Raw genomic sequence first — 56,369 nt, forward strand, 5'->3', positions numbered from 1 at the left:
GAAGCTAAAGAAGCTAAAGAAGCTAAAGAAGCTAAAGAAGCTAAAGAAGCTAAAGAAGCTAAAGAAGCTAAAGAAGCTAAAGAAGCTAAAGCACAGTCTTTTGCTCAAAAAGTAACGCCTGAACCAACAGCCTATCAATGTTTTGCTGAGCAATGTCCAAGGGTGGATTTAAAAGAGATTCAAATTGATCTCAACGGAAAAGTACCAAAATTTATAACCCCTGTTGCTGTCGGTGAAATTCAAGCAAATCAATGGACTCGTTTAGGTACGGAGTTCAATGTAAATTGGACAGATCAGAATCAAAATAAAACTTCAGAAAAGCTGATATTAAATGTCTTGGACATGCAGCATATGACTTTAAAAGATGAGTTAGGTCGTATCAACCGCTATAAGATGGTAGAGGCGAAAAAGCCTGATACTGATAAAAATTCAGATGTATTAGAAACACAATAAAAAAGCGGCTCAGCCGCTTTTTTTAATAAATTTTTTCAAAACCTTCCGGACGTGTTTTAAATCTACGGTGGAACCACATATATTGGGTTGGTGCTAAACGAAGTTGATTTTCAATAATCAAATTTGTTCGTGTCGCGTCTGCAATTTCATCTTCACTTGGCATATTGTCTAACGCAGGTTCAATCAAAATATGATATTTCGGATTTGTAATATCACCTTTACGGTAGAAGTAAAGTGGAATCGCGGCAGCTTTGGTCATTTTTAATATACGGCGATGTGCAGTTACAGTGGCTGCGGGTACACCAAAAAAGGGTGCCATAACGCCTTGTTTAAGACCAAAATCTTGGTCGGGACTATACCAAATAGGTCGTCCTTCTTTTAAATGACGGATTAATCCACGCATATCATCATGGTCGATTTGATTGGTATAAATCGTGGCACGACAACGGTAAATCAGCATATCTAGCAATGGATTATTTTGCGGACGATATACGACATCTGGATCAAAATACTGGGCACAGACATATCCACCTGCATCGAGTAGGGTAGAGTGTGTACCGAGTAGTAAAGCCCCACGCCCTTCTGCTTGTGCTTGTTGAATATGTTCTAAACCTTCAATCGTTACACGATCTTTAAACCATTTGGGACAATACCAAGCATTCAGTGTTTCAAAAACACCGACCATTTGATCAATAAAGACTTGGCGAGCATTTTCATAACGAAGTTCGGGCATCCATTCAGGAAAGCAGACTTCTAAATTTCTTAAAGTTGTTTCACGACGTGAACGCAAGTATTTGAAAGCTACATTTCCCATCAGATAAGCTAAACGATGCTGAATTGCCCAAGGTAATATCGCAAGGAGCATCAGAAATATAATACCAATCCAAATGCCCCAATATTTTGGCATTAAGAAAGACCACTGGAACTCTCCCGGTTGGTAGTTTTTCTGTTTACTCATATTCAAACTTGATAACAATTTAAGGTAATTCACTATATTAGCACGAACTGTTTTTTTTCGGCGAAGGCAACAATCGGATTCTTTAGAAAAACGTTCTTAGATTTTTCACATGAATTACTCATCAATAACAACATTAAGTGCCTAAAAACCTTTAACCAAAATTAGCTTGAGCAAACTTGGTGCAATTTTTGCAGAACATTTACTGAAAATGATAGGAATACGAAGATGACCGGGAATGAATCAAGTATTGTTCAATGAGCCAGTCAAAAATGCACAGTATTGGTTTGCTAAATTAGAGTTAGGTTTTACCAAAGATTCAAATCGCACAATTTTGGCGCATCGTAAGCACTTTGGACCTGTTCGCGTGCAAAAGATGCTGTGGCCTGAAAAAACAGGAGTATGTCACGCCATTATTGTTCATCCACCTGCTGGAATTGCTGGTGGAGATCATCTTACCTTTGAAATAAAAATAGATCAGGATTCGCATGCTTTGGTTACCACACCTGGCGCAGGGAAGTGGTACAAAACCAATCTTAAACAAGCATTTCAACATATTCATATTCATGTCCAAGATGAGGCGATTTTCGAATGGCTTCCTCAAGAGACGATGCTCTTTAATGGTGCGAATGCAAATTCAGAAACAATCGTACATTTGGACGCTGCTGCCAGTTTTATCGGTTGGGATATGTTGGTGATTGGACGGCAAGCACGACATGAAACCTTCTCGCAGGGTGCTTACCAAAATAAATTTCAGCTTTATCAAAATCAGAAAATATTGGTTGCAGACTGTTTAAATTTTAAAGGCAATGATCGTTGGTTAAAGTCCTGTTTAGGGATGAACGGTCATGCAGTGATGGCCAGTTTTTGGGCAGTGCCTCCAGAACAATACCGGTCAAATTTCTATGTTGATCAACATATTGATCAAATTCGTGAATTAATCATGCGTATGAATATTAACGTCACATTGACATTACTCGATTACGTCGTAACCGCACGTTATCTCGGAGATGATGTACGTGAGTGTCATGATGCATTTGCTGCAATTCGTGCAAAGCTTCGTCGTTATTGGTTTGATCTTGATGAAGAGTTCCCAAGAATTTGGCGCACATAAATTTATTCTTGTCATAGCAACATAGTTAAGTTGTTTTAACACAAACATTTGAGCACACATCTTGCATCAATATTTAAAGATAGTGAGGAAAGCATTATGGAACTAACACCTACAGAAAAAGACAAAATGCTGATTTTTACTGCGGGGCTTGTAGCGGAAAGACGCAAGGCCCGTGGATTAAAGCTGAATTATCCAGAAGCAGTGGCTTATATTTCTGCCGCACTATTAGAAGGTGCACGTGATGGAATGAGTGTGAGTGACCTCATGCATTTTGGAACAACATTGCTAAAACGGGATGAAGTAATGGAAGGCGTGGCTGAAATGATCGCAGAGGTCCAAGTGGAAGCGACATTTCCTGATGGTTCAAAACTGGTCACTGTACATCAACCGATTGTGTGATGTCTGAGAGGAAAAATTAAATATGATTCCAGGTGAAATCATTACGTCCAATACAGACATTGAAATGAATGTCGGACGGGCAACGCTCAAAATGACGGTAGCAAATGCAGGGGATCGACCGATTCAGGTTGGGTCACATTATCACTTTGCTGAAGCGAATGATGCGTTGCAGTTTGATCGTGAGTTAGCACGAGGATATCGACTGAATATTGCGGCAGGTACAGCGGTGCGTTTTGAGCCAGGACAGAGTCGAGATATTGAACTTGTTGCACTCGCAGGTAAGCGTGAGGTGTATGGCTTTGCGGGTCGTGTTATGGGTAAGTTGGATTAAGGGAAAATAATAATGAAAATGTCACGCCGTGCTTATGCGGAAATGTTTGGTCCAACGGTAGGTGATCGAGTTCGTCTCGCGGATACTGAGCTGTTTATTGAAGTTGAGCAAGACCTCACTACCTATGGTGAGGAAGTGAAGTTTGGCGGTGGTAAAGTGATTCGTGATGGCATGGGACAATCACAACTGTTGGCTGAAGATGTTGCGGATACGGTCATTACCAATGCGCTGATTGTGGATTGGTGGGGTATTGTCAAAGCTGATGTCGGTTTAAAGAGCGGTCGCATTTGGAAAATTGGGAAAGCGGGAAATCCAGATATTCAGCCCGATATCACCATTCCACTTGGTGCAGCGACGGAAGTGATCGCTGGTGAAGGACAGATTCTCACCGCAGGCGGTGTCGATACGCATATTCATTGGATTTGCCCGCAGCAAGTGGAAACGGCACTGATGTCCGGTGTGACCACCATGATTGGTGGTGGTACAGGCCCTGCGGCAGGGACTTCTGCAACTACAGTGACACCGGGGCCTTGGCATATCGGGACGATGCTTCAAGCCATAGATGATTTACCGATGAATATTGGTTTACTTGGTAAAGGCAATTTGAGTCAGCCTGAGCCGATTCGTGAGCAAATTCGAGCAGGTGTGGTGGGTTTAAAGCTACATGAAGATTGGGGTTCAACCCCCGCAGCGATTGATAATTGCCTGAGTGTTGCCGATGAATTTGATGTGCAGGTGGCCATTCATACTGACACGTTAAATGAAAGCGGTTTCTTGGAAGAAACCTTGGCTGCATTTAAAAATCGTACCATTCACACCTACCATACCGAAGGCGCAGGCGGTGGACATGCCCCTGATATTTTAAAAGCCATTGGTCAGCCGAATGTGTTGCCATCTTCCACCAATCCAACTCGTCCGTATACCATCAACACCATTGATGAGCATTTGGATATGCTGATGGTGTGTCACCATTTAGACCCTGCGATTTCTGAAGATGTGGCATTTGCGGAAAGTCGTATTCGACGTGAAACCATTGCAGCAGAAGATATTTTGCAGGACTTAGGTGCCATTGCCATGATGTCATCAGACTCGCAAGCGATGGGGAGAGTTGGTGAAGTGGTGATTCGCACATGGCAAACCGCACATAAAATGAAAATACAGCGGGGTCCTTTAGAAGGTGACAATGCCACGCATGACAATAATCGGGTCAAACGTTATATCGCCAAATATACAATTAACCCTGCGATTACGCATGGTTTAAGCCATGAAATTGGTTCGGTGGAAGTGGGGAAACTTGCAGATTTAGTGTTGTGGAAGCCTGCATTTTTTGGGGTGAAGCCTTCGATGATTATTAAAGGTGGCATGATTGCAGCTGCGCCGATGGGAGATATTAACGCTTCGATTCCAACACCACAGCCTGTGCATTATCGTCCGATGTTTGGGGCAAATGCGCGCGGTGTGCATAACACCTGTATCACCTTTTTATCCCAAGTCGCCATTGAGGCAGGTGTACATGAAAAATTGGGTCTGAAAAAGTTGATCAGTCCATGTAAAGGTACACGCGATATTCAGAAGAAAGATATGAAACTAAATACCTATTGTCCTGTGATGGAGGTTGATCCTGAAATTTATGAAGTGCGAGCCAATGGGAAATTGCTAACCTGTGAGCCTGCGGAAGTATTGCCGATGGCACAGCGGTATTTCTTGTTTTAAAGTTGTCTCTAGAAAAGATAATTACTGTGATAGGTGATAAAGTCTTATGTAATTAATAAGACTTTATCATTAGATAGAATTCATCGATTTATTTTAAATACATAAAAATTTCAGCGGAATAAACGCGTTTGCTAAAAGAAATTAAACACTGAATTAAAATATATAAATTTTAAATTTAATCGATATTAGAAGTTTTCCAAGCACAAAAAATATTAAATTTAATAGATTCATAGAGGTACTCTAATGATTGAAACTGAGAGACTAATATTAAGACAATGGAAGGAAGCAGATTACTCATCTTTTATAAAAAATTGGTTTAGATCCAGATGTTATGAAATATTTTCATGAAGTTTTGACCCCACAACAGAGTATTGAGATGGCGGAAAAAATTTATGAGTTAATTGAACGAAACGGGTGGGGCTTTTGGGCTGTAGAGTTGAAAGGTACTAGTGAGTTTATTGGTTTTATTGGATTGCACAATCAACCAGTGTTATTCGAATTTTCTCCATGTGTTGAAATTGGATGGCGGTTATTAAAAAGATATTGGGGAATGGGGTACGCAACAGAAGGTGCAAGAGCTGCATTGATATATGCTTTTGAAGAGCTTAATTTAAATAAAGTAGTTGCATTTACAGCTTTGACAAATAAGCCTTCAGAAGCAGTTATGAAAAGGCTAGGTATGACCGAAGTTAAGCAATTCAAGCATTCAGAATTACCTACAGGGCATATTCTTGAAAATCATATTTTATATGAAATAAATAAAGATACCTTTATAAAATAATTTTGAAATTAATTTATTAAAACTAATCTTTCTTAGACAAGGAATATACAGACCATTTTTTATCTTGAAATTGTTTGAGCCAATGTCTAATCATGACTTCAGTTTCAGAAAAAAGTGGTTGTGGAAGCTCATCAATGCTAAACCATTCCCAACGCTCAAAAATCTCAGATTCTGTCACGCAAATTTGAGTTTTTAAACGTTCATCTAAAAGTTGATAAATCGTTCCGAACGTAATCTTCACCGCCTCAGCATTTTGATCAATGATCGTATTTAAGGGTTGAATAGACTCAATATATTGACTCAGATCTAAAGCAGTTTCCTCTAACAATTCGCGTACTGCAGCATCTTCAACTGATTCATGCGCATCCATTTTTCCACCCGGAAAACACCATGAGGCAGGTTCATCAATTTTGTTTCTATAACCCAATAGAACTTTTTGACGTTGATCAATCAACATGATGCCCACGCCGATGATGGAGTTGCTTTTAATATTCATGATTGTGCACATCTAGCTGCTCTGTGTTCTAAAAAGTACAACAGCGATATGACAACGCTAACTTTCAAATGTTTCAAAACATGTAATTTAAATAAAAAATCATTCACATTTATAGGGGATTTTACCTATCACTATAGTGAAGAAAACCTATTTTATTTCTCTAAAACCTCTATACCAGTGAGAATAAATCAATATTTCTACAAGATAATCCCTTAATTCAACATAGATTCATCCTTATATTTCCCTGCCTCCTTTCAAGACTAGATTAAGACATGCGCTAGACGATTTAGAACATCGCCAGCAAGGAATTTAGCAACGAGGGGGATGCGGTAAATGGTAAGGAAATATCTAACTTCTGTGGCATTGACCACATGTCTTTTCAGTAGCGCAAGTTTAGCGCTTGCCGCTGAAAATGGCGGAAGTGCTTATCCTGATGGGACAGAGAGTTTTTTTGGTGGCGCAATGCCGCCACCTGGGATGTATCTCGTCAGTTATAACCAATACTACAACGCAAATAAATTTAAAAATGATCATCCAGTATTTGATGATTTTAAAATTGATACTTTTGCCACAGTTGCTCGTGGTGTCTATGTCAGTGACAAAACATTTTTAGGCGCGACATGGGGCATGCATGCATTCCTTGTATATGCCCATGCAGATCTTACATTAGGTGGTCGTCAAGATGATCACATGTCAATGGGTGATCTCATTATCGATCCATTCTTATTGGGTTGGCATAAAGGGGATTGGCATGTGGCTACAGGTATCGACTTTTATATCCCAGTTGGCTCTTACAACAAAAATAGACTCGCGAATATTGGACGTAACTATTACACCATTCAACCAATTATCTCGACCACATACTTAAATAAACAAGGTATCGAAGTCAGTACAAAGTGGATGTACGACATCAATTTCGAGAATAAGGATACCAAATATGAATCGGGCAACGCTTTGCATGTCGATTACTTAGTTGCGAAACACATGGGACCTTTGGCGGTTGGTGTTGGTGGTTACGTACATCGTCAGCTTGAAGGTGACTCAGGTGAAGGTGCTGTTTTAGGTGATTTTAAAGCTAAAGCAGCCAGCATAGGTCCGCAAGTTCGCTATCAATTCCCTAAAGGGTATGCAATCGCAGCGAAATATCAAAAAGAATTTGATGTTGAAAACCGACCAGAAGGTCAGAAGTTCGCAATTGATATCACCATCCCATTTTAAAACATTGTTACCTAAACATTAGAGCAAGCATATAGAGATAAGGCCATGAAAATTGAGAATCAAGAATATGCAGCAGGCAGTGCTGGAGCTGTCGATTATTTAGTGGTGAATGAGTTTTCAGGCGGTATTGTGGGACCAAGCCAACGTATGCTGGGACCTTTAAAAAATGGTGGAACGTTAAAAACAGGCACACCGCCTGGCTGTTGGGGTCCAATGATTACACCTGCATTCCAAGGTGGTCATGAAGTGACACTCCCTGTCTTTATTGAAGGTGCAGAGGTAGGTGATGCTGTCGCTTTAAAGATTAAGGATATGCATGTCACTTCTACAGCAACCTCATCGGGTGTGATGCAATTTGTTGAAGGGCGTTATAAAGGCGATCCGTTTGTTGCGAAATACTGTGAAGCATGTGGTACAGAGCAACCGGCAAGTTATGTAGAAGGAATTGGTGAAGATGCGATTCACTGTAAAAACTGTGGGGCAGAAGTCAGTGCTTTTCGCTTTTCACATGGTTATGTGATTGTGTTGGATGAAGAAAACAAAGTGAGCTTGACGGTCAATCAAGAGATTGCCAACAAGTTAGCAGGCAATGCCAATGAGCTTTCTGCACTGCCTGAACATGCAGCGCAACATTCAATCTTGTCGCTTGCACGTGCTGATATGCCTGGGGTTGCTGCGCATATGCGTCCATTCCTCGGAAATATTGGTACGACACCTTCACGTGACTTACCAGACTCTCACAACTGCCACGACTTTGGTCAGTATTTGATTGATGCACCGCATAAATTCGGAATGACTGAAGAAGAACTTATCGCAGCCAAAACAGACGGTCACATGGATACCAATTCGATTCGTCCAGGCTGTATTTTGATTTGTCCTGTGAAAGTACCAGGTGCAGGTGTCTACATGGGAGATATGCATGCGCAACAAGGCAATGGTGAAATTGCAGGGCATGCCACGGACGTTTCAGGCGAAACAGAATTACAAGTGGAAGTGATTAAAGGTTTAACAATTGACGGCCCAATTTTACTTCAAGCACCAGATGACTTACCACCAATGGCACGTCCATTTACCAAGGAAGAGCGTGAAAAAGTGAAAGCATTAGGTGCGCGTTGGGGACAAACTGAGATTGAGGAAAGTGGTCCAATCACATTTATGGGAACAGGTAAGAACCTCAATGATGCAACGGACAATGCTTTAAATCGAGCGGCAAAAGTCACAGGTTTAAGTGTGGATGAGGTTATGAACCGTTGCACCATCACAGGCTCTATCGAAATCAGCCGTTTACCAGGAATGGTACGTGCAACCTTCTTATGCCCAATGCCAATTTTAGAAAAATTGGGGATCGCAAACTTAGTTCGCGAACATTACCAACTTTAATTCATCACGTGAACGGCGGTTGATTCAGATGATTCAAACGCTGTTCGCAAATAAGCATGAAATTTACTGAACTTAAAACTTAGAAACGAGAACTTGAACAGGAATGTCATATGAACAGTAATGCAAAACTCCGTTGGGGCGATTTATATCCAGAACTTGGTATTGAGCCGATTCCAACCGAACCATGTATTTCGCCAGAGATCTATCAAGAGGAAATTGAAAAAGTTTTCTCAAAAGTTTGGCTGAAAGTGGGGCGTGTAGAAGAAATACCAAAGAAAGGCGACTACAAAGTTAAACGCTTAGATTTTGCTAAAACCTCAGTCATTTTAATGCACGGTAAAGATGGTGAAATTCGTGGATTTCATAATATTTGTTCACACCGTGGCAATAAAGTTGTGGTGGAGACTGGCAATGAAACTTTTGGTTCAAATAAAGCTGCAGTCGTGACTTGCCGTTTCCATGGCTGGGTTTACGATGCTAAAGGTGATTTGGTTAGTGTACCTGAAGAAGAAAAATTCACTTCTTGTTTTGATAAAGGTCATAACGGTCTTGCACCTATTCGTACCCAAGTTTGGGAAGGTTTTATTTTCATCAATTTGGATAATGATGGCACTCAATCGGTAGAAGAATTCTTAGGTGGTATGGGACAGCATTTAGGCGGTTATCCATTCCATGAAATGGAAGAATGCTTTGCCTATAACACAGTTCTGAACTGTAACTGGAAAGTCGCTCATGACGCATTTGCTGAAGCGTATCACGTGGCGACCATTCATGCAGGCTCTTTCCCGAATGTATTCGCATCAGGTTTACAAGAAGTGCAATTGTTTGGTGATCATCGTACTTGCGCTGTGTGCTTAACCAAAAACGCCAATCCAAAACCAGCGGCTGCATTGTCAGGTGAGATCACTGGCGCATCATTGGTGAATCACTATGAACGTGTTCAGCTACCTAAATCAGTCAATCCAAATGATCGTGATGACTTCTCGTTTGAATTATCTGTCATTTTCCCGAATATCTTGGTGCATGTGACTGAAGGTGTATGGTTCACCCATCAGTTCTGGCCGGTCGGTCATAACCAAACCCGTTGGGAGGGTCGCTATTACCTGCCTAAAGCGAAAACCTATTCAGAGCGTTGGGCGCAAGAGTTTGCACAAGTATTACAACGTAATGCGTGGTTAGAAGATACTGCCACCATGGAAGATACCCAAGAAGCACTTGAGTCTCGAGCGAAAAAAGTGATGCATCTACAAGACGAAGAAATCCTGATTCGTCACGGTTACCACGTTCTTGAACAATACCTGAATCGCGCATAAGGAGAATGCACATGTCAAACATCATTTCACAATTGCCAGCTGACTTTTCAAGCTTAGAACCTTATGTCGCGAAATGGGCTTTAGGGACATCGAAACAACGTCATGCAGCACGCTTAAATTCGACTACAGCTGAATTGCAAGCTTTTTACGATGCTATTTTGCCTGAAATGCGCAAGCTACTTGCAGCACTTGACCAATACGCTTTAGGGACCTTGCCTGAAGAGCTGCACAAGTTGTACTGGTTAAGCCTGAGTTTTGCCGAAGTTGCTCCACATATTGAACTTTATAAAGGTTCAGTGGGTGTGCCATACGCCTTTGAAGAAAAGCGTTTCGTTTATGAAACTGGTGATGTAGTTAACGTTTAAAAGGATCTCGAAGATGAGCCAGCACAATCTAGAACAGCGTTTGCACTATCTGGAGACCTGCGAGGTGATTCGTAGCCTGATCGGTCGTTATGCAACAGCGGCTGATCAGCGCAACAATTCAGCCATTTTACAGCATGTATTTCATGAGGATGCCATATGGTGTGCTAAGGGTTTTGGAGAATATCAAGGACGCCAAAATATCTTGAATGCATTGTCAGAGATTGCAGAAGCACAAGTGCTTTGGAGCTTACATATCATGGCGATGCCAGATATTGAAGTCATTGATCAAAATCATGCAAACGCGTCATGGATGCTTTGGGAAGTCTGTAATCTGGCAGATTCATCAACACAACAAAACCAACCAACAACCTGTTGTTTAGGTGGTTTTTATAAAACGGAAGTACGTCGGAATCAATGGGGTGAATGGAAATTTGATCGTGTCGAACTGAATCTGACCTTCAATCAACCTTATCCGAACACAGCAATATAGGCACTGTATCAGTACGGCCTAAGGGGAATTCAAGATGAGAAAAATCGCAATTATCGGTGGTGGACAAGCAGGCTTATTACTCGCGTTCTCGCTACTCGAAAATAAATATGATGTCACTTTATATGTAGATCGCCCTGCGGATGAATTGTTACACGGTCGTATGGTCAGTACCACGATGTTCTTCGCCAATACATTAGAGTTTGAACGCAAACTTGGTTTGAATTTCTGGGATGGTAAAGCCCATCATGGTCAAGCCATTCATGTAGATTTCCGTGGTCCAGATGGTTCAATTGCATTGCCACTTACAGGATTCTTGCATCAGAACAAAGGTATCGCGATGGATCAGCGAACCAAGTATCACCGTTGGTTAGAAGAATATCCACGCCGTGGTGGCAAGCTCATCATTCAAAATGTCAGTCCAGAAGATTTGGAAGTAATCACTGCTGAAAATGATCTGACGATTTTGGCGGCAGGTAAGGGCAATATCACGAGCCTATTCAAACGCAATGAAACACGTTCAGTGCATCAAACACCGCCACGTAAATTGGCTGCTGCACTCGTCGTAGGTGATGATTTGTGTGGTCCAAATAGTTGGCAAGGTCAACCCTCACAGACCTTACATTTCAACTTCGTGGCAGGTGCAGGTGAATACTTCAGTATGCCATTCTACAGTCACACGCATGGTCCATGTCGTAGTTTCTTATTTGAATGTGTACCGAATGGTCCAATGGATATCTTCGATGATGTGACATCTGGCGAAGAAATGGTCCAACGCATGAAAGAAGCAGTTGCCAAAGTAACACCAGATCAAAGCTTCCGTATGGTCGATAATATGGAATTAAGTGATCCAAATGCATGGCTCAAAGGTGCATTCCGCCCTGAAGTTCGAGATCCTGTTGCAACCTTAGATAACGGTGCAAAAATTTGGGGGATTGGAGACACTGTCATTGTAAATGATCCAATCGCAGGACAAGGCGCAAACAATGCAACTCGTATGGTGGAGCATTATTTAGCTGCGATTTTAGCACGAGGTGATGAAGACTTTAGTGCAGATTGGATGACAGAAGTATTCGAGCAATTCTGGGAAAAGTCAGGTCGTTATACCACAGAATTTACCAACTTGCTGTTAAACCCACCAAGTGAAAGCTTATTGCAAGTGTTAGGCGCAGCATCGCAAAACCAAGCCATTGCAGATGATTTTATGGGGCATTTCAACAATCCATGCGGTTTCTGGCCAGCGGTAGATGGTGAAGCTGGGGCAAAAGAGTACTTGTCACGAAAGGAGTTTCAACATGCAGCTGCCTGAATTACTTTGGCAGGATGTTGATCTGGCGGAAGCGAAATCGCTCCGTCAGGCATTTGGTGGCTTTGCGACAGGAGTGGCAATCGTCACTTGCCTAGACCAAGATCAACAACCTGTAGGGTTGACGATTAATTCCTTTAGTTCAGTGTCTTTAGATCCTGCATTGGTGTTATGGAGTTTAGTCAATCATTCTCCGAGCCGATCCATTTTTGAAAATGCTGAATACTTTGCGATCAATATTTTAGGTGCACATCAGCGAGATGTAGGTTTGAACTTTGCTAAGCCGATTGCGGATAAGTTCCAACATGGCACGTGGACTATTCAAGATTGCAAAGCACCTATTTTAGAAGGTTGTGTGGTGCAGTTTGTTTGCAAACGTGAACAACAAATTGAAGCAGGCGATCATCAAATTTTCTTAGGAAAAATTGAGCAATGTCGTCACAGTAACCAACGTCCACTGTTGTTCTGCAAAGGTCAATTTAATGAATGGCCTGAGTACAAGGAGGTTTCATGACAGACTTAAATGGCAAAGTGGTCCTGGTGACAGGTGGTGCAACGCACATTGGTCAAGCCGTGGTGCAAGAATTAAAAAGCTTAGGTGCACAAGTCATTGTTGCCGACATTAATCAAACGCAAGGTCAGCAAGTGGCAGACGCAACCCAAGCGCAATATGAATTTTTAGATCTCGCTAATGATGACAGTATTCGCACATTAAGTGCCAAATTAACACAGTTAGATATTTTGGTGAATTTGGCGTGTTTGTATGAAGATCATGGATCTGCCTCAACACGTCAAGATTGGCAAAATACTTTTAATGTGACCGTGTTTGGTCATGCAGCACTGGTCCAGGCATGTCGACCTTTGCTGCAGGCCAGCGTTGATGGTGCAGTGATCAATATTAGCAGTGTCAGTGCACGCATTGCACAAAAAGAACGCTGGGTCTATCCAGCGTCTAAAGCAACTTTAGAGCAACTCACACAAAGCATGGCACTGGATCTAGCGCAAGATGGTATTCGTGTACATGCACTCTCATTAGGTTGGACTTGGTCAGTACCAATGCAAATGATCTCTGGCGGAGACCGTACCAAGACGGACCGCGTGGCAGGACGTTTCCATGTGTTAGGGCGTATTGCGGATGCAGAGGAAGTCGCACAAGCATTAAGTTTGTTGTGTAGCCCGAAATCAAAATTACTGACAGGCAGTGTGATTCATGCCGATGGTGGTTATCACATTCTAGGTCCTGAAGCCACAGATTCACCCATAGAGGAGTTAAGCCAATGAACATTAAAATGACCAATGTTGCTGAGAAATTTTTGTGTTCAACCTCTGATGTGGAACAGGGTGAGGGACTACAAGTCATCATTGACGGTTATCCGCCATTGGCAGTATTTCATTTAGAAGATGGCGAGTTCTATGTCACCGATGATACCTGTACACATGGTGATGCATCATTGGCAGATGGTGAAATTGATGGCTGTGAAGTGGAGTGCCCATTTCATGCAGGTGCATTCGATATCAAAACAGGTGAACCTTGTGGGGCGCCATGTACAATTCCACTGAAAACCTATCAATCCATCGTGCGTGAAGACAAAGTCTATTTGGTGGAGTGATGCCGATGTATAAAATTCAAATCGAAGGTCAGGGCACATTCAACTGCGCAGCGGATGATGTATTGCTCCGTGGTGGCTTACGTGAAGGGCTAGGCATTCCTTACGAATGTAATGCGGGTGGTTGCGGAACGTGTAAAATCGATGTCCTGTCAGGCGAAGTGGAAAATTTATGGGCAGATGCACCTGGATTAAGCGATCGTGATAAACGTAAAGGTCGGTTACTGGCGTGTCAATGTCGTCCTAAATCGGATTGCGTGATTAAGCTTCGTTTAGATGAAAAATGCGTACCCAAAGTGATTCCAAAATTACAAAAAGTGAAGCTTAAACATGTGCAATTGGTGACTCACGATATTTTGGAAGTGCATTTGCAATCCGATGAACCTGCACAATTTATCCCAGGACAATATGCCTTAGTTTGGGTGAATCAAGAGTTACTTCGTGCCTATTCGATGTCCAATCTGCCGAATGACGACGGTTTATGGGTCTTCCAAATCCGCCGTGTTCCTGATGGTAAGATGACCAATGTACTGTTTGATGAACAGTTGCGTGAACAAGCAGAAATACAAATTGATGGTCCATACGGTTTAGCACATTTACAAGAACAACCTCGTCCGATTGTCTGTGTGGCAGGCGGTTCAGGTCTTGCCCCCATGTTAGCGATTGCACGTGGTGTTGCAGTCAATCCACATTTGAAAAATCACAAAGTCTGGTTTTTCCATGGTGGACGTGAACAGCGTGATTTGTTCACTGAAAATCAATTACGTGACTGGACAGAATTAGGGGAACGCCTCAATTATGTACCTGCAACCTCCTCTGAATTCATTGAAGGTATCCGTTCAGGCTTTATTCATGATGTCATTCAAGATGTATTAGGTGAACAATTGATTGAGCATGAAATCTATTGTGCAGGTCCACCACCGATGGTGAAATCAATTGAACAAATGGCTCACCAAGCTGGTATTCCACAACAACAAATTCATTTTGATCGTTTTTTTTAATCGAACATATCATCTTTCTCCCGCTCAGGCGATGGTTAACCCATCGCCGGTACTGAGCGATCACGACACATCAAGACCATATTGACGATCTGTGCGATAGATTCAGTTCCTAACTTCTGACGAATATGAGTGCGGTGAATTTCTACTGTTTTATGGCTGATATTCAACATTTGTGCAATATGTTTACTCGAAAGTCCATCGACCAATAAATTGATAATCTCACTTTCTCTTGGTGATAAAGATTTCAATTTAATCATCTGTTCTTGACGTTTTTCTTGTTCGATAAAATCTTGTTCAGCAAGTTGTAGACAGGCTTGGATTTGATTAAGCATATGTTGTGGATTAAAAGGTTTTTCTAAAAAATCAAAGGCTCCAGCTTTCATCGCGTTGACCGACATTGGAATGTCGCCGTGGCCAGTCATGAAAATGATCGGCATACGGGTTTTTTGTTGGTTCAATTGTTGTTGTAATTGCAAGCCACTCATTCCTCGCATACGAATGTCAAGAATCAAACATGCAGGCGTTTGCGGGCGCTGATAATTCAGGAATTCAGTAGCACTATTGAATGTTTTGGTTTCGAGTTGCACGGAATCGAGCAACCATGTGAGTGAATTACAAATGTCTTGATCATCATCTATCACATACACAATGGGCTCGGGAACATGAGAATTGGTTAAATACATTTTGTACGCTCCTGTGCTGCCAGAGAGATATTAAAAATAGCGCCGGACTCACCTTCACAGACCCATAAATAACCATGATGGTTTTCAATGATGCTTCGAGACAGAGTTAAGCCAATACCCATGCTGTTGTTTTTACTTGAATAGAAAGATTCAAAAATTTGTTCTGGATTTTGCCCTTCGAGTCCAGGCCCATTATCTGCAATTGCAATTCGAGCATGTTGGTTATGTTGCCAAGTGCGGATATAAATGTCCCTTTCACCCTCAGGGTTAGTTTGTAGAGCATCGACCGCATTGAAGACGAGATTGATAATGACTTGGCTAAAGAGCGTTTCATCTGCTGATATAAAAATAGGCGAAACACTTAATTCATAATGGATGGTACATCCACCTTGATCTGCTTTAAGCTTAATCAAAGGATGTAACTCTTGAATAAGATGACTCACAGAATGAATCTGGAAATTCGCTTCGCCTTTACGTAAAAAGCTTCTCATGCTGTGAATAATGCCATTGACGCGATGTGTTTGATTTAAAGCAGCATTGAGGGCATCAAGAGTCTCTTGTGTGTTGGCTAAACCGTTTTGAATGCGAATAATACTACCTCCAACGTAATTGTTGAGTGCAGCCAGTGGTTGATTTAATTCGTGGGCGAGCGCTGTAGCCAGTTCGCCCATCGTTTTGCAACGTGACATATGACCAAGTTGCTTTTCACGAGCACGTGCTTTTTCTTCAGCCTTAATACGCTCAGTGATATCACGATAATTCACCAAAATTCCCTGAATATCAGGGTGATCTAATAAATTACGATAGGTTGCCTCGTGGTGTCGCCATTTTCCATTGTGGTGCAAGATTTTGTAATGAATCACACCAACTGCACGTTGTTCTGTTTTCTTAAATAGAAGCTGTCTGACTTTAATACGATCATCAGGATGAATTGCAGTTAACACATTCTTATTGAGTACAAAGCGATCCCGATAACCAAGAATACCTTGTAATGATGGGCTGGCATAAAGTAGTTTGCCTTGTAAGTCGAGAATAGCAATTCCATCTCCAGAATGCTCAAGCAGCATTTTGAAATATTGATCTTTAGACTGTAGAGCATATTGATACTTTTTGATTTCGCTGATGTTACGTACTAGAGCGAGAAGCTTTGGTTTATTTTCAATCTCAACTTTTTTAAGACATACTTCAACTGGGATATGACGTTGGTCTTGAGACTCTATTAACCATTCAAATGTGATTGCTTCGTCTTTTGTAGTGGCGGCCTGTTGAACTTTTCGGAGTGCATGATGCAAATCAAAACCATGTTGAAAAGCACTGATCTTTTCAACGTTCATTTGTGTCAATTCAGATTTACTATATCCAGTAAGTTCTACAGCGGCTTCATTGGCATCCATAAATTGGACACTGCCAATATCATGTACAAAAATTGCATCGCCCGCTTTATCAAAAATAGTTTGATAATATTGTAAGCTGGTCATTGTAGGTCCTTACCTGAGATGGCTTCCGGCTATCGGGTATAGGGTGAAATATCGTCACTGATAAATCATTTTTTTTATAAGTAAATACTGCATTAAGGGGCAGCATCTTGCAATTAGACTTAGGGTCTAATTACATACTTTTAACATATAAAAATATTCATGTGAAAAATTTATCAGTGATCTCAATGTTATGCAATTTAGATACCATGTTACTTCAACTGATTTAGGTGACAGTTACACGAGGAATGTTAGCTCAAAAAATATCATCTTTTTATCTAACGAATAAAATCAAACTTTATGCTATCTACATACAATCCTTTTTTGATTAGTCATTACACTGGATGAGGCATAGAATAAAACCCGTCAGTCCTACTCATTAAAGTGATATTTTTATGGCGTTCAGTTGGATTCTCTTTACCCTCATGGCTGCTTTTATGCAGGCTTGGCGCAATGCTTTTCAAAAACAATTGAGTACCACTGTCGATGTATGGGGCGTCACCCTTGCACGCTTTATCTTCGCCTTGCCTTTTGCATTGATTTATTTGAGTAGCCTTTATCACTTCTCACCTGTAACAGCGACTGTTCAATTTACGACAAAATATTGGGTTTATATTTTTATCGCAGGCATTAGCCAAATTTTAGCCACTGCATTGATGGTGCAGTTATTTAAACAAAAAAACTATGCCATTGGCGTGGGACTGGCTAAAAGTGAAGCGATCTTAGCTGCAATCATTGGCGTTGCTTTTCTCTCTGATCATTTGTCATGGTTGGCATGGTTTGGGGTGTTACTGGGTGGTTTTGCTGTGTTTCTGTTGAGTCGGGGACATGGTTTTACTGGATTTTCACCCAAAACACTGATGATTGGCATCGGGAGTGGTTTGTGTTTTGCTATCACTTCACTATTGGTTAGAGAGGCCAGTCTTGAACTAACAATGTTGCCAACAATTCATCGCGCTGCATGGGTATTACTGTCGGTGATTGGCTTTCAATGCTTGAGTATGCTTTTGTATCTGAGCTTATTCAGTCGTCAAACGCTGCTGGCGATGTGGCAACGTCTAGGACTGACCTTTAAAGTCAGTGTATGTAGTTTTATGGCATCACTGGGATGGTTTACCGCCATGAGCATGATGAGTGTACCAGTGGTGAAAACACTCGGTCAGATTGAGATTCTGTTTAGTTTGTTGATCTCCGCTTACTTCTTTAATGAAAAGTTAGCGAAAGCCGAACATTGGGGATTAGCCTTAGTTGTAATTGCAGCAATCTTGGTGATCTGGGCTTAAATATTTTTAGAGATCATCAAATATTATTTAATAAGAAAGAAGGGGATGCACCAATAGATTTCATGTTGGCATGAATAATGCTTAATTTTGATGCGTAAATGGATTGATGTTGAACAAGACATTTCGCGAGTTGAAATTAAAGCAAAGTATTCAAGCGACAATAGGAAAGGCATGAAAATCTATACTCAAAGAATAGAAGCAGTGACAGAAGATCAAGCTTTCGAAACTGTGCAACTCAACTTTGATACACGACAAAAGAGCCGTTTTCGTGCAACTTTAGTTACAGGGTGCGATATTGGTGCAGATTTACCGCGCACAGGTATTCTTCGCGGCGGATCATTTATTGCAACTGAATCAGGTGACTTACTGCGTGTGGATGCATTGCCTGAACGCCTGATGTGTGTCCAAGCTTCATCTGAATTTGAGCTTTTGAAAGCAGCCTATCATTTAGGTAATCGTCATGTCCCTCTTATGCTCACGCCTAGTGCACTATATTTTGAACCTGATCATGTCTTAGCCGAAATGGTCGAAGGATTGGGTTTACTGGTCACGGAAGTGGATCATCCATTTGAGCCAGAAAGTGGTGCTTATGCTCAGCATGGACATGATCATCGTCTCAGCCCAATCAAAGCGATTCATGCTCATGCGCATCACTAATGCAGCTCACTTACTCAAACTGTTAACTTTGTCCTCTACAGCTTTGCCTGTAGGCGCTTATTGCTATTCACAAGGTGTTGAAAGTGCGATCGATCAAGGTTTGATCCATGATGAGCAATCCAGTATTGCGTACTTCGAAGAAGTTCTGGAAATGCTTTTGGTTCGTTTTGAGCTACCTGTATTGAAGCGTTTGATGCAGGCCCATGATGATGAACAGCAGTTTAATCATTGGGCGCAGTTCTATCGTGCTAGTCGTGAAAGTCGTGAGTTATTAGCTGAATCTCAGCAGTTGGCATTTTCCTTGAACGCATGGATTAAAGATGTATTGAAAATGCCCGTTACGGTCAAAAAACAACTTGGATTTGTACCCGTATATGCTCAGTTATGTGGGCGATTGAATCTGAATATCGAAGATGTTTTAACGGCGTATACGTTTACTGTTTTAGAAAACCAAGTACTTGGCGCAGTCAAAACTGTGCCGCTCGGTCAGATGAGTGGTCAACGAATTTTGTGGCATTTACATGGCTTAGTCCCAGACGCCATAACGCATGCAATGTGTATAGAAGACCATCAACTCAGCAGTGCCTTACCTCAATATGCCATGCTCAGCATGTCTCATGAAACACAATATTCGCGTTTATTTAGATCTTAAAAATTATCATAAGGAATCAATCATGTCAGAACGTTCTCCTTTACGTGTCGGAATTGGTGGACCAGTCGGCTCTGGTAAAACAGCACTGACTTTAAATTTATGCCGTGCATTGCGTAATAAATACAATATGGCGGTGGTGACCAATGATATTTACACCAAAGAAGATTCCAACTTCTTAACTCGTCATGAAGCCATGTCACCCGATCGTATTGTGGGGGTGGAAACTGGCGGTTGCCCTCATACGGCTATTCGTGAAGATGCCTCAATCAATTTGGCAGCGATTGATGACTTATGTGAAAAGTTTGCTGGTCTAGAGTTAATTATCATTGAAAGTGGTGGTGATAATTTGGCAGCAACGTTTAGCCCTGAACTGTCTGATCTGACGCTATATGTGATTGATGTTGCTGGTGGTGAAAAAATTCCACGTAAAGGCGGTCCAGGCATTACCAAGTCTGACTTACTGATTATCAATAAAACAGATCTGGCGCCAATGGTTGGAGCGAATTTGCAGGTGATGGATCAAGATGCCAAGCGTATGCGAGGAGATAAACCGTTCTTGTTTTCAAACATGAAAACTGAAGATGGTTTAAACGAGATTATCAGTTTTATTGAAAAACAAGGTTTATTCAAAGCTTAAACAAGAGGGCTTAAAGGATGAAACAATGCAATAAATTCGGTCTATTCATTCTGGCAAGTGTTCCGAGCCTTGTAATGGCACATCCAGGCCATCATCACCATGACGCTAATTTTTGGACGGGCTTCATTCATCCGTTTACAGGATTGGATCATTTGATGATGGCACTCAGTTTCGGCGTTTTGATGTGGAGCATGTCTAAAATTTGGAAGATGATTGGGGCATGGGGCTTGCTTACAGCGCTCGTTGCTGGATTCAGTTTGGGTGCGCATGGAATTATTCCGAATGGCGTTGCAGAAATTGGAATTGTAGGTTCATTGTTCATCTTAGCTGTAAGTTTATGGACCAAATCGAACAGAATTTTTCCAGTTGCAGCAGTGTTTCTATCAGTTTTTCATGGTTCAGCACACGGAGCTGAATTAGCGATGAATGGAAATGTTGGCGTTCAGATTTTAGGCATGATTACTGCCATGGCAATGATTTATGCTCTTGGACTGGGTTTAGGGGCATTGATGGTGAAATTTGTTCCACAAGGTAAAAAGATTGTAGGTGTACTAGCAGCATTGGTTGCAGTAATTGGTTTAGCGTGATCAAACTTGGCAAAATAAAAAACTCCGCAAGCGCGGAGTTTTTTTATTCATCAGGGTAATCAGCCACCATTCGCAAGACTTTCAAGCGCTTCCCAGCGCTCTAATTTCTCTAAAAGTAACTCATCAATTTCAGTAAGGCGAATCGAAAGTTGAGTTGCTTTGTCACTATCTGTCACAAATAAAGAACCATCTGCTAAAAGCGCATTAATCTCGGCTTGTTCCTTTTCCAAAGCTTCCATTTCAGCAGGAAGTTGTTCTAAAGCACGTTGATCTTTATAGCTTAGTTTTACTTTTTTAACTGCGGGTGCAGGGGTTGCCGCCGCTTCAGCTTTTGCAGCTGCTTTCTTCACCGCAGATTTCTGATCGACTACAGTTTGATCAGGACGTTGCATGAGGTAGTCTTGATAACCACCGACATATTCATCGATATTGCCTTTGCCATCGAATACCCAAGTTGAGGTCACGACATTGTCCATAAAGGCACGGTCATGCGAGATCAACAATAAAGTTCCTTTGTAATCACTGAGCATCTCTTCAAGCAGCTCAAGCGTCACCATATCCAAGTCATTGGTTGGCTCATCCATCACGATGAGGTTCGATGGTTTAAGCAGTAATTTCGCTAATAAAATGCGGTTACGTTCACCGCCAGAAAGGGCTTTTACAGGTGTACGAGCACGCTCAGGGGAGAACAAGAAATCTTGTAAATAGCTATAGATATGACGACGTCCGCCATTGATATCGACAAAGTCTGACCCTTCGGCCACGTTGTCTTTTACCGATTTTTCAAGATCGAGCACGTTACGAAGCTGGTCAAAATAAGCCACTTCGAGTTGTGTCCCTGTTTTGACCGTACCTGAGTGTTCTTGTTGACCCAAAATTGCTTTGATTAGCGTGGTTTTACCTACACCGTTATCGCCCACGAGACCAATACGATCTCCACGCAGAACCAGTGCATTAAAATCTTTGATAATTGGAGTGTTGTCGCCAAATTGCACACTGAGGTTTTCAATTTCGAAGACCACTTTGCCTGAACGTTGAGCATCTTGGGTAGCCATGCTCACTTTGCCTTGCTGCGAACGGCGGGCTTTAGATTCTTCACGTAATGCTTTTAAGGCACGTACACGACCTTCGTTACGGGTACGACGTGCTTTAATGCCTTGACGAATCCAAACTTCTTCTTCTGCTAGCTTTTTATCGAACAGCGCATTTTGTTTTTCTTCAGCTTCCATCTGTGCAGCTTTGAGTTCGAGGTAACGTGAATAGTTCCCTTCATAACTGCGTAAGATGCCACGATCCAGTTCCACAATACGTGTAGCAATACTGTCTACAAATGAACGGTCATGCGAAATGAAGAGTAATGTTAAATTATTTTGATCGAGTAAGAATTTTTCTAACCACTCGATACTTTCAACATCTAAATGGTTCGTTGGTTCGTCGAGTAACAAAACATCAGGTTGGGTGAGTAGTGCGCGTGCAAGAAGCACACGACGTTTACGACCACCTGAAAGATCAGCTAAATCAGCATCAGGATCAAGTCCCATTTTACTGAGGATTGAATTCACTTTAGTTTCAAGTGCCCAACCATCTAATTGATCCATTTTATGTTGCAAGTTACCCATGCGATCGCAAGCTTCCATATCGCCGAGTACACAAGCTTCGCTTGCTTCGTGATAAGCTCTAAGAATAGAAGCTGCTTCACCTGCGCCATCTGCCACAATATCTGCAACACGTCCCGAGTCCATTGGCACGTCTTGAGCCAGCATAGAAATGGTGATGCCATTTTGCAGGGAAACTTCACCAGCATCAGGCAATAAACTTCCATCAATGAGTTTAAGTAAAGTAGACTTACCCTCACCATTACGGCCAATCAAACACACTCGTTCGCCGCGTTCTAAACTAAAATTCGCGCCGTCGAGTAAGTACGGTCCACCAAATGCGAGTTGGACGTCCCTTAAGGTAATATAGGCCATAATGTTTCCTGAAATCCCCTGATGAGGACTTATAATGTCGAATCAAAAAAATCTAAATGAGCAGGCGTCATTTTCCGCACCCATAGAAGATTTGCAAGTCCGAATTGCATTTTTAGATGAATTAGTTGATCAGTTAAATATTCAAATTGCATTACAAAGCCGTGAAATCAGCGATTTAAAGAAACAAATGCAAATTTTGTATCAACGTGTTGAAGCTACTCATGCTGACGATGGTGTTGCTCCATTTGATCCAATTTTGGATAAACCGCCACATTATTAAGACGTGACATAAATACTGATTATTTATCAAGAAGTATGCGTAAATAGTTTGACCTTTGATATGAAGGTCGTTGTAATAGTCTTTTCACTTGCCGAATTCTGAATCTTATCCTATGAGCGCTAAAGTTGTCCTAATAGATCTTGAAAATAACATGCCGACTTCGACGTTATTTCGGGAGATTGTGCAACATTACACCACGACCTATCTATTTCATTCGAAAGGGAGTTTTCATTACAGTCTCACTGATTTGACTGAATTTGCGAGTTGGATTAGTAGTGGTCAAATTGTCATTTTAGAAATGCTTGAGGCAAAAGAAAAAGAATTTGAGTACGCTGTGATTGTGGGGCAAATCTTGGCATTGGTTGAGCATGGCGCAGAGATTGATGTGATTTCTGCACGAGACTGTAGCACCATGTTGGCTGACATGATGCGAGCTTCTGGCATTCAATGTAATTTGATACAGGTACAACCAGAGCAACCTGTGTCAAAACTCAAATACAACGTGCCTTCAGTTGAAACTATTCGTCAAAATCATGATTTATTTAAAGTAAAGCAGTATTGTGATGTTGTGGTTCGTATGGAAGGGAAGCCCAACACCTTAGCTAAGCTTAAAAACTCGATCGAGAATACGTTGAGAATAAATGACGAGCACAGCGCTAAATTGATTGGCATGCTGATTAATTTAAAGGTAGTTAAAAAAGAAGGTGAGCAAATTTCCTTTCGTAAAAAGGTATTAAAGCAGTGGGCTCAATTGGATATGAATGTTGATGAAGATGTAGTAGCAGACCACAAGCTTGGGCAGGTAGATGCGTTATTGGCGAAGCTACATATCGAAGCAAAAGACATTTTAGCTGAAATTGAAGAGTCACAAGACATTCAACATATTCAGAGTGATTTGTTTAAAAATTTTGAAAAAATAGATCCTGTCCAGCTGGAAGTCATCCAAAAATTGAATGCTTTAAAATCCGGAAAGCCTAAAGATATTTATGAACTGCGTGATTTATTAGAACAACTATTTCCAAAATCAGATGTGCGGTTATTGCTTAAGGAAATGATTGATAAAGGATATATTTATTGGAATGGTCATGAAGTACTTTATAGCCATGAGATGTTTTTGAACTAAAAATGCCTCGAAAAAAAGCGATGATTTTATCGCTTTTTTTTATTTCAGTTGCACTGTGCTTAGGTGAGTTATACCACATCATGCCTTATTTGGTTCAGGTCTCAATACTGGTTTCATGCCGCTATAAATCGTATTTTTAATTTTCAACTTGCCTTTTATATTCGGCTTATGCAACTCTAATATAAGAAGCAAAAGGTGAACTATGGAAAATGCTGGACTTTGGATAACGATTCTTATCGTTGTTTTTGTGCTGGGCTCGATCTTCGGATTACGTGTAAATCCAAGAGAAAAAGCTTTGGGGATCATGCGTGAGAAAGCGCGAAAAATGGGATTACACCCGCGTTTGATTGCTGCACCTTCATGGACCAATATTCCAATGGCATCAGAAAATCGTGCCAGTATGGTAGCGTATTACAGCGTTATCATTCCTGATGGTCGCCTACCTTTAATGCGCGCATTGGTTGAAAATGAAAAACTTAAGGTTGTTCACGGGAATGAGAAATTTAATGATTTCCCCATTGCATTAAAAGGGATTTATGCTATTGATATGCAGTCTAATTGCGTCGGTTTGTACTGGAAGGAAGAAGAAGATCTTCATGCTACACAACTTGATGAAATGAAAGCACTTTTACACAAATTGGCTGAAATTTAATTTTTTAATCTTATAGGAATAACGGTTCACTATGGCGAATGCTCCTAAGTCCACATCCAAAAGCGCTACAGCTCAATCGTCAGAAGCTGGAAAAAAACGTGCTTTAGTGATCGTCGAGTCGCCTGCTAAAGCGAAGACCATTAATAAATACTTAGGTTCAAACTACATTGTGAAATCATCTGTGGGTCATGTCCGTGACTTACCAACAGGTGCTTCAAAAAGTACGGAAAAGAAACCAGTAACACGTACCAAACAGACTGCTGAAGAGAAAGCTGAAAAAGCTCAACAGGCACTGATCAATCGTATGGGGGTAGACCCTGAGCACGGTTGGAAAGCACACTATGAAGTGCTTCCTGGTAAAGAAAATGTTGTTTCAGAACTGAAAAAGCTTGCTTCGCAGGTTGACGAGGTCTATCTCGCAACTGATTTGGACCGTGAAGGAGAAGCGATTGCTTGGCATTTAAAAGAAGTTATTGGTGGTGATGACTCTCGTTATAGACGTGTGGTTTTCAACGAAATTACTAAAAATGCCATTCAAGAAGCATTTAAACAGCCTGCTCGTTTAGATATTGATAAAGTCAATGCACAACAAGCACGCCGTTTCCTTGATCGTATTGTTGGCTTTATGATTTCACCACTATTGTGGGAGAAGATCGCACGTGGTTTATCTGCGGGTCGTGTACAGTCAGTTGCTGCGAAACTTGTGGTTGAGCGTGAGCGAGAAATTCGTGCTTTTATTCCTGAAGAATATTGGCAAGTTTTTGCAGATACCAAATCTAAAAAAGATGATATTCGTTTAGAAGCAGTCAAACAGTCAGGTAAGACATTAAAACTTCAAAACAAAGCACAAACAGATGCTTTATTAGATGTTTTAAAAGACGCTGAATTCAAAGTTGCTGCCCGTGAAGATAAACCGACCAAAGTTAATCCGAGCGCACCTTATATCACCTCGACCTTACAACAAGCAGCAAGTACTCGACTCGGTTTCTCTGTAAAGAAAACGATGACGATGGCACAGCGCTTGTATGAGGCAGGTTATATCACCTATATGCGTACCGACTCTACATTCTTGAGTGATGATGCGGTCAATATGGTACGTGGACATATCGAAACTGAGTATGGTGAAAAATATCTCCCTGCAAAGCCAAACCGTTTTGGAAATAAAGCAGGTGCGCAAGAAGCCCATGAAGCGATTCGTCCATCAAACGTCGCACTGAAGGGTGATCAACTTGCGGGTGTAGATCGCGATGCTCAGCGTCTATATGATCTGATTTGGCGTCAGTTTGTTGCATGTCAAATGACACCTGCTGAATATTTGTCTTCGACGATCTTGGTTGACGCGAATGGTGTAGAGCTTAAAGCTAAAGGTCGTACTTTGGTATTTGATGGCTTTACGAAAGTACGTGGCCAGAACAAGTCGGATGATGATGTTTTACTGCCTGCTGTGAAAGTGGGTGAAGTTCTACAACTTCAAAAGTTAGATCCTTCGCAACATTTCACTAAACCGCCTGCACGTTTTACAGAAGCATCATTGGTGAAAGAGCTTGAGAAAAAAGGCATTGGTCGTCCTTCAACTTACGCAGCGATTATTTCAACGATCCAAGATCGTGGCTATGTGAAATTGGATAACCGTCGTCTCTATGCAGAGAAGATGGGTGAAATCGTTACAGATCGTTTGGACGAAAGTTTTAACAACTTAATGAATTATGCATTTACTGCAGATCTAGAAGGTCAACTGGATAAAGTTGCAGATGGTGAGCGTAATTGGAAAGAGTTATTAGATAGTTTCTATGGTGATTTTAAGAAACGTCTGACTACTGCACAGGGTGAAAATGGCATGCGCCGTAATCAGCCTGTTGAAGTTGATGCTGTGCATTGTAAAGAATGTGATCGTCCGATGCAGATTCGTACCGGTACCACAGGTGTATTCTTAGGTTGTTCTGGCTATAACTTACCACCGAAAGAACGTTGTAAAGGTACACTTAACTTAACGCCAGTAGAGTCTTTGGCTGCATTATCTGATGATGAGTCTGCAGAAACCGCAGATTTAATGTCGAAAAAACGTTGCCCAATTTGCGAAACAGCAATGGATAGCTACGTTATTGATGGTGGTCGTAAACTTCATATTTGTGGGAACAATCCAGACTGCGAAGGTTTTGAGCTTGAAGAAGGTGAGTTCAAAATTAAAGGGTACGATGGTCCAACAATTCCATGTGACAAATGTGATGGTGAGATGCAGTTAAAGACAGGGCGTTTTGGTCCTTATTTTGCCTGCACAAGCTGTGAAAATACACGTAAAGTATTGAAGAATGGTCAACCAGCACCTCCTCGTGTCGACCCGATTAAAATGGAACATTTGCGCTCAACGAAACATGACGACTTTTTCGTATTACGTGATGGAGCAGCAGGCTTATTCTTAGCAGCAAGTAAATTCCCTAAAGTGCGTGAAACTCGTGCTCCTAAGGTTGCGGAATTGCGTACGGTTGCTGAACAGCTAGATCCAAAGTATCAGTTTATTCTGCAAGCGCCAGATACTGACCCTGATGGAAACCCAACTTTAGTGAAGTTTAGTCGTAAAAATCAAGCGCAATATATTGGTTCTGAAACGCCTGAAGGTAAACAAACGAAATGGTCTTTGATTTACCAAGATGGTAAATGGATTGAAGCTTAACGTTTAAATAACAGAAAATGCTGACCTAGGTCAGCATTTTTTTATGACATTAAATTTATTGTCTTACACATACTCTTGAGAGATTTTCTATTTCTGTATCAAATAGAATGAAATTCGCAATCATTTCTTTGTTATCGAGTTTTTTAATTAGTAATTTCACAGCATCAGGATCAGCTAAAGCTGATTTAAGGTTTAATTGCTCTTCAACTTGAGCATTGTCTATTTCAAATTTCAGTAATTTATTTTGATCAATTGTGAGTATATGTTCTTGTAAACTCCATTGAGCTTCAGATTGGGTATAAGCAATTGCTTTCTCGTTATCTTTAATAAAGGTCATTTGATTTTTTTCAAAATATTGACCATTTGGTTTGAACTCAGACACTATTTCGTTTTTCGCAGCATAACCCATGTAATCCATTTCTTCAGTACATTTCCATTTGGCTGAAAGTGCTGATAATTGAATATTTTCACTACTGTGTGAATTGGTTGCAGACGAGCTGGTAGCTTGATTACATACAAAAATGAATGTACACAGCACTAAAGTTTTTTTAAATATTTGATATTTTTGCATTGTTATACCGTTATTTTTTTTGGGGAATTGTAAGTTTATTACAATATATATAAGGGTTCTATTTGAAAAATTGAAAATCTCAATGTAATAAATAAGTATCTGAATTAATTTAAATATGAGAATAGCAATAAAGTATGCAGCAAAGGATAGAAACTTTTATTTTGGCTCCCGACTCTTTCAAAGAAAGCATGCCTGCTGAGCAGGTATGCATGATTATGAAAAATGCCATCCATAAAGTCTTACCCGATGCACAATGTATTTTGAATCCAATGGCAGATGGTGGTGAAGGAACCATTGATGCATTGGTCATGGCAAAATCAGGATTAAAAATCGCGTGCGAAGCACAAGGCCCATTCGCTAATCAGCGTGTCATGACTCATTTTGGATTAATTGATCAGGGACAAACAGCAGTCATTGAAATGGCGAAAGCCAATGGCATTCATCTCATACCACCTCATTTAAGAAATCCTTTGTTCACTAATACTGTAGGAACAGGGCAACTGATTGCTGCAGCTCTCGAATTCGGGGTGAAAAAGATCATCATCGGATTGGGTGGGAGTGTGACCAATGATGGTGGTGCTGGTATGGCGCATGCTTTGGGCGTGAAATTTATTAATCAATATCATGAAGCATTTGAGCCAACAGGTGGAAACTTAAACCAAATCGATTCCATTGATGTGTCACAACTCGACCCAAGATTGACTAAAACAGATATTGTTATTGCTTCAGATGTAAACAATCCATTATGTGGTCCACTTGGCGCATCTTATATTTTTGGTCCGCAAAAAGGGGCAACACCTGAAATGGTGCAAGTATTGGATCATAATTTATTGCACTTTGCAGGGGTGGTAGAGCAGCAGCTTTTAGTCGATTTACGTCATCGATCTGGTGCTGGTGCAGCAGGTGGTTTGGGATTTGGTTTGATGGCATTTACAGGCGCAGATATTCGATCGGGTGCTGAATTAATCATTGAGGAAACTCAATTGGCTGAAAAAATTGCGCAAGCTGATTATGTATTTACGGGTGAAGGGAAAATTGATACTCAGACTCAATTTGGTAAAACCCCATTTGCCGTTGCTCAAGTCGCATATCGGCACAACAAGCCTGTATTTGCATTCGCTGGTAGAGTTGGTGAAGGGGTAGAACCATTGTACGAACAAGGGTTTCATCACATCTGTAGTATTAATCCTCTGGATCAAAGTTTGTCAGAATCCTTGAAAAATGCAGTTCAGAATTTAGATTTAACGGTACAAAATATCGTAAGGCAGTATATCTAATCCTCTATGTAAGTGGGCTTTGAGGTTTAAAACTGAAGCGTGTTTGTATTTTCTAAATCTAGCTCTGTTAAACTATTGTTATTGTAAAATTGATGAGTAGCGATGAGTTTAGACAGCCTGATTGATGAATTAAATCCTCAACAAAAACAAGCTGCAACCACAGAAGCCTTACATAGTTTGGTGTTGGCGGGTGCGGGCTGTGGTAAAACCAAAACGATTGTGGCACGTGCTGCTTATCTTATTGATCAAGGTGTACCCGCCAATCAAATTCAAATTTTGACGTTTACGCGTCGTGCTGCCAGTGAAATCGTGGCGCGTGTCGAATTGGCACTCGGTGAACAAGCAAAAGGATTACGAGCATCAACATTCCATACTTTTTGTATGTACTTGCTGCGTCGTATACCAAAAGCTTTCGGCTTAGCGCAATTCTCAATTATTGATCGTGATGATCAACTCATGATGTTTCGTTTGATACGTGGTAAAGATGATAAGAAGAATCCCAATCAGCTCCCGAAGCCTGCTGAATTATGTGATCTGTATTCATATGCTAGAAATACGCGTCAAAAGCTAAGTGTTGCCATAGAAAAGCAAATGCCTGAATTCTTAGCAATGAAAGACCTGATTGCAGAAATCATGAAAGAATATGAAACTCGAAAGCAGGCACGCAGCTTTCTTGATTATGACGATATTCTTGCGATCGTGGCATCAGCTTTAGCACAGTCTGAGGGTCTAGTCGATTATGTGGCCTCGATTTGCAGACATATGCTTGTGGATGAAATGCAAGACACCAATCCATTGCAATGGGCGCTATTAGAGCCTTTAAAGGATCGAGTAAGTTTGTTTTGTGTCGGGGATGATGCTCAATCGATTTATGGTTTTCGTGGAGCAGATTTCGAAAACATTCATCATTTTAAAGAGCGTGTGCCAGCAGCACAGATCTTTAAATTAGAAAAAAACTACCGATCTACTCAAGAAATTTTAGATTTATCAAATTGGTTGCTTGATCAAAGTGAGATTAAATATGACAAGCGCTTAAATGCGTATCGAGGTACAGGCATAAAGCCTAAAATTCATATTTTCCCGAATGAGTTTGATGAAGCAAAATGGATTGCCATAGATATTAAAGAGCGACATTTGCTTGAGGGAAGTCCTTGGCGCGATCATATGGTTCTGGTACGTTCAAGCTTTGCAGCTCGTCATATTGAAGCAGCTTTCATTGCAGCCAATGTCCCATATCGGTTTATTGGTGGTATGAAACTTCTTGAAACTGCGCATGTTAAGGATTTACTGAGTTTACTACGGGTCATTGCCAATCCTTCAGACGATATTGCATGGATGCGGTTTTTGACGCTTTGGGATGGGGTCGGTGATGTTGGCGCAAGCCGTTTAGCGCAACAGTTGTTACAGGACCCTCAAGATGACGTCATTGCGGAAAAACTAGAAAAATTTGGACGTATTCCTGCTGATGCTCTACTCATTATGAAGCAGTTGAATGTGTTAAAGACTGAAGTTCAAGCTTGCGTAAGCTTGGCAATTCAGGCAATAGAAATTCAGTTGAGTGAAAATTACAAAAAGGATTGGGGGCGTCGTCAAGGAGACTTTGAGTTGGTGAAACAGTTAGCTTCAAAACATACTCAGTTAAGTGAGTTTTTAGAAGCCTACGTGCTTGATCCAGTTTCAATCAGTGAAATCGAACGCCAGTCAGATACTGATGTTGTTACCTTGATCACGATACATTCTGCTAAAGGAACTGAACAAAAAGTTTGTTACGTGGCGAATGTGACACCTGGTCAGTATCCACACGCAAGAGCTCAAGGGGATTTTGATGAAGTTGAAGAAGAACGCCGTGTCCTTTATGTGGCACTTACCCGTGCACAAAATGAATTGATTCTAACCAAGCAAAATTTGGTGACGTGGGCGAGGGAACAAGTCGATGAACAGGGGCGAAAAATCGAAAGCTATTTTCTCAATGATCTTTCAAGACATTTGTGTACAAGTGAAACACATTATAAAACCAGACAGCAAACGGTTAAGAGTGCTTTGATTGAGCGACAGTCGATTAATTTAGATTTTGGGATTGATCTCGATTAAACTATCTAGATTGTTTCATACAAAAAGTAGAGTAGGCGCGTACTTTTTGGTTTTTTTGCCTATCTTCTTAAGGTTTTTTCATGAAAATTTTAGTTCGTAACTTAGAGCGCAGCATTACTGAAGCTGAGATTCTGGAGTTATTTCAGCAGTTTGGAACAGTAGACTCATGTACATTGGTGTTAGATGCTGCAACAGGCAAATCGAAAGGATTTGCCTTTGTTGAAATGCCACATGGCCGTGAAGCTGTGAAAGCAATTAAGGGGCTGAACACCCGTAAAGTTAAAGGTGCAGGTATTCGAGTAAAAGCTGCAGACGAAAAGCCAGAAGCATAACTTGATGTCTAAATAAAGTAGGAGCAGTTATTGCTCCTTTTTATTTGATATTTTATTTAATTTTACTAATAAATATGAATCTTTTTTAGCTTTTTTGACCAACTTTTGTACTTTGAAGAGTTGACATATTTTTGAAATGTATTTCTGTTATATATTAATATTTTTATTAAAAACATACATTTAAAATCACATTTATATACAAATTATTGTGAAGTATATCTTAATAATAGATTGAATAAGTTTGAGTGAAGTGTGTAGTATAAAAGCTCCATTATAAAACCCCAAAAGGTTATAAAAATGTCTATTCAAGAATTAAATCATCTAGAAACAGAAATCGTATCAGGTGCAGGTACGTTAATCGGTGACACGCTTCAAAACGCATCAAACCTATTTTCGAGCACATTGAATGTTCAAGCTCCAATTTGGAAGCCATTGAGCCTAATTCCTGGTGTTGGTACAGTTCATCAAGCAATTGATGTTGGCTTCCTTGCGATTTCAGAAGGTCTTTACAGGGCTGGAACACTGTTAGGTGGCGATCAAGATCAGGTCAAATTTCATTATGACAATGAAAAAGGCGATGGGACTTATAATCCATTAGGAATTTTTAAGGGTATTGTTCGCTAATATAACCTTAGATTCATTCGAAAGGGTCAGCCATGCATTTGGCTGGCTTTTTTATTTAAGCAGTATGCATTAATCATCAGGCTTTCAATCAATCTTGTTGATCTAAAATTAATCTTGATTTTTTTCTTAAAAGCATTGCGTGATATGGCGTCAACATTTAAGTTGTATGACATAAATGTTGTTAGGAAGTTTTCATGTCTCGTGTTGCTCGTTTTCATGCAGATCGCACTAATCAAAAACTCTATTTTGCCCGTCTATCATGTCAGCAAGCAGAACAGACAGAGCATATTCAACAAGCTCAAGCCCATCGTGAAGCGGCAGTCTTTCATTTGCATGGAGCGGTCTTGGCATTTTTGCAAGAGTTGGTGCGTTATTACCGTTTAAATGATTTTTCACCTACATTAAAATCTATTGAAGAGCATATGGCCGCTAAAGGGCAAGTTTCTCCAGAAATCACCGTGTTACAGCATCTTGCAAAGGATGGTTTTATTGCAGAACTAAAGCGCGCTTATCGTATGTGCCAGTATGCACCTGAACCAAGTGCACCAGAACCTGAGGATGAGACTTCTTCAAATCTTATTATTAAAGTCACGCAGACACCTCAAGCGTGGTTGCCAGACACTCAAATTCTTCGAGAGTGGCATCGTGACTTAACCCATCTTATTGACGGTTTTCGTAACGAAATGGTTGAGTTTTAATTGTAATCATGACAGTTTTAAACGATTAGACTTGAAATATAAATTTTAGAACTTATATAAAATAGTCTAAGCAATGCAAAGTGCATTCAGCATTTTGCCACCATGTGAATCATGGAGGGTATATGTCTATAGAGCAATTGAAAGAATTATTCGGAACACAAGAAGCAATTTTAGAATTGGTGCAACTTGAGAATGGCGAGTTAGCGCTTCGTCACGCTGCATCTGAAGATGAGCCACTTGTGAAAATTCAATTTAATGATGAAGTGAAAGCTTTATTAGGTGATCATATGCCTTTGATTGCCCAACACATGATTCAGGCTGCGTTATTTGCACTTCTCGAAAAACAATCGAATGAATGGCATGCGGAAGTCGTAGATGAAAAACCACAGTTTTATAGCTAAGAAAAAACCGCGCAAATAGCGCGGTTTTTATTTTACTTAGTGAGATGGTGCATGATGATGTGCGATTTCAATTTGATTTAGAATATGATTGCTCATGTTCTTCGCCATTTCTTCCTTCGCGTAATACACTTCACCAATTTCATCTGCACGTATTGCTTCAGCTTCTTCTTTACTTTCCGCACAGATCAAAACTTGAATCTGTGGATTCAGAAGTTTGGCAGTATCTACAATCTTATGAATATCTAAAATATCCATCGGCGAGATAATTAAAAGCCTCGCATGTTGTATATGCGCTTGAATTAATACGCCCGGTTCTGTTGCTGAACCTGATACTGCAGCAATATCTTTTGCACGTAGTTTTTCAACAATTTCTCGATTTTCTTCAGCAATCACCACTTTGATGTTATTTTCCATCAGTGTTTTTGTTAAGCGACGTCCAACTTCTCCATGACCGACCATGACCACTTGATCGCGCAGGTAGTCCTGTGAGACCTCGTCAGGTAACATCGCCAATGGATCACCACTACGCTCAAGCAAACGAGCCAAATGCGAGCGCTCACGAATCCATTTCTGTACGGGTTCAATGGCTGAAAATAAAACAGAATTGAGCGAAATAGAAAATAATGCCCCGGCTAAAATCAAGTTTTGAGCTTCAGGGGTTAATAATCCTATAGATAGACCGAGTGTTGCCAAGATAAAGGAGAACTCACCGATTTGAGCGAGTGAGGCACCTACTGTAAGTGCGGTATTTAATGGATAGCGGAAGAACAAAACCAGCGCCATTGCTGCCAATGTTTTTCCGATCATAATAATGCCAATCACAGCCAGAATATGAAGTGGTTCTTCAACGATAATTGTTGGGTCAAACAACATTCCGACAGAGACGAAGAATAGGATGGAGAATATCTCACGCAGTGGTAACGTTTCTTCTTCAGCACGATGACTGAAGTCAGACTCTTTAACCACCATCCCAGCAAAGAATGCACCTAATGCCATTGAAACGCCAAAAACTGCATACGAACCATAGGCAATGGATACGGCTGCTGCAACCACAGTCAATGTAAATAGCTCGCGAGAACCTAAGCGTACGACAAACTGAATAATTTTAGGGATGAGGCGCTTACCAATAATCAGCATAAAGGCAATAAAGCCCGCAACTTTAAGTAAGGTTATTCCTAAAGTCACAAAGACATTTTGATCTGGATCAGCGCCTTCCAGTGCTGTTCCGCCAAGGAGTACAGCTGTAGCGGGTAATAAAACTAATGCGAGCACCATGACTAGGTCTTCGACGAGTAGCCATCCCACAGCAATTTTTCCATTGACTGAATCCAGTAAGCCTCGGTCACCTAAAGCTTTTAGGAGTACCACAGTACTCGCACAAGATAAGCTTAAGCCAAACACCAATGCTGACCCAAAACTCCATCCCCATAGCATAGAGACGCCAATCCCGAGGATGGTAGCCACTGTGATTTGTAAAATTGCACCAGGGACAGCAATACGCCGAACTTGCATTAAATCTTTCAGTGAAAAGTGCATCCCGACACCGAACATCAAAAACATGACACCCAGTTCTGCGAGTTGATTGGCTAGTGTGATATCGGCGACGATACCGGGGGTTTTGGGGCTAATAATAATGCCGGCAATGAGATAGCCAACAAGAGGGGGTAGACGTAAACGTGCGGCGATAAAGCCAAAAATAAGGGCTAAGCCAAAACCAACCGCAAGCAATATAATTAAATCTACATCATGTGGCACTAATCACCCCTTAAATATTTATAAATTATGAATTGGCTTTTGAGCTGTATAAGCATAAAAAATGCCAAACTGAGATTAAATTTTAACAACCTGAAGAAAAAAAAGGCAAAAAAAACGACCCAATGGGTCGTATTTTTTTAAAGAACTAAAATTATTTGATTTTAGCTTCTTTGAAGATTACGTGTTGACGGATTTTTGGATCAAATTTTTTGATTTCCATTTTTTCCGGCATAGTACGTTTGTTCTTAGTAGTGGTATAGAAATAACCTGTACCAGCAGAAGAAACTAGGCGAATCTTATCACGCATTTTCGTTGCTCCTTAGATCTTTTGACCTTGAGCACGTAGGTCAGCAACAACCTTTTCGATGCCCAATTTGTCGATAATACGCATACCTTTAGTAGTTAGACGAAGACGTACGAAACGTTTTTCGCTTTCTAACCAAAAACGGTGGTGGTGCAGGTTCGGCTCGAACCGGCGCTTAGTTTTGTTGTTGGCGTGTGAGACGTTGTTACCAACGACTGGACGCTTGCCGGTAACTTGGCAAACCTTAGACATGGTGTAACTCCATTGATTTAGCCAACAGCAAACCTGTATGGCCAGTCAAAATAAAACGGATTGAATTCATTCAAGGGGCGTTTTATATCAAAAATACGCTTAAAAGACAAGCGAAATTGATAAAAACAGGGCATGACCTGTTGTGATAGATCATGCCTTGATCATTTAACGAAGAAAGGCTTTACGGATAAGACTAGGGATCGGTCTATTAAACGGAGGCAGTACGTATTTCAAGCTGAATAGCTTTGGAATAGACATGACTGAGCGTTCATTTGATAAACTGAAGAAGCCTTCGGGACCATGGTATCTGCCCATACCAGATGCACCAACGCCACCGAAAGGTAGATCATCTTGTGCAACATGAGTAACAACAGCGTTTTGACCAAAGTGTCCAGAGTGAGTACGTTGCGAAACGTATTCTGCTCGAGCATCGTTAAAGTCGAAATAGTATAATGCAAGTGGACGTGGTCGGTCATTAATAAACTCGATAACTTCGTCTATTTGATCATATTCTAAGATTGGTAAAATTGGACCAAAGATTTCGTTCTTCATAATTTCCATATCAGGGCTGATATTGGTCAGAAGGGTTGGCGCTATTTTACGTACAGAAGCAAGCTCTTCTTTTAATGGGTTAATTTCAGTGGCTTGAGCACCATTTTGAATCGCATCTTCTAAGTAACCTTGTAAGCGTTTATTTTGCTTATCGCTCACTATAGAGGTGTAATCTTGGTTGTCACGTAATGTTGGATACATCGTTTTCGCAACGGTTTCAAACTGGTGAATAAACTCTGAAGTTTTACCACGTGGTAGGAAAATATAATCTGGTGCGACACAAGTTTGACCCGCATTCCACAATTTACCGAATGCAACACGCTCCGCGACATCCTTTAAGTCAATTGAAGGGTGCACGATAACTGGTGATTTACCACCAAGTTCTAGAATAACTGGAACTAAGTTTTCAGATGCTGCTTTCATCACAGTCTTACCAACATTGGTAGAGCCTGTGAAGACTAATTTATCAAATGCAAGATGACTGAATGTGTCAGAGATTACGCCACCACCTGTAACAACGGCAACTAACTCTTGTGGGAACGCTTCAGATAAAGCATTTTGTAATACATAGCCAAAGTTACGAGAGGTGCTTGAAACTTTAATCATGGCATGGTTGCCCGCTGCCAATGCACATACTAATGGGCTAATCGCCAATAATAAAGGGTAGTTCCAAGGGGAAATGATACCGACAACACCTAAAGGTTGATACTGAACCCAACCTTTTGCAGGTTGATGTAAAATACCGATATGGCGTTTAGAAGGCTTCATCCACTCTGTTAAATGTTTGCTGTAATATTTGATTTGTTCGAGTGAAGTGAGTAGTTCACCAATTTTCGTTTCAGAAACCGAACGATTACCATAATCTTGGCTAATTGCTTCTGCAATTTGGTCCTGATATTTAATCAAAACTGCTTTAAGACGAGCCAAACGTTCAATACGCTGTTTTGCTGTCGGGTTCGGATAACGTCGATAGGCTGCTTTCTGAAGCGCTAGAAGATCATGTAAATGCTGAACTTCCGATGCTTCAGTCGTCATTAAATTTGTTTTTGTTTGACTGTTCATGACCAGTACCACTAATGTAAGGGTTGATGTGATTTTTATTTTTAGAGTAAATACTCTAAAAGTCAAGTCACTTTTATGTTAGCTTGGGCTAAACGTCATTATTCTTGTTATAGATGGTATTAGGATGTCGCATTCCAAAACGTTAAAAACCAAAGACCGAATCTTGCAAATTAGTTTGCAACTCTTTAACGAACGTGGAGAGCGATCTGTCACAACTAACCATATCGCAGCAGAGTTAGGTATTAGCCCTGGTAATCTCTATTATCACTTTCGTAACAAGCAAGAGATCATTAAAGAGTTGATGGAGCAATATCAGCATGCAACTTTAGAGCTGCTAGCATTGCCAGAAGACCGTGATGTAAATGCCAATGATAAAATCCGATACTTTCAAGTACTCAGTAGTCAGTTATGGGCCTATCGTTTTCTGCATCGTGATGTATATCATTTAACCGAAAATAATGATGACTTTAGAAAAATTTACCCGCGTTTCGCAGGTAAAGTGATGCAACAAGGTCAAAAGATTTACCGAGCCTTCGTCAATGCAGGTCTCATGCAAATGACAGAGTCTGAAATTGAAGCGTTGATCATTAACCTATGGATTGTCCTAACCAATTGGACGAACTTTCTCTATATGTCTGGTCATTTAAAAGATTCCAACCATCTAGATGAAAAGTGGGTTTGGCAGGCACTGCGTCAAATGGTGTTTCTTGAAGGTCCTTATTTACGTGGTGAAAGTCGTCAGACTTATGAGCGCTTGCTTGAAACGTTGGGAACATCTGAATTATTTGCTAGTCTTTCTGCTGATCGAGAAGATTGATTTCAGCAAAGATAATTTGAAAGCATTAAAAAAAGAGTTAGAATACGCGGCTGTTTTTCAATTTAACTGTTAAGTGATATAAATCATCATGAATATGACAACTGCTAACACAGCACGTTTACTGATTACTTGCGAAGATAAACCAGGAATCGTGCAGGCTGTATCGAGCTTTTTGTATCATCAAGGGGCAAACATCACTGCGCTTGATCAATATGCAACAGAAGCTCAGGGCGGGCGTTATTTCATGCGTGTTGAGTTTGAACTCGACAATTTGCAAAGCCGTAAGGAAAATATTCTACAAACTTTCGCCACAAACGTAGCTGAACGTTACAACATGCATTGGCGTCTAGCTTTAGTGTCAGATGTAAAGAAAGTAGGTATTTTGGTATCGAAAGTCGATCATGCCTTGCTTGAACTTTTATGGCGTCATGCACGTGGTGGATTACCTTGTGAAATCACTAAGGTTGTGTCGAATCATGAAGATCTACGTGAGTCTGTGGAAAACTTCGGTATTCCTTTTGAAGTTGTGCCTGTCAATAAAGAGAACAAGCGCGAAGCATATGCAAAAATTGATGAGTTAATGCAAGGTAATGATTTGCTTGTACTCGCACGTTATATGCAGATTCTTGATGAAGAGTTCGTCTCTAGGTGGGAAATGAAAGTGATCAACATTCATCATTCTTTCCTTCCAGCTTTTGTGGGTGCTAACCCTTATAAGCAAGCGTATGAAAAAGGCGTAAAACTGATTGGTGCAACAGCGCATTATGTGACAGCTGATTTGGATCAAGGTCCGATTATTGAACAAGATGTTGAGCGTGTCAGCCATGATTTTACAGTTGATCAATTACGTGAATTAGGTCAAGACGTTGAACGTAATGTCTTGGCGCGTGCTGTTAAGTGGCATTTAGAAGACCGTATCATTGTTGATGGTAATAAAACTGTGGTATTCCAGTGATTTTTAATTAAATATCACTGATTTATTAAGGCATGCATGAGCATGCCTTTTTTATTGATGATCAAAAAAACTCATCAAAACTGCAGAATTAATAGTTGCAAATGAAAACACTTCTCATTTATTATTGGCGTACTTTAATTGTACTAACCGATAAGTTTGATTGAAATCTTCCTTATGAAGACAGCGTCAATGTATATCAGATCATAAATTTTAATGAGCCCATCTCCCATTCCTATGATGCAAAATCCAATCTCAATGAAAAAGAAAGTGCTTACTTCGCTCATTGCAGTGGTGATCGGGCATATTGGTGTTTTATTTGCCGTGAGTCAGATGAAAACACCTGAATTAAAACCTATTGATAAGGATCCAATTAAGGTTCGTTTTGTTCAGATAAAAGAGGATGCGCCACCGCCGCCACCTCCTGTTGAACCTGTGAAACCTCAAGTTCAACCAAAACCAGAACCTAAAGTCGTTGAACCACCTCCTGTGGTTAAACCCAAAGTCATTGCTGAAAAGCCTAAACCTGTCGAACAAAAAGCAATTGTTCAAGAAGATAAATTAGAAAAGCAAAAGCAGGAACAACAGCGTTTAGAGCAAGAACGTAAAAATCGTGAGTTGCTTGAACAGCAGCGACGTGAGCAAGCATTGCGTGACCAACAGCTACGTGAGCAACAAGAACGTGAGCGCTTGGAAAATGAAAGACGCGAACAAGAACGTCGTGAGCAGCAAGCACGTAATACACCAAAGAATTTAAGTATTGGGCAAATATCATGGTCTCGTACACCGAAGCCATCATATACCAACCGAGATTTACAAGGTTCTGATCGTACTGTTGTAGTATCGATTGAAGCGGACACTAACGGTAATGTAGTGAATGCCAGAATCACAAAATCAAGTGGAATTGATTCGCTTGATCAAAAGATTTTACGCTCGGTGCGTAATGCAAAATTCAGACCTTATAAGGAAAATGGCGTGGCTTATCCGTTTAGAGCGGAACAACCATTTGAACTTAAGTTGAATTCTAACGGCTAACTTTTATTAGGAGTTCGAGTATGAACTTTTCAGTTTATTGGCAACATGCTGATGCAGTCAGTAAGACGCTTTATTTCGTTTTACTCGCAATGTCTATTGCGACATGGACAATTGTCGTTTTACGTGTGATGGGAACACGTCAACTGAAAGAAGTTGCTTATGCTCAACTCTCTAAAGCATTAGCAGGATTGAAAGCAAAACTCGCTCCTTTGGGATTTGAACAACGTAAAGCTGTTGCTGAGCAAGCTTTATTGCGTCAGATTGCTTTGGAAAAAGCATCTGCTGAAAAAGGTGTTGCTGTACTCGGAACAATTGCCTCACTTGCACCATTTGTAGGGCTATTTGGTACAGTATGGGGAATCTTCCATGCATTGGTTGCAGTAGGTAAAAGCGGTCAAGCAGGACTTGCACAAGTTGCAACCCCTGTGGGTGAAGCCCTGATTATGACTGGTATTGGTCTAGCAGTAGCTATTCCAGCAGTGATCGCATACAACATTTGTATTCGCTTTAATCGTACATTAAGTAATGAACTACAAGATCATGCTCACAGTCTTTTAATCGACACGATGCTGCAACAAGATTCTTCTGCGCAAAAAGTTGAAGTGAAAGCGACTCAAGAAAGTTACGTTGGAGGTCAAGCTTAATGGCTTTTCAATTGGGTGAAGACAACGATACAGGCATGACGGAGATGAACCTCATCCCGTTAATTGACATTATGTTGGTTTTGATGATCATCTTCTTGGTGACAGCGACCGTTGCTAACCCATCAATTCCATTAACTTTACCAAAAACGACAGCGGATATCATTGATCCGCCACCTGAATCGATTCAAGTAAGCATTAACTCACAGGGTGAGATTGCATGGGATTCAGAAATTATCAGCTTAGATGAATTGCAAAAAAGATTTAACGATGCCGGTGGTTCAGCACAACAACCGACAATTATTCTTAAAGCAGATAAAGAATCACGTTACGATACTGTTGCTCAAGTGATGTCACGTGCAAGCGAAGCCGGGCTTGCTGACATTGCCTTTGCCACAGATAATTAACTGATTAACATGAGAAAAGCGACCATAAGGTCGCTTTTTTTATACCTGTATTAGTCTTTGAGTAAACCTTCAAATTTAGAGCGAAGCTTTAAAAGTTTTGGTGGGATACTAAAATTGCAGTAGCCCTGAGTCGGGTTACGAGCAAAGAAATTTTGATGATATTCTTCAGCAGGGTAGAAGGTCGGTACTGAGCTTAGTTCTGTAACAATATCTAAACCTTCTGCTTTTAACTGTTGAATCGCTTTCTCTGCAATCTGGCGCTGTTCTTCATTAAAATAATAAATGACAGAGCGATATTGCGTACCTATATCATTACCTTGGCGATTGAGTGTGGTTGGATCATGTGTTGCAAAAAATACATCAAGCAATTGAGCAAAGCTAATTTGACTTTCATCAAAATCCACTAAAACCACTTCTGCGTGATGGGTGTCTCCTTTGCAAATGTCCTCATAGCTTGGATTGGCCGTATACCCACCCGCATAACCACTCACGACTTTAGTGACACCTTTGAGTTGAAGGAAAACTGCTTCAACACACCAGAAGCATCCGCCACCGAGCAAAGCTTGTTGCATGGGATTCACCTTATTGAGTTGCAATGACTGAAATAATGGGGTGTAGAATGAAAAAAGCAACCAGTGAAATGGTTGCTTAACTGTTAACGCGGTTGTATTGCAGACTCATACTGCAATACTGGATTACCATTCTCATCGAGTAGGCGAAGCGTTTTGTCATAGACTTGGAATGCCGCGACTTTTGCCAAGGCAGCATTATAGCGATTTGCAAGTTCTTGAGTATTCACACACATCATTTGTGTAGTTGCAACTTCACTCAAGCTAATTTTGTCAGCTTTAATGCTATATGCACCCATAAAACGGTTACAACCATCTGCACCACTCAAACGACTAGATGCTGCATCAAATTGAATACTTGGAACATTGTGTGCAGTAGGGTCGGTCTTAAATTCTGTTGCGCCAATATGTGTCAAAATCCAAGTTTTATTTTGCAATTGATTAAGTGCTTGTTGTTGCTTTTCAGCAGATGGTGTTGTGGTACATGCTGTAAAAAGTAATGCTGAGCCTATAACGGATACGGCTAAAAGTTGTTTTAACATATGAAATGCCCCTGTGTTATTTCTTTCTAATGTAAATTAAATTCAAGTCAATTTTATGTATATCAACTGATACGCTAAGGTGCAAGCTCTGGCTGACTCTGAGGGAGACCCAGACGAATCAATTTTGAATAATTTTCACTACTTTGATATTTAAATTGATTAAATTGGTCTGTTCTTGGGTTGACATGTGCCTTGTTGTACCATGTTTTGATATCCCAATGATGTTGTAATGCCCCTAAGTCATACAGATAATTAGGTAAATAACCTGAGGCTAATAATCGGTAGTCCACTGGCAGTTCATGTTTGGAAATCGCTTGAACCATATCAAAAACCAAAGTGGTGCAGTTACTGGTCAAGGTGTTATACCATTTTGGTTCTTGACTAAGTTGATCTGCTTGCTCTAAATATTTCTCAAATAAAGCTTTCATTTCAGCAGCTTCCATGTTGATTGGGAAAAAATAGACCTGCTCATTACGTACATTGCTACGTGTATAAATAATGTCTTTCTCGTCAGCAGCAACTAAACTGACTTCGTACTTTCTAAAAAAACCACCAATAGCAGAAAACTCTTCATCTTTTTCTTTGCGAATTTCAATCGAAAAGGTCAGTGGTTTAGAGTTTTTGAAATCAAAGCTGACTAAAGTGTGGGCGATTTGTGGTCCCATCCAATATGAAGTAATGATGTTAATGCCACTGATTTGATTCAAATCAATTTGACGTGTTTCCCAGCGTTCTTGATAGGTTCCGTCTTCATTCCATGCAAAATTACGCACATTGTGTAAAGTGACCCAATCACCTTGACGTTCATAATTGAGAATTCTTGCGACTTCAGGATTCCACTCACGGTCTTGTTTGGCAGGGATACTAAAATACCAAACTAAACTGAACGCAAAAAAGACAATGTATAAGACAACATCTTTACTACGGCTGAAAAAATGTTGTGTTGCATATATGCCTAAAACACTTAAGGCAAAAGCGACCCAAAAGCCAATGATAATACGACTGACTAACCAGCCAAATGGCTCTTGAACCCATAAGGCCATACATAACCAAATTGAAGAGAAGATGACAAATAAACTAAATAGGGAGTGAAAAGCTCCCTTTGCAAGCGCAAGAATAAACTCTCTTTTACCGATGTTATGCATTGTTATTGGCTATATGTAAGAAAGCTTTATTTTTGGTAGGTTGCGAACTCAAATGCAATATTTGTTTTGTCATCAATGTGTTGCTCTGATGCCACTTTTTTAAATTCAGGTGGAATCTCAGGATAATGAGCATCACCTTGAACGTCTAATTCAACATGCGTGAGTTCTAAGCGATCCGCAATAGAGATCGTTTGGCTAAAAATTTCTCCACCACCTATGATAAAAATAGATCCAGGCTTTTCTGAAGCTTTTACATCATGGACTGCCTGCTCAAGTGCACTCTCGATTGTATGCGCGATTTTTGTTCCTTCAAATTGCCATGACGTATCTCGTGTAATGACCCAATTTACACGTTTAGGAAGCGTTCTACCCATAGACTCAAGTGTTTTACGTCCCATCACCACAACACCACCTTGGGTAATTTCTTTAAAATGTTTGAGATCAGCTGAAATATGCCATGGCAAATCATTTCCTTTGCCAATACAACGTTGCTGATCCATTGCAACGACGTGTACGACTTCTAAACCTTGAAATGCCATGATTATTCTTCCAGCGAATATGAGTTAGAGAGGGAAATGTAAAGTTGGATCACGATTAGTATCAACTGTGATCCCAAAAGACATTAGTTAAAATCAAACCGCAACAGGTGCTTTAATTGCAGGATGCGATTCGTAATTTACGATTTCAATATCTTCAAATTTGAAATCAAAAATATCTTTAATTTCGGGATTCAGTTTGAGTTGGCACAATGGAAGTGGTTCACGTGTTAATTGAAGTTGTGCTTGCTCGAAATGATTGGCGTAAAGATGAGTATCACCACCTGTCCAAACAAAATCACCGACTTCTAGATCACAGACTTGCGCAATCATATGGGTGAGAAGTGCATAACTTGCAATATTAAATGGAACGCCAAGAAAAACATCAGCACTACGTTGATAAAGCTGACATGATAATTTTCCATCCTGAACAAAAAACTGGAAAAGCGTGTGACAAGGAGGGAGTGCCACTTGTCCAGCTTCTTTTGGGTTCCAACCTGATACGATTAAACGACGGGAGTTTGGATTGGTTTTAATTTCATTAATTAACCATTTGATTTGATCAAATCCATCTTGCTCGTATAAACCATCGTCTTTCTTAGTTGCACCAAAGTTACGCCATTGGTGTCCATATACTGGACCTAGCTCTCCTTCAGGACGTCCAAAACGAGCAGTCTGCTCAGCTGTCGACCATTCATCCCAAATTGTAACTTTATGATCTTGCAGATATTTAACATTGGTATCACCTTTAAGGAACCAAAGTAATTCAATCACGATTGAACGGAAGTGAACTTTCTTTGTGGTCAGTAGAGGAAAACCTTTAGAAAGATCAAAGCGCATTTGATGACCAAATACAGAACGAGTACCTGTACCAGTACGGTCACCTTTATCACCGCCATTGTCGAGGATATGTTGTAGTAGGTCTAAATACGCTTTCATAAATGTCCTGATCGATTTGAATGTGGCATTTGAAGAATAGACCAATGCCAAAAATTTCATTGGCATCAGTTTATACTAAAGCAGCATGCATTTTAATATCTTCCTTACGGAATAGACTCTTTGAAAGCGAGTAATTAAAGAAATAAGAAAGCACCCTTTAGGGTGCTCTCATTTAACACAAAATTTTAGGGCTTAAGCAGTTTTGTGTCCTGTATGTACAGTATGAATTAAATCGCTTAGGTCATAACCAATGGATTGAGCATATGCTAGATACGCTTGCTTGATAGATTCATTTAACACAGGTTCACGGTGCAGAATCCAAAGATATTTTTGATTAGGTTCACCGACTAAAGCAGTTTGATAATTTTCATCGATCTTAAGTACCCAATAATCACCCTTAGTGAATGGAATCCAACGAAATCCTTCAGGCAAAAAGCTGACTTCTAATTTGCCATGTTCAGCATCTACAACTGTGGCTTCGCCAATAGACTCATCCAGTTCTTTGTTGTCATCAAGACAACGATTTTGAACACGTACAGTTCCATCGCTGTTTAAGGTATAGACTGCCGAAATATCCGTACTGTCTTCAGGTTGATGCTTCATTGGTAAGCGTGCAATCTCATACCAAGTACCTAAATAGCGTTCAAGTTGGAAGTTAGATACGGTCGTTAAATTTTGACTCATTATGATGTACTCCATTTAATCTAAATTAGATACATCCTTTGAGTATAGGCACAGTTTTGGAGTAGAAATAATACTGTTCTGTAGCAAAGCGTTAAGTGAGTGTGATTAATTTTATATTTATTTTCATTTGCTTAGTTGTTTTGAAATTCAGCGGGGTGTACGAGATGCATATAAACTCACTACGAATAATCCCACTGCGCTATAACCCATGAGTTGTACAAAAAGTGCAAAAAACTCTCTGCTATTTTGAAAGTTCAGCGCTGAAAGCATGAAGATAAAAAATACAATCAAGATGAAAGGACTAAAAGCATAATATGCTTTCAGCTGATGCTTTAGACGCTTAGATTGGATCAAAACATGATGAATAATGTGTAGACTTAAGCCTAAACATAAGCTTATTAGTGTCGATAGAAAATCAAGTTTTTTAATTTCAGCTGTCAACAGAATCACTACACACGTTGATATACAAATGATCAATTTAAGCCTGCGTGTGCATCGTTCCGAATACCAGAAATTTAACATAATGACGTCTTAATGCTGATGTTGATGAAGTAGAGACAGTGGAGAAAATAAGCAAATAGATAAAGCCATAAATCCTAATCCTTGAGCACCAGGTAAAAGAATTTCTCCATCCTTTGCATGCATGAAAATTAAGGCAAGTAGCAGAGCCATAGGAATCCAAGTAAATAATCGGTACATCAACCCTGTTGGATGGTGTGAAGCGAAATGAATTTTACAGTAACGGCAAATAAGAAAAACGATACCTGTGCCCATAAACATTAAGAGGGCATCGAAGTTAAGCGGTTGCATCCAATATAACGTAGCGGTAGCACTCGCAATCAAAATAAAAAATAAAGCTTTGTGTTGTATTGAAACTTTAGGATCAAACCAAAACTCGAGCATAGTAATCTGAATCAAAGTAAATAAGTCAAAACTCTAGCACAAAAAAAGGTGAACAAGATGTTCACCTTTGAAGACATCATTTACTTATTTGCCATTATTTTGTAGAGGACCCCAGTCATATACTTTCTTTTGGTAGGCATACCAAAGCATCCATAGCCCGATGAGAATCATTGGAACTGTAAGGAATTGTCCTTTGCTCATCCATCCGATAAATAATTGTCCATTATCTGGCTCACGGAAGAATTCAACTGTGAAGCGAGCGATGCCATATCCAATTAAGAAGAGGGCAGAAACAGCCATGCGTGGACGAGGTTTAGAACTAAACCACCACAGAACAATAAAAAGAATCAAACCCTCACAGAGTGCTTGGTAAAGTTGGGATGGATGTCGTACGAGTTGTAAAGGATCTGTAGGGAAAATCATACCCAATGCGAAATTTGGATCTGTGACTTGTCGGCCATAAAGTTCGCCGCCAATAAAGTTGCCAATACGACCAAACATCAGACCTGTTGGAACACATGGGGCAATAAAATCCAGTGTTTGGAACCAAGTCATTTTGTATTTTTTACACCACAATAACATGGCAAACATGACACCTAAGAAGCCGCCATGGAAGCTCATGCCACCTGTCCAAACTTGGAATAACCATATCGGATTTGCAAGGAATTGATCAAAACCATAAAAGAACACATAGCCTACTCGACCACCAATCACGACACCTAATGCACCGTAAAAGATGAGATCAGAGACCATGTCTGGTGTCCATCCTCGTTGCTTAGCACGGAATGTTGCCAAGCCCCACGCAAATAAAAATGCGAGTAGATACATGAGTCCATACCAGTGAACTTGTAATGGACCCACAGATATTGCCACTGGGTCAATAGAAGGATAGGTCAGCATTGCTTTTCCTTTATATTATGTTTTGTGTCGATTCTAACGGAAAGACTGAAAAAATGTTGTACATTCAATGTGTAAAGTTCTAAGGATGCAACGATGTGTATTGTAGCAATCGCATGGCAAGTGTTGGATGAAACACCATTATGCTTAATTTCAAATCGGGATGAGTTTTATCACCGACCTGCTTCACAAATTCATAAGTGGGAAAATAGCCCAATTATTGCAGGTCAAGATTTACAATCTGGTGGGACATGGATGGGGATTACTGCTGCAGGGCGTTGGGCACTTGTGACAAATTACCGTGATGCAAATGATAAGAAGGAATATCCAACTTCAAGAGGACATATCATTCAGCAATATCTGGAATCCGATTTAGCACCGATCCGATTTGCCCAAGAATTAGAAAAAAAGCAATGTGATTACGCTGGATTTAACCTGTTTATTGGAACCTCTGATCAAGCGGTTTATATGAGTAATCGTGGTGAATCTCCACAAGTGCTTGCCAAAGGTGTATATGTGGTTTCCAATGGTGTATTAAGTGATCCATGGGAAAAAACCAAACATTTGCGTAAACGCTTTACACAAGAGTTCTTACCATTATTGCAATTAAATCCCAATGCTCAAAAAGCGTATGATTTAGAGCACGCCGTTTGGGATATCTTACAAGATGAAAGAAAAATTGATTTAGACTTATTACCTCAAACGGGCATATCAGTGGAAATGGAGCAGCTGTTATCTTCTACTTTTATACAAAGCCCGATATATGGAACACGATGCTCAAACTACCTGTTGTTGAAAAGAAACCAATGGACTTGGCTTGAAAAAACGCAGCAAGGTGAACATCAGAATCACATAGTCAAAATTGATCTGAATCTCTCAAAAAAAATGCCGACATCGTAGTCGGCATTTTCTATTTCAATGTTTGAATTAAGCAGCAGGAGTGTTTTCTTTCTTTTCTAGACTTTCCCCAACAATCTCGCCACCATCTTTACGTGTAATCACGACCGTCGCAGAGCGAGGACGTGTACCTTTACCACCGCTGATAGTGTTGCTGTGATTTGCAGGCCAAGTGCCACCTGGATGCTGAACATTCACAAAAATAGCTTTATAGTCTGGTGTCATCGTTACACCTGTAATTTCACAGCCTGAAGGGCCTGTTAAAAAACGACGTAACTTTGAATCATCAAGCTGTGCGCCAGCAGGAGTAAGTTGAGTGGCATTATTTGAACCAGCATTTGCAGAAGTCACTTTACCATCACTTACTTGACCTGGAAGTGCAGCGAGCATCATGCAATTCGTTTCATCTGTATAAGCGCCATCATCAGTCTGTACCCACAAGACACCACGTGGATCAAACCATAGGCCATCTGGACTTGAGAAATCATTTGCTGATGTGAGTCCAGATAGGTTTACACCCGGAAGTGAATCTTCTTCTGCGCCAAATAAGAAGATATCCCATACAAATGTTTTTGCTGTAACAGTATCACCAGTTTCACGGAAACGGATAATATGTCCGTTGATATTCCCGCGAGGACTACCACCTTTATCATTATCAGCATAATTACGAGGGTTGGCAGCATCAATTGTATGCTCACTTCCACGTAATGAGTTATTGGTTAAGGTGACATAAACCTCACCATTCTCTGGGTTTACTGCAACCCATTCTGGACGATCCATTTTGGTTGCACCAACTGCATCACCTGCTAAACGGGCATTTACCAATACATCAGCTTGATCTGTAAATTTGTATTTTGAATAACTAGCAATTAGTGGATTGGAGATATTGAGTTCAATCCACTCACCAGACGTCTTTTGAGTTGCTTCATTAAAGTTAAATTTAGCAACATAGAATTTACCGTTATTCATATATTTATCGCCAGCAGCATAACCACCGTTGATATCTTTAGGGTCCCAAACCGCATCTGAAACAAATTTATAGATATATTCGCCTTGAGAGTCATCCCCCATATAGAAGGCTAGTGGTTGCCCAGGAATGGCACGACTGACACGACAATCTTCATGTGCAAAACGTCCAAGAGCTGTACGTTTTACTGGGCGTTGACGACCATCAAATGGGTCAATTTCAACAATCCAACCAAATGTATTTGGTGAGTTTCTAAAATCTTGAGTTGCAGAAGATGCAGAGACTTTAGTTAACCAGCGCTCATAAACATCTTGAGGGAACAGTTGTGCTTGAACTGTGTGCCACTTATAAGAACTATTTGAAGCAATTTTATAGCGTTTTAACGACTCCAAATCCTTTTCAGAACGATCTTTATCATCGCGAGTAAAGTATTGGTTAAAGTTTTCTTCAGTGGTTAAGTATGTGCCCCAAGGCGTATAACCGTTACCACAGTTATTGATCGTACCTAATGTAAATGTGCCTTCTGGGCTGATCTTGGTTTGTACCAATTCATGCCCTTTTACAGGACCAGCGAAATCGATCGGTGTTGCAGCTGTAATTCGACGGTTGAATACAGAGCGTTTGTTTAGAGTGACTTGTTGAGTTGTAGGATTTTTTTGTACTTCAATCACTGAAACGCCGTGACAGTTGATTTCACGTAATGCTTCATCTTCAGAACGAATATCCGCTGAAATGGTATTATTCGCTGGATGCAAAATCGCTTTGTTATCTACATATTCGTGGTTGAGTACCAGTAAACCTACATTTGACTCATTTTGATCATAACGACTATTTTTCATGCCGAAATATGTCATACCGTCATGACATTCGCCTGAGCGCATGGTAAATGAAGCACCACTCGGAATATTATCTGCATCCCATTCAGGCATACCTTCAAAAAGCGGGTCTCCTAGTGCATAAATAACACGTGCTTCATATCCTTCAGGCACTGTGAATTCATTTTTAATATTTTTATCAACCGCTTTAAATGTTAGTTCAGTTGGCGTTTTTGATTTGTCGAATTCAGGTAGAGAAGGATTTGAGTTGTTATTGTCATTGTCGTCACTGTTACAGCCTGCTACTGAAGCCGCTACTGTCAATGCTACTGCACCACCAGCAGTCTTCTTAATGAGATCTCTACGCGTAATTTGCTTTTCAAGTAAATGGTGAAATTCTGGATTCCCCGAATCATTGCTATCGTAATCATCGTTAAAAGGTGTTAAATCAGTCATGTTCGTTCCTAGCATCTTGCTTGGTAGTTTTTAGCGTCACAAACAACTTAATGCGGAATCATGACAATCAAGTGATAGATTTATGTCAGTTGAATTAAGCTTTTATTTAAAGAGTATGAAAAAGGCGAGTCTTCAGACTCGCCTATGTGTAAAAGGGTCAAGATATCAAAGTACTGACTTTGCTCTTCTGTTTTCGAGTAATTTTCCAAACAAAAGTCCCAATTCAAATAACATCCACATTGGTATCGCTAACATAATCATCGAGAGTGCATCAGGTGGCGTCACAAACATAGAAACGAAGAAACAACCTACAATAATAAAACGTCTTTTTTCAACCAATTGTTCTGTGGTAACGACCCCAATCATAATGAGTAATAAAGTCACAATTGGAATTTCAAAAGTTAAACCAAAAACCAAGAATAATTTTAAACAGAAACTCAGATAGCTATTAATGTCAGTCATGGGTGCAACCGTTTCAGGTGCAACGCTAATGAAAAAATGTAAAATCGAAGGGAGGGCTATAAAGTAAGCAAAAGCAACACCTGCATAAAATAATGTAATACTTCCGATGAGTAATGGTAGAGCTAAAGCTTTCTCATTTTTATAAAGCGCCGGTCTGACAAAAGCCCATATTTGATAAATGATAAATGGCATGGCGATCATTAGAGCAACGAAGAAGTTTAACTTAAATGGTGCCATAAATGTCGCGGTGACATCAGTTGCAATCATTGATGAATTTATTGGGAGTTGAGCTCTAAGAGGCTCAGACATCATTTGATAGCTTTGATTTGCAAATGGTAATAAACAAAAGAATAAAACGAGAATGACCCCAACTATTCTAAATAAATATTTTCTTAAAATAATAAGATGCTTGGTTATTGGCATTTCTTCAAGCTGAGGATTTTCCTCATTTGAAGAGATGATATTTGGGAGAGTATTGTGACTCATACTGCCTCCGCTAAGACTACATAGGGTTTATTGTGTTGCGCCGAATTTTGAATATGAATAAAACTTTGCTTAGGTGTAGCGTGTCCTCTAAAAGGAACTGTTGTACTTTGCTGAACGTTTAAATACACATAAACAGGGCTTGTTTCAGAGCGAACCTGTTGATGGATAGGTGGATTTAAATATTCATCGCTTAATACTGTGTGTTTTTCAATTTCCTGCATTTGCGCTTTCATTTTTTCTTCTAATTCTTGAATGCGCTTCATTTCAGTCTGCATTTGTTCTTTAAGTTCAGACATTCTTAGTTCACGATCAATATCATTTTGTACATTGCTGATCATACGTTTAATTTTGCCATACCATTTACCAGCAAATCGCGCACCCTCAGGAAGCTTTTCAGGTCCAAGAACAAGCAATGCAATGATGCCAAACATTAATAGTTCAGCCATACCAATATTCAGCATTACTGTTACCTACCTTTAATGTTTCGCTGTTGAATTCAAATCATGAGATGTTTGATGTTCAATCGTGCGTGGTTCTTTTAATTGAGCAGATGTGCTCTGGTCTTCGTCATCCTTAATTGATTTTTTAAAATCTTTAACCGCACCACCAACATCTTTACCCAAATTTTTTAGCTTAGACGTACCGAACAAAAGTAAAACGACAATTGCGAAAATAAGTACGTGCCAAATTGATAATCCAGCCATGATATATTCCTTATTGAAAATGATCTTGAATGATTTCAACAGTTCTTTATGACAGCAAGTTGACGGAATTATTTCAGTTTGAAGTCATGGATTTTTTATGTGTGCAAGAGACTTACTCTGAAGTGAAATAGATGTTGTGCTAAGATGAGAAAAAATCTATTTCATATTTAATATGGTTCTTCTACTCCCACTAGTCTCCTTTCTTATCGGCTATTTTGGCGTAGAATATTTACAAAAAATTCGTCCCTTTATGGCGATGTTGTTGGCGAAAGTGCTGATTCCTCTCATCATTATTTACAATATGGTGTTTTACCAAGAGGGCAGTATATGGTTGATGTTATTTAGTTTTATCGCTTCATTTTTGCTGTATTTATTTGTTTATTACCGTACAAAAGACAAATTAGTCTCCTTATGTTCCAGTTACCTCAACATGGCTTGGCTTGGCTTTCCATTTGCATTCGCTATTTTTGGTGCGCAAGCATCTAGTCCTATGGTTGCACTTTATGTCGGGGGCTCTATTTTTGGTAATATTTGTGCAGTGACCGTATTAAGTGCTGAAAAGCAGTCTGCGATGGAGATTTTGAGAAAATTGACTTTCTCTCCACCGATTTTAGCTTTATTAGTTGCTGGTTTTCTTTCGTTATGGAATGTTAGTCATTTTCAGCAGAATGCAATGATTCAATCATTGTATATATTGGATAAGTGGTTAATGACCTTTACAGGGATGTGTATCCTTGGGATGTGGTTATCTCAAGTAAAAATTCACTTGTCCGATTTAATTGAAAGTTTAAAACTTGCTTTGATTAAATTTCTATTTGGTTTAGTGTGCTGTGCGGTAGCCTATTTTCTTCTACCGATTCCTCACGAACTGGTTGTTATTGCACTGATGTCTATGTTTTTTTTATTACCACCCGCAGCGAATATTGTTGCTTTAGAAACACATTATTCAGGAACAGGTGTTTCAGCCCAATATATCGCAGCGGGTACCATCGTAAGTTGCATGACAATTGGTTTATTTGCCATGGTTTATCATGGACTGATCGTTTAGTTCGTTTCGAGGCTTGCTTTGAATAACTGCATGGCTTGACCACGATGACTGATCTTATTTTTTTCTTCTTTAGTCATTTCAGCGCTACTAATATTGAGTTCAGGTAGCCAAAACAGTGGGTCGTAGCCAAAACCATTTTTGCCACGTGCTACTTCCAAAATTTCACCTTTCCAGATTCCTTGGAAAATCTGAGGTAAAGGATCTTCGGCGTGTTGAACTAAGGCGAGTACACACACAAACATCCCTTCAATCACGTCACCATTGTTACGTAATGGTGCTAAATCTGCCAGTAATTTAGCATTATTGGCAGCATCATCGCCATGCTCACCAGCATAACGTGCAGAGTAAATACCAGGAGCACCACCAAGTGCAGGGACGCAAATACCTGAGTCATCTGCTATAGCTGGTTTACCCGAAATCTTAGAAGCATGTCGTGCTTTGATAATGGCATTTTCTACAAAACTTAACCCATCTTCCACCGCATCCTCAATGTTCAGTTTTCCTTGAGGCACAACGTTAACAGGGAGTTTTAATTCTTCAAATAACTTTTCGAACTCAGCTATTTTCCCTTTATTGTTGCTCGCTAAAACCAAAGTACCTTGATCTAACCAATCTTTAGACGCCATGTTGAATCGCTTTCAGTTTCAAATTTGAAGCTATTCTAACGGATATTTGCGATGATACAGATGAACTCATCTCTAAAATAACCAATCATTAATCATGAGAGATTTAAATACCATTCATATTCGTCAAGCAGAGATCGCGGATGTTGAAAATATTGCGTCCTGTATTGCTTTAGCTTTGAATCACTTTGATGAAATGCCAAAAAGTAAGTCCCTATTTTCAAAAGAAGCTCTTGTATCGCACATCAATCATCAAGAGATAAAATACTTTGTTGCAGAATTAAAGCAGTCGCTTGTTGGGATGATTGCTTACAAACAACCCACTCATATTTTTCATTTTTTTGTTCATCCAAATCTGCGATTTCAAGGCGTTGGAACTCATTTATTTAATTATGTGTTAGATCAATTAACTCAAACGGATATCCAGTAGATAACAGTCAATGCGCATATGGGGGCTGTTCATTTTTATAAAAAATTAGGTTTTACTTCACAGAATGAAGTGGACATATTCGAAGATATGAAATTCATAAGAATGAAGAAGATGATCGAATAAAAAAAGCACCGATAGGTGCTTTCTTCAAACTTATAAGCGTAATTAACGGCTTTGAATCCATTGATCAGCACGGTCACGTGCAGTACGAATTTGTTCTGGTGTCAGGTTGGCAGCCAAAGCCGTCTTTTTCGTCTCAGACATATTGATCACTTTATTATCTAACATGCCATCACGTGTAGAAAGCTCATACCATTGGTAAGCACCCATATAGTTTTTCTTTTGCTCTTCCATAACGGCTAAATTGAAGCTTGCACGATTGTCACCATGACTTGCTGCTTTTTCGAAGTATTGGCGAGCTAAGGTTTCATTTTTAGTAACACCAATACCATCAGCATACATACGACCCACATTCAGCTGAGCAGATGAAATACCTTGATCGGCTGCTGCCTTATACCAAACGAAAGCTTGTTTTAGGTCTTTAGCAACATCTTTACCATGTTGATAATGTGTTGCCAGATAAAACTGGGCAGCCGGTTGACCTGCTCGAGCAGCTTTTTGCAGCTCAGATACAGGCATACGTGAATACTGTGCAGCCAGTGCAGAAGTTGATGGTTGTTGAGGTACATAATCTGCATGAACTTGGAAACTCAACAACCCTAGAAATAATGAAGTACCTAAGAATAACTTTTTCATAGAGCGCTCACTCGATAAATCGCGACCTCGCCAAACAAGTTCGGGATATGCTTGCTGAGCAAACTCCCTTGTTGATTCCCATTCACGGCTAAACGGTCAATAATTTTAATTTGATTCTCAGCACAAAGTGCTTCGAAATCCTTAAACGTGCACAGATGGATATTTGGAGTGTTATACCACATATAGGGTAAGGCATCCGAAACAGGCATTTTCCCTTTTAAAGCAAGGAAAGAGCGTGTTTTCCAGTGTGCAAAGTTAGGAAAAGTAATAATTGCTTGTTTCCCAACACGCACCATATCGCGCAAAAGCACATCAGGTGCATCTACAGCTTGCAAAGCTTGTGCCATGACAACATAGTCAAATGACTGGTCTGCAAAGCGTCCCAAACCGAGGTTCAAGTCTTGTTGGATGATATTTAACCCTCGACTGACTGCAATTGCAATCTTTTCTTGATCGATTTCTAATCCGTATGCACGAATGTTGTGCTTTTTGCTCATATGAGCCAGTAATTCACCATCGCCACAACCAAGATCTAAAACGCTTGAATCAGGTTTAATCCATTTTTCTGCAAGCTTCTGATCGATACGCATTACACGGTCTCCTTAGGGGTTGAAGCAAGATGGTCTACACCACCTAAGAAAGCCCTTAAAGTTTTGACATATAAAGGGATAGGGAACAAGAACGAGTCATGACCTTGTTCTGCATCAATATCAACATAGCTCACAGGCTTATGATTGGTAATCAATGCATCCACAATCTCAACAGATCGGGAAGGAGAGAATCTCCAATCCGTAGTAAATGAAATCACAAGGAATTTACATTTTGTATTCGACATTGCTTTAACTAAAGATTGTTCATACTCACGAGAAGGATCGAAGTAATCCAAAGCTTTAGTCATGATCAAGTAGGTATTCGCATCAAAGTTACGACTAAATTGTTCACCTTGATAACGAAGATAACTTTCAACTTGGAATTCAACATCGAAACCATACATGAATTTGCCAGATTTTAAATCACGACCAAATTTTTGTTTCATGGCTTCTTCAGAAAGGTAAGTAATGTGACCTACCATCCGCGCTAGAATAAGACCACGTTTAGGATAGCTATCTTTTTCTAAATAGCGACCATGATGAAAATCAGGATCGGACAA

Annotated in this window: 63 protein-coding genes and 2 pseudogenes (1 of these 65 running past the window's edge); 39 read left to right on the plus strand and 26 right to left on the minus strand. The window is 40.2% G+C overall.

Annotated elements, in window-relative coordinates; all coding sequences use genetic code 11:
* The coding region (locus AC1M9H_RS08665) for a hypothetical protein (protein WP_481590399.1) at positions 1-453 on the plus strand (453 nt) is incomplete at its 5' end.
* 22 nt (positions 454-475) lie between these two features.
* On the opposite strand, the gene AC1M9H_RS08670 is transcribed toward AC1M9H_RS08665, so the two are convergent.
* Entirely contained in the window at positions 476-1,411 is a 936-nt protein-coding gene (locus AC1M9H_RS08670; RefSeq protein WP_481613204.1) for an LpxL/LpxP family acyltransferase, read from the minus strand.
* Positions 1,412-1,646: 235 nt separating this feature from the next.
* Here AC1M9H_RS08670 and AC1M9H_RS08675 point away from each other — a divergent pair, with 235 nt between their 5' ends.
* The 5 genes and pseudogenes from AC1M9H_RS08675 to AC1M9H_RS08695 all read left to right on the plus strand — a co-directional run bounded on the left by AC1M9H_RS08675 (position 1,647) and on the right by AC1M9H_RS08695 (position 5,746).
* The gene (locus AC1M9H_RS08675; protein WP_481613205.1) at positions 1,647-2,522 is read left to right on the plus strand and encodes an urease accessory protein UreD; all 876 of its coding nucleotides are present in this window, start codon (positions 1,647-1,649) and stop codon (positions 2,520-2,522) included.
* 96 nt (positions 2,523-2,618) lie between these two features.
* Positions 2,619-2,921, plus strand: coding sequence for an urease subunit gamma (gene ureA, locus AC1M9H_RS08680; RefSeq protein WP_035270654.1), 303 nt, complete (start codon positions 2,619-2,621; stop codon positions 2,919-2,921).
* Positions 2,922-2,943: 22 nt separating this feature from the next.
* Positions 2,944-3,252, plus strand: coding sequence for an urease subunit beta (locus tag AC1M9H_RS08685; protein WP_481607781.1), 309 nt, complete (start codon positions 2,944-2,946; stop codon positions 3,250-3,252).
* A gap of 12 nt (positions 3,253-3,264) precedes the next feature.
* Entirely contained in the window at positions 3,265-4,965 is a 1,701-nt protein-coding gene (gene ureC / locus AC1M9H_RS08690) for an urease subunit alpha (RefSeq protein ID WP_481613206.1), read from the plus strand.
* Positions 4,966-5,208: 243 nt separating this feature from the next.
* Positions 5,209-5,746: pseudogene (locus AC1M9H_RS08695) on the plus strand (GNAT family N-acetyltransferase).
* 22 nt (positions 5,747-5,768) lie between these two features.
* Here the strand turns inward: AC1M9H_RS08695 and AC1M9H_RS08700 are convergent.
* A complete protein-coding gene (locus tag AC1M9H_RS08700; protein WP_481613207.1) occupies positions 5,769-6,242 on the minus strand; it encodes a nucleotide triphosphate diphosphatase NUDT15 in 474 nt (157 codons plus the stop codon).
* 333 nt (positions 6,243-6,575) lie between these two features.
* Between AC1M9H_RS08700 and AC1M9H_RS08705 the strand changes: the two genes are divergently transcribed.
* The 10 genes from AC1M9H_RS08705 to AC1M9H_RS08750 all read left to right on the plus strand — a co-directional run bounded on the left by AC1M9H_RS08705 (position 6,576) and on the right by AC1M9H_RS08750 (position 14,919).
* Positions 6,576-7,460 carry a SphA family protein gene (locus AC1M9H_RS08705; protein ID WP_481613208.1) on the plus strand — a complete coding sequence of 295 codons (885 nt, stop codon included), beginning with the start codon at positions 6,576-6,578 and terminating at the stop codon, positions 7,458-7,460.
* Between the two features lie 45 nt (positions 7,461-7,505).
* A complete protein-coding gene (locus AC1M9H_RS08710) occupies positions 7,506-8,840 on the plus strand; it encodes an acetamidase/formamidase family protein (protein WP_225530670.1) in 1,335 nt (444 codons plus the stop codon).
* Between the two features lie 110 nt (positions 8,841-8,950).
* A complete protein-coding gene (locus tag AC1M9H_RS08715; protein WP_481587618.1) occupies positions 8,951-10,153 on the plus strand; it encodes an aromatic ring-hydroxylating oxygenase subunit alpha in 1,203 nt (400 codons plus the stop codon).
* Between the two features lie 11 nt (positions 10,154-10,164).
* Positions 10,165-10,518: a hypothetical protein gene (locus tag AC1M9H_RS08720; protein ID WP_481587617.1), complete on the plus strand. Its 354-nt coding sequence runs from the start codon at positions 10,165-10,167 to the stop codon at positions 10,516-10,518.
* Positions 10,519-10,531: 13 nt separating this feature from the next.
* On the plus strand, positions 10,532-11,008 hold the full coding sequence (locus tag AC1M9H_RS08725; protein ID WP_481613209.1) for a nuclear transport factor 2 family protein: 477 nt from the start codon (positions 10,532-10,534) through the stop codon (positions 11,006-11,008).
* 34 nt (positions 11,009-11,042) lie between these two features.
* A complete protein-coding gene (locus tag AC1M9H_RS08730) occupies positions 11,043-12,314 on the plus strand; it encodes a styrene monooxygenase/indole monooxygenase family protein (RefSeq protein ID WP_481591578.1) in 1,272 nt (423 codons plus the stop codon).
* Positions 12,301-12,825 (plus strand): flavin reductase family protein, encoded by a 525-nt coding sequence (locus AC1M9H_RS08735; RefSeq protein ID WP_481608984.1) that lies wholly within the window; start codon positions 12,301-12,303, stop codon positions 12,823-12,825. The genes AC1M9H_RS08730 and AC1M9H_RS08735 overlap by 14 nt, the downstream gene beginning before the upstream one ends.
* The gene (locus AC1M9H_RS08740; protein WP_481613210.1) at positions 12,822-13,592 is read left to right on the plus strand and encodes an SDR family oxidoreductase; all 771 of its coding nucleotides are present in this window, start codon (positions 12,822-12,824) and stop codon (positions 13,590-13,592) included. The genes AC1M9H_RS08735 and AC1M9H_RS08740 overlap by 4 nt, the downstream gene beginning before the upstream one ends.
* The gene (locus AC1M9H_RS08745; protein ID WP_168379990.1) at positions 13,589-13,921 is read left to right on the plus strand and encodes a non-heme iron oxygenase ferredoxin subunit; all 333 of its coding nucleotides are present in this window, start codon (positions 13,589-13,591) and stop codon (positions 13,919-13,921) included. The genes AC1M9H_RS08740 and AC1M9H_RS08745 overlap by 4 nt, the downstream gene beginning before the upstream one ends.
* Before the next feature lie 5 nt (positions 13,922-13,926).
* Positions 13,927-14,919: a 2Fe-2S iron-sulfur cluster-binding protein gene (locus AC1M9H_RS08750; protein ID WP_481613211.1), complete on the plus strand. Its 993-nt coding sequence runs from the start codon at positions 13,927-13,929 to the stop codon at positions 14,917-14,919.
* Between the two features lie 35 nt (positions 14,920-14,954).
* Here AC1M9H_RS08750 and AC1M9H_RS08755 read toward each other — a convergent pair whose 3' ends face one another.
* On the minus strand, positions 14,955-15,602 hold the full coding sequence (locus AC1M9H_RS08755) for a response regulator transcription factor (RefSeq protein ID WP_180028356.1): 648 nt from the start codon (positions 15,600-15,602) through the stop codon (positions 14,955-14,957).
* Complete coding sequence (locus AC1M9H_RS08760) at positions 15,593-17,080, minus strand: PAS domain S-box protein (protein ID WP_481613212.1); 1,488 nt, start codon at positions 17,078-17,080, stop codon at positions 15,593-15,595. The genes AC1M9H_RS08755 and AC1M9H_RS08760 overlap by 10 nt, the downstream gene beginning before the upstream one ends.
* A gap of 392 nt (positions 17,081-17,472) precedes the next feature.
* On the opposite strand from AC1M9H_RS08760, the gene AC1M9H_RS08765 reads away from it, so the two are divergent.
* From AC1M9H_RS08765 to AC1M9H_RS08785, 5 genes are all read left to right on the plus strand, one after another.
* Positions 17,473-18,360: a DMT family transporter gene (locus tag AC1M9H_RS08765; RefSeq protein WP_481613213.1), complete on the plus strand. Its 888-nt coding sequence runs from the start codon at positions 17,473-17,475 to the stop codon at positions 18,358-18,360.
* Positions 18,361-18,531: 171 nt separating this feature from the next.
* Positions 18,532-19,017: an urease accessory protein UreE gene (gene ureE, locus AC1M9H_RS08770; RefSeq protein WP_481613214.1), complete on the plus strand. Its 486-nt coding sequence runs from the start codon at positions 18,532-18,534 to the stop codon at positions 19,015-19,017.
* The gene (locus tag AC1M9H_RS08775; RefSeq protein ID WP_481613215.1) at positions 19,004-19,669 is read left to right on the plus strand and encodes an urease accessory protein UreF; all 666 of its coding nucleotides are present in this window, start codon (positions 19,004-19,006) and stop codon (positions 19,667-19,669) included. Before ureE ends, AC1M9H_RS08775 begins: the two co-directional genes overlap by 14 nt.
* 22 nt (positions 19,670-19,691) lie before the next feature.
* Positions 19,692-20,306: an urease accessory protein UreG gene (ureG, locus tag AC1M9H_RS08780; protein WP_481609983.1), complete on the plus strand. Its 615-nt coding sequence runs from the start codon at positions 19,692-19,694 to the stop codon at positions 20,304-20,306.
* A 17-nt stretch (positions 20,307-20,323) separates the two neighbouring features.
* A complete protein-coding gene (locus tag AC1M9H_RS08785; protein ID WP_035266789.1) occupies positions 20,324-20,893 on the plus strand; it encodes a HupE/UreJ family protein in 570 nt (189 codons plus the stop codon).
* 59 nt (positions 20,894-20,952) lie between these two features.
* On the opposite strand, the gene AC1M9H_RS08790 is transcribed toward AC1M9H_RS08785, so the two are convergent.
* Positions 20,953-22,863 (minus strand): ATP-binding cassette domain-containing protein, encoded by a 1,911-nt coding sequence (locus AC1M9H_RS08790; RefSeq protein WP_481613216.1) that lies wholly within the window; start codon positions 22,861-22,863, stop codon positions 20,953-20,955.
* Positions 22,864-22,897: 34 nt separating this feature from the next.
* Between AC1M9H_RS08790 and AC1M9H_RS08795 the strand changes: the two genes are divergently transcribed.
* From AC1M9H_RS08795 to topA, 4 genes are all read left to right on the plus strand, one after another.
* Positions 22,898-23,143 (plus strand): SlyX family protein, encoded by a 246-nt coding sequence (locus AC1M9H_RS08795; protein ID WP_035266784.1) that lies wholly within the window; start codon positions 22,898-22,900, stop codon positions 23,141-23,143.
* A gap of 112 nt (positions 23,144-23,255) precedes the next feature.
* Positions 23,256-24,266 carry a hypothetical protein gene (locus AC1M9H_RS08800; RefSeq protein WP_035266782.1) on the plus strand — a complete coding sequence of 337 codons (1,011 nt, stop codon included), beginning with the start codon at positions 23,256-23,258 and terminating at the stop codon, positions 24,264-24,266.
* A 202-nt stretch (positions 24,267-24,468) separates the two neighbouring features.
* A complete protein-coding gene (locus tag AC1M9H_RS08805; RefSeq protein ID WP_035266779.1) occupies positions 24,469-24,918 on the plus strand; it encodes a hypothetical protein in 450 nt (149 codons plus the stop codon).
* A 31-nt stretch (positions 24,919-24,949) separates the two neighbouring features.
* Positions 24,950-27,589 (plus strand): type I DNA topoisomerase, encoded by a 2,640-nt coding sequence (gene topA / locus AC1M9H_RS08810; protein ID WP_035266776.1) that lies wholly within the window; start codon positions 24,950-24,952, stop codon positions 27,587-27,589.
* A gap of 55 nt (positions 27,590-27,644) precedes the next feature.
* Here topA and AC1M9H_RS08815 read toward each other — a convergent pair whose 3' ends face one another.
* Positions 27,645-28,160, minus strand: coding sequence for a hypothetical protein (locus AC1M9H_RS08815; protein WP_481613217.1), 516 nt, complete (start codon positions 28,158-28,160; stop codon positions 27,645-27,647).
* A 134-nt stretch (positions 28,161-28,294) separates the two neighbouring features.
* Here AC1M9H_RS08815 and AC1M9H_RS08820 point away from each other — a divergent pair, with 134 nt between their 5' ends.
* The 6 genes from AC1M9H_RS08820 to AC1M9H_RS08845 all read left to right on the plus strand — a co-directional run bounded on the left by AC1M9H_RS08820 (position 28,295) and on the right by AC1M9H_RS08845 (position 33,583).
* The gene (locus AC1M9H_RS08820) at positions 28,295-29,437 is read left to right on the plus strand and encodes a glycerate kinase family protein (RefSeq protein WP_481607790.1); all 1,143 of its coding nucleotides are present in this window, start codon (positions 28,295-28,297) and stop codon (positions 29,435-29,437) included.
* 102 nt (positions 29,438-29,539) lie between these two features.
* Complete coding sequence (locus AC1M9H_RS08825; RefSeq protein WP_481613218.1) at positions 29,540-31,528, plus strand: ATP-dependent helicase; 1,989 nt, start codon at positions 29,540-29,542, stop codon at positions 31,526-31,528.
* A gap of 80 nt (positions 31,529-31,608) precedes the next feature.
* Entirely contained in the window at positions 31,609-31,860 is a 252-nt protein-coding gene (locus AC1M9H_RS08830) for an RNA recognition motif domain-containing protein (protein ID WP_035266766.1), read from the plus strand.
* A gap of 297 nt (positions 31,861-32,157) precedes the next feature.
* Positions 32,158-32,484 (plus strand): hypothetical protein, encoded by a 327-nt coding sequence (locus AC1M9H_RS08835; protein WP_481591569.1) that lies wholly within the window; start codon positions 32,158-32,160, stop codon positions 32,482-32,484.
* Between the two features lie 194 nt (positions 32,485-32,678).
* On the plus strand, positions 32,679-33,182 hold the full coding sequence (locus AC1M9H_RS08840; protein ID WP_481591568.1) for a DUF6586 family protein: 504 nt from the start codon (positions 32,679-32,681) through the stop codon (positions 33,180-33,182).
* 122 nt (positions 33,183-33,304) lie between these two features.
* Positions 33,305-33,583 (plus strand): hypothetical protein, encoded by a 279-nt coding sequence (locus tag AC1M9H_RS08845; RefSeq protein ID WP_035266758.1) that lies wholly within the window; start codon positions 33,305-33,307, stop codon positions 33,581-33,583.
* A gap of 36 nt (positions 33,584-33,619) precedes the next feature.
* Here the strand turns inward: AC1M9H_RS08845 and AC1M9H_RS08850 are convergent, their stop codons facing one another.
* The 4 genes from AC1M9H_RS08850 to AC1M9H_RS08865 all read right to left on the minus strand — a co-directional run bounded on the left by AC1M9H_RS08850 (position 33,620) and on the right by AC1M9H_RS08865 (position 37,508).
* Entirely contained in the window at positions 33,620-35,338 is a 1,719-nt protein-coding gene (locus AC1M9H_RS08850; protein WP_481594940.1) for a cation:proton antiporter, read from the minus strand.
* Positions 35,339-35,489: 151 nt separating this feature from the next.
* Complete coding sequence (rpmG, locus tag AC1M9H_RS08855; protein ID WP_001205031.1) at positions 35,490-35,645, minus strand: 50S ribosomal protein L33; 156 nt, start codon at positions 35,643-35,645, stop codon at positions 35,490-35,492.
* A gap of 12 nt (positions 35,646-35,657) precedes the next feature.
* Entirely contained in the window at positions 35,658-35,894 is a 237-nt protein-coding gene (gene rpmB, locus AC1M9H_RS08860) for a 50S ribosomal protein L28 (protein ID WP_000048256.1), read from the minus strand.
* 165 nt (positions 35,895-36,059) lie between these two features.
* Positions 36,060-37,508, minus strand: a complete 1,449-nt coding sequence (locus AC1M9H_RS08865; protein ID WP_481613219.1) for a coniferyl aldehyde dehydrogenase — start codon at positions 37,506-37,508, stop codon at positions 36,060-36,062.
* 124 nt (positions 37,509-37,632) lie between these two features.
* Here AC1M9H_RS08865 and AC1M9H_RS08870 point away from each other — a divergent pair, with 124 nt between their 5' ends.
* The 5 genes from AC1M9H_RS08870 to AC1M9H_RS08890 all read left to right on the plus strand — a co-directional run bounded on the left by AC1M9H_RS08870 (position 37,633) and on the right by AC1M9H_RS08890 (position 41,360).
* The gene (locus AC1M9H_RS08870) at positions 37,633-38,325 is read left to right on the plus strand and encodes a TetR/AcrR family transcriptional regulator (RefSeq protein WP_035266753.1); all 693 of its coding nucleotides are present in this window, start codon (positions 37,633-37,635) and stop codon (positions 38,323-38,325) included.
* A gap of 88 nt (positions 38,326-38,413) precedes the next feature.
* Positions 38,414-39,280, plus strand: a complete 867-nt coding sequence (gene purU, locus AC1M9H_RS08875; protein ID WP_481613220.1) for a formyltetrahydrofolate deformylase — start codon at positions 38,414-38,416, stop codon at positions 39,278-39,280.
* Positions 39,281-39,493: 213 nt separating this feature from the next.
* Positions 39,494-40,312: an energy transducer TonB gene (locus tag AC1M9H_RS08880; protein ID WP_092766747.1), complete on the plus strand. Its 819-nt coding sequence runs from the start codon at positions 39,494-39,496 to the stop codon at positions 40,310-40,312.
* 20 nt (positions 40,313-40,332) lie between these two features.
* The gene (locus AC1M9H_RS08885) at positions 40,333-40,956 is read left to right on the plus strand and encodes a MotA/TolQ/ExbB proton channel family protein (protein WP_180028347.1); all 624 of its coding nucleotides are present in this window, start codon (positions 40,333-40,335) and stop codon (positions 40,954-40,956) included.
* Positions 40,956-41,360: an ExbD/TolR family protein gene (locus AC1M9H_RS08890; protein ID WP_035266746.1), complete on the plus strand. Its 405-nt coding sequence runs from the start codon at positions 40,956-40,958 to the stop codon at positions 41,358-41,360. Before AC1M9H_RS08885 ends, AC1M9H_RS08890 begins: the two co-directional genes overlap by 1 nt.
* A gap of 50 nt (positions 41,361-41,410) precedes the next feature.
* On the opposite strand, the gene msrA is transcribed toward AC1M9H_RS08890, so the two are convergent.
* The 8 genes from msrA to lgt all read right to left on the minus strand — a co-directional run bounded on the left by msrA (position 41,411) and on the right by lgt (position 47,578).
* Entirely contained in the window at positions 41,411-41,932 is a 522-nt protein-coding gene (gene msrA / locus AC1M9H_RS08895) for a peptide-methionine (S)-S-oxide reductase MsrA (RefSeq protein ID WP_035266744.1), read from the minus strand.
* An 83-nt stretch (positions 41,933-42,015) separates the two neighbouring features.
* A complete protein-coding gene (locus AC1M9H_RS08900) occupies positions 42,016-42,471 on the minus strand; it encodes an META domain-containing protein (RefSeq protein WP_035266743.1) in 456 nt (151 codons plus the stop codon).
* A gap of 74 nt (positions 42,472-42,545) precedes the next feature.
* Positions 42,546-43,616 carry an Lnb N-terminal periplasmic domain-containing protein gene (locus tag AC1M9H_RS08905; RefSeq protein ID WP_481613221.1) on the minus strand — a complete coding sequence of 357 codons (1,071 nt, stop codon included), beginning with the start codon at positions 43,614-43,616 and terminating at the stop codon, positions 42,546-42,548.
* A 26-nt stretch (positions 43,617-43,642) separates the two neighbouring features.
* Positions 43,643-44,155, minus strand: coding sequence for a dihydrofolate reductase (locus AC1M9H_RS08910; protein ID WP_035266739.1), 513 nt, complete (start codon positions 44,153-44,155; stop codon positions 43,643-43,645).
* A gap of 93 nt (positions 44,156-44,248) precedes the next feature.
* Positions 44,249-45,091 (minus strand): thymidylate synthase, encoded by an 843-nt coding sequence (gene thyA, locus AC1M9H_RS08915; protein WP_035266815.1) that lies wholly within the window; start codon positions 45,089-45,091, stop codon positions 44,249-44,251.
* Between the two features lie 192 nt (positions 45,092-45,283).
* The gene (locus tag AC1M9H_RS08920) at positions 45,284-45,775 is read right to left on the minus strand and encodes a lipocalin family protein (RefSeq protein ID WP_481613222.1); all 492 of its coding nucleotides are present in this window, start codon (positions 45,773-45,775) and stop codon (positions 45,284-45,286) included.
* 531 nt (positions 45,776-46,306) lie between these two features.
* The gene (locus AC1M9H_RS08925; protein WP_481613223.1) at positions 46,307-46,678 is read right to left on the minus strand and encodes a hypothetical protein; all 372 of its coding nucleotides are present in this window, start codon (positions 46,676-46,678) and stop codon (positions 46,307-46,309) included.
* Positions 46,679-46,762: 84 nt separating this feature from the next.
* On the minus strand, positions 46,763-47,578 hold the full coding sequence (gene lgt / locus AC1M9H_RS08930; RefSeq protein WP_481590373.1) for a prolipoprotein diacylglyceryl transferase: 816 nt from the start codon (positions 47,576-47,578) through the stop codon (positions 46,763-46,765).
* 93 nt (positions 47,579-47,671) lie between these two features.
* Between lgt and AC1M9H_RS08935 the strand changes: the two genes are divergently transcribed.
* Positions 47,672-48,475: an NRDE family protein gene (locus AC1M9H_RS08935; RefSeq protein WP_481613224.1), complete on the plus strand. Its 804-nt coding sequence runs from the start codon at positions 47,672-47,674 to the stop codon at positions 48,473-48,475.
* Positions 48,476-48,502: 27 nt separating this feature from the next.
* On the opposite strand, the gene AC1M9H_RS08940 is transcribed toward AC1M9H_RS08935, so the two are convergent.
* The 4 genes from AC1M9H_RS08940 to tatA all read right to left on the minus strand — a co-directional run bounded on the left by AC1M9H_RS08940 (position 48,503) and on the right by tatA (position 52,362).
* Positions 48,503-50,710 (minus strand): PhoX family protein, encoded by a 2,208-nt coding sequence (locus AC1M9H_RS08940; RefSeq protein ID WP_035266728.1) that lies wholly within the window; start codon positions 50,708-50,710, stop codon positions 48,503-48,505.
* A gap of 165 nt (positions 50,711-50,875) precedes the next feature.
* Complete coding sequence (gene tatC, locus AC1M9H_RS08945) at positions 50,876-51,658, minus strand: twin-arginine translocase subunit TatC (protein ID WP_481591565.1); 783 nt, start codon at positions 51,656-51,658, stop codon at positions 50,876-50,878.
* Entirely contained in the window at positions 51,655-52,119 is a 465-nt protein-coding gene (gene tatB, locus AC1M9H_RS08950; protein ID WP_481613225.1) for a Sec-independent protein translocase protein TatB, read from the minus strand. Before tatB ends, tatC begins: the two co-directional genes overlap by 4 nt.
* Before the next feature lie 15 nt (positions 52,120-52,134).
* A complete protein-coding gene (gene tatA / locus AC1M9H_RS08955) occupies positions 52,135-52,362 on the minus strand; it encodes a Sec-independent protein translocase subunit TatA (RefSeq protein ID WP_035266725.1) in 228 nt (75 codons plus the stop codon).
* A 172-nt stretch (positions 52,363-52,534) separates the two neighbouring features.
* On the opposite strand from tatA, the gene AC1M9H_RS08960 reads away from it, so the two are divergent.
* Positions 52,535-53,410: an AEC family transporter gene (locus AC1M9H_RS08960; protein WP_092766755.1), complete on the plus strand. Its 876-nt coding sequence runs from the start codon at positions 52,535-52,537 to the stop codon at positions 53,408-53,410.
* Here AC1M9H_RS08960 and rdgB read toward each other — a convergent pair.
* Positions 53,407-54,036, minus strand: coding sequence for an RdgB/HAM1 family non-canonical purine NTP pyrophosphatase (rdgB, locus tag AC1M9H_RS08965; RefSeq protein WP_481609990.1), 630 nt, complete (start codon positions 54,034-54,036; stop codon positions 53,407-53,409). The two genes, AC1M9H_RS08960 and rdgB, sit on opposite strands and share 4 nt — an antisense overlap.
* A 193-nt stretch (positions 54,037-54,229) precedes the next feature.
* Here rdgB and AC1M9H_RS08970 point away from each other — a divergent pair.
* Positions 54,230-54,586: pseudogene (locus tag AC1M9H_RS08970) on the plus strand (GNAT family N-acetyltransferase).
* 42 nt (positions 54,587-54,628) lie between these two features.
* On the opposite strand, the gene AC1M9H_RS08975 reads toward AC1M9H_RS08970, so the two are convergent.
* The 3 genes in view from AC1M9H_RS08975 to metX are tightly spaced (each overlapping or abutting the next) and all read right to left on the minus strand, a layout consistent with a single transcriptional unit that may run on beyond the window.
* Positions 54,629-55,219 (minus strand): tetratricopeptide repeat protein, encoded by a 591-nt coding sequence (locus AC1M9H_RS08975; RefSeq protein WP_481597594.1) that lies wholly within the window; start codon positions 55,217-55,219, stop codon positions 54,629-54,631.
* Complete coding sequence (gene metW / locus AC1M9H_RS08980; protein ID WP_035265257.1) at positions 55,216-55,809, minus strand: methionine biosynthesis protein MetW; 594 nt, start codon at positions 55,807-55,809, stop codon at positions 55,216-55,218. The genes AC1M9H_RS08975 and metW overlap by 4 nt, the downstream gene beginning before the upstream one ends.
* On the minus strand, positions 55,809-56,369 hold the 3' portion of the coding sequence (gene metX / locus AC1M9H_RS08985) for a homoserine O-succinyltransferase MetX (protein WP_035265259.1). The gene runs 600 nt beyond the window's last position; only the last 561 of its 1,161 coding nucleotides appear in the window; its start codon lies beyond the right edge, outside the window; the stop codon is at positions 55,809-55,811. Before metX ends, metW begins: the two co-directional genes overlap by 1 nt.

The organism is Acinetobacter sp. ANC_7512 (assembly GCF_056779935.1).

Bases quoted from the DNA above. Each gene is read 5' to 3' on its own strand.
- AC1M9H_RS08670 (WP_481613204.1), bottom strand. From the start codon at position 1,411: ATGAGTAAACAGAAAAACTACCAACCGGGAGAGTTCCAGTGGTCTTTC.
- AC1M9H_RS08675 (WP_481613205.1), top strand. From the start codon at position 1,647: ATGAATCAAGTATTGTTCAATGAGCCAGTCAAAAATGCACAGTATTGG.
- ureA (WP_035270654.1), top strand. From the start codon at position 2,619: ATGGAACTAACACCTACAGAAAAAGACAAAATGCTGATTTTTACTGCG.
- AC1M9H_RS08685 (WP_481607781.1), top strand. From the start codon at position 2,944: ATGATTCCAGGTGAAATCATTACGTCCAATACAGACATTGAAATGAAT.
- ureC (WP_481613206.1), top strand. From the start codon at position 3,265: ATGAAAATGTCACGCCGTGCTTATGCGGAAATGTTTGGTCCAACGGTA.
- AC1M9H_RS08700 (WP_481613207.1), bottom strand. From the start codon at position 6,242: ATGAATATTAAAAGCAACTCCATCATCGGCGTGGGCATCATGTTGATT.
- AC1M9H_RS08705 (WP_481613208.1), top strand. From the start codon at position 6,576: ATGGTAAGGAAATATCTAACTTCTGTGGCATTGACCACATGTCTTTTC.
- AC1M9H_RS08710 (WP_225530670.1), top strand. From the start codon at position 7,506: ATGAAAATTGAGAATCAAGAATATGCAGCAGGCAGTGCTGGAGCTGTC.
- AC1M9H_RS08715 (WP_481587618.1), top strand. From the start codon at position 8,951: ATGAACAGTAATGCAAAACTCCGTTGGGGCGATTTATATCCAGAACTT.
- AC1M9H_RS08720 (WP_481587617.1), top strand. From the start codon at position 10,165: ATGTCAAACATCATTTCACAATTGCCAGCTGACTTTTCAAGCTTAGAA.
- AC1M9H_RS08725 (WP_481613209.1), top strand. From the start codon at position 10,532: ATGAGCCAGCACAATCTAGAACAGCGTTTGCACTATCTGGAGACCTGC.
- AC1M9H_RS08730 (WP_481591578.1), top strand. From the start codon at position 11,043: ATGAGAAAAATCGCAATTATCGGTGGTGGACAAGCAGGCTTATTACTC.
- AC1M9H_RS08735 (WP_481608984.1), top strand. From the start codon at position 12,301: ATGCAGCTGCCTGAATTACTTTGGCAGGATGTTGATCTGGCGGAAGCG.
- AC1M9H_RS08740 (WP_481613210.1), top strand. From the start codon at position 12,822: ATGACAGACTTAAATGGCAAAGTGGTCCTGGTGACAGGTGGTGCAACG.
- AC1M9H_RS08745 (WP_168379990.1), top strand. From the start codon at position 13,589: ATGAACATTAAAATGACCAATGTTGCTGAGAAATTTTTGTGTTCAACC.
- AC1M9H_RS08750 (WP_481613211.1), top strand. From the start codon at position 13,927: ATGTATAAAATTCAAATCGAAGGTCAGGGCACATTCAACTGCGCAGCG.
- AC1M9H_RS08755 (WP_180028356.1), bottom strand. From the start codon at position 15,602: ATGTATTTAACCAATTCTCATGTTCCCGAGCCCATTGTGTATGTGATA.
- AC1M9H_RS08760 (WP_481613212.1), bottom strand. From the start codon at position 17,080: ATGACCAGCTTACAATATTATCAAACTATTTTTGATAAAGCGGGCGAT.
- AC1M9H_RS08765 (WP_481613213.1), top strand. From the start codon at position 17,473: ATGGCGTTCAGTTGGATTCTCTTTACCCTCATGGCTGCTTTTATGCAG.
- ureE (WP_481613214.1), top strand. From the start codon at position 18,532: ATGAAAATCTATACTCAAAGAATAGAAGCAGTGACAGAAGATCAAGCT.
- AC1M9H_RS08775 (WP_481613215.1), top strand. From the start codon at position 19,004: ATGCGCATCACTAATGCAGCTCACTTACTCAAACTGTTAACTTTGTCC.
- ureG (WP_481609983.1), top strand. From the start codon at position 19,692: ATGTCAGAACGTTCTCCTTTACGTGTCGGAATTGGTGGACCAGTCGGC.
- AC1M9H_RS08785 (WP_035266789.1), top strand. From the start codon at position 20,324: ATGAAACAATGCAATAAATTCGGTCTATTCATTCTGGCAAGTGTTCCG.
- AC1M9H_RS08790 (WP_481613216.1), bottom strand. From the start codon at position 22,863: ATGGCCTATATTACCTTAAGGGACGTCCAACTCGCATTTGGTGGACCG.
- AC1M9H_RS08795 (WP_035266784.1), top strand. From the start codon at position 22,898: ATGTCGAATCAAAAAAATCTAAATGAGCAGGCGTCATTTTCCGCACCC.
- AC1M9H_RS08800 (WP_035266782.1), top strand. From the start codon at position 23,256: ATGAGCGCTAAAGTTGTCCTAATAGATCTTGAAAATAACATGCCGACT.
- AC1M9H_RS08805 (WP_035266779.1), top strand. From the start codon at position 24,469: ATGGAAAATGCTGGACTTTGGATAACGATTCTTATCGTTGTTTTTGTG.
- topA (WP_035266776.1), top strand. From the start codon at position 24,950: ATGGCGAATGCTCCTAAGTCCACATCCAAAAGCGCTACAGCTCAATCG.
- AC1M9H_RS08815 (WP_481613217.1), bottom strand. From the start codon at position 28,160: ATGCAAAAATATCAAATATTTAAAAAAACTTTAGTGCTGTGTACATTC.
- AC1M9H_RS08820 (WP_481607790.1), top strand. From the start codon at position 28,295: ATGCAGCAAAGGATAGAAACTTTTATTTTGGCTCCCGACTCTTTCAAA.
- AC1M9H_RS08825 (WP_481613218.1), top strand. From the start codon at position 29,540: ATGAGTTTAGACAGCCTGATTGATGAATTAAATCCTCAACAAAAACAA.
- AC1M9H_RS08830 (WP_035266766.1), top strand. From the start codon at position 31,609: ATGAAAATTTTAGTTCGTAACTTAGAGCGCAGCATTACTGAAGCTGAG.
- AC1M9H_RS08835 (WP_481591569.1), top strand. From the start codon at position 32,158: ATGTCTATTCAAGAATTAAATCATCTAGAAACAGAAATCGTATCAGGT.
- AC1M9H_RS08840 (WP_481591568.1), top strand. From the start codon at position 32,679: ATGTCTCGTGTTGCTCGTTTTCATGCAGATCGCACTAATCAAAAACTC.
- AC1M9H_RS08845 (WP_035266758.1), top strand. From the start codon at position 33,305: ATGTCTATAGAGCAATTGAAAGAATTATTCGGAACACAAGAAGCAATT.
- rpmG (WP_001205031.1), bottom strand. From the start codon at position 35,645: ATGCGTGATAAGATTCGCCTAGTTTCTTCTGCTGGTACAGGTTATTTC.
- rpmB (WP_000048256.1), bottom strand. From the start codon at position 35,894: ATGTCTAAGGTTTGCCAAGTTACCGGCAAGCGTCCAGTCGTTGGTAAC.
- AC1M9H_RS08865 (WP_481613219.1), bottom strand. From the start codon at position 37,508: ATGAACAGTCAAACAAAAACAAATTTAATGACGACTGAAGCATCGGAA.
- AC1M9H_RS08870 (WP_035266753.1), top strand. From the start codon at position 37,633: ATGTCGCATTCCAAAACGTTAAAAACCAAAGACCGAATCTTGCAAATT.
- purU (WP_481613220.1), top strand. From the start codon at position 38,414: ATGAATATGACAACTGCTAACACAGCACGTTTACTGATTACTTGCGAA.
- AC1M9H_RS08880 (WP_092766747.1), top strand. From the start codon at position 39,494: ATGAGCCCATCTCCCATTCCTATGATGCAAAATCCAATCTCAATGAAA.
- AC1M9H_RS08885 (WP_180028347.1), top strand. From the start codon at position 40,333: ATGAACTTTTCAGTTTATTGGCAACATGCTGATGCAGTCAGTAAGACG.
- AC1M9H_RS08890 (WP_035266746.1), top strand. From the start codon at position 40,956: ATGGCTTTTCAATTGGGTGAAGACAACGATACAGGCATGACGGAGATG.
- msrA (WP_035266744.1), bottom strand. From the start codon at position 41,932: ATGCAACAAGCTTTGCTCGGTGGCGGATGCTTCTGGTGTGTTGAAGCA.
- AC1M9H_RS08900 (WP_035266743.1), bottom strand. From the start codon at position 42,471: ATGTTAAAACAACTTTTAGCCGTATCCGTTATAGGCTCAGCATTACTT.
- AC1M9H_RS08905 (WP_481613221.1), bottom strand. From the start codon at position 43,616: ATGCATAACATCGGTAAAAGAGAGTTTATTCTTGCGCTTGCAAAGGGA.
- AC1M9H_RS08910 (WP_035266739.1), bottom strand. From the start codon at position 44,155: ATGGCATTTCAAGGTTTAGAAGTCGTACACGTCGTTGCAATGGATCAG.
- thyA (WP_035266815.1), bottom strand. From the start codon at position 45,091: ATGAAAGCGTATTTAGACCTACTACAACATATCCTCGACAATGGCGGT.
- AC1M9H_RS08920 (WP_481613222.1), bottom strand. From the start codon at position 45,775: ATGAGTCAAAATTTAACGACCGTATCTAACTTCCAACTTGAACGCTAT.
- AC1M9H_RS08925 (WP_481613223.1), bottom strand. From the start codon at position 46,678: ATGCTCGAGTTTTGGTTTGATCCTAAAGTTTCAATACAACACAAAGCT.
- lgt (WP_481590373.1), bottom strand. From the start codon at position 47,578: ATGCTGACCTATCCTTCTATTGACCCAGTGGCAATATCTGTGGGTCCA.
- AC1M9H_RS08935 (WP_481613224.1), top strand. From the start codon at position 47,672: ATGTGTATTGTAGCAATCGCATGGCAAGTGTTGGATGAAACACCATTA.
- AC1M9H_RS08940 (WP_035266728.1), bottom strand. From the start codon at position 50,710: ATGACTGATTTAACACCTTTTAACGATGATTACGATAGCAATGATTCG.
- tatC (WP_481591565.1), bottom strand. From the start codon at position 51,658: ATGAGTCACAATACTCTCCCAAATATCATCTCTTCAAATGAGGAAAAT.
- tatB (WP_481613225.1), bottom strand. From the start codon at position 52,119: ATGCTGAATATTGGTATGGCTGAACTATTAATGTTTGGCATCATTGCA.
- tatA (WP_035266725.1), bottom strand. From the start codon at position 52,362: ATGGCTGGATTATCAATTTGGCACGTACTTATTTTCGCAATTGTCGTT.
- AC1M9H_RS08960 (WP_092766755.1), top strand. From the start codon at position 52,535: ATGGTTCTTCTACTCCCACTAGTCTCCTTTCTTATCGGCTATTTTGGC.
- rdgB (WP_481609990.1), bottom strand. From the start codon at position 54,036: ATGGCGTCTAAAGATTGGTTAGATCAAGGTACTTTGGTTTTAGCGAGC.
- AC1M9H_RS08975 (WP_481597594.1), bottom strand. From the start codon at position 55,219: ATGAAAAAGTTATTCTTAGGTACTTCATTATTTCTAGGGTTGTTGAGT.
- metW (WP_035265257.1), bottom strand. From the start codon at position 55,809: ATGCGTATCGATCAGAAGCTTGCAGAAAAATGGATTAAACCTGATTCA.